The organism is Nocardia sp. CC227C (assembly GCF_030767025.1).
Lineage (GTDB): Bacteria > Actinomycetota > Actinomycetes > Mycobacteriales > Mycobacteriaceae > Nocardia.
Genome location: NZ_JASITE010000009.1, coordinates 166,457 through 224,127 on the forward strand (window position 1 = coordinate 166,457; position 57,671 = coordinate 224,127).

Below are 57,671 nucleotides of genomic sequence, written 5' to 3' on the forward strand. Positions count from 1 at the left end.
GAGATCGAGTTCATCGGCGGCGGCGAGGGGGTGATCGGCGGCGAGGGCGATATCGACCGACTCGCTGAGCAGCACATGCCCGACAACGCCGTCGGGCAGCCGCAGCGGACGCGTCGGCCAGTCGTCGGCGAGCACGGCGTCGAGATCCCCGGTGAACAGCCGCGGCAACAACTCGATCACCTCGCCGTCGCACACGCTCGGTCGCACCCGTGGATGCTCGCGCAGGAGCGAACCCAGTGCGGTGGTCAGCAGTCCGCGCACGGTGCTGCTCACCGCGCCGATACGCAGCGGCCCGACGGCTTCGCCCCGCAGATCCCGCAGATCGGCCTCCGCGGCCTCGGCGCACCGCACGACCGCCCGCGCGTGGGCGGCCAGCACCAGGCCGGCGCGGGTGAGCCGGATGCCCCGGCCGGCGGGCTCCAGCAGTTGGTGACCGGTCTCCCGTTCCAGCTTGTCGATCTGCTGCGAGAGCCCGGAGGCGGTGATGTGCAGTTCCCGCGCCGCACCCGCGATGGAGCCGTGCGACGCGACGGCCGCGAGCGCGCGCAGCCGATCCAATCCGAACACCTAAGCAACGCTACTGATTTCCGCCAAGAAATGCGGACTGTTCCTAATCTCTCGCATGCCGCACGGTGACAACTATGACCGTCACGCCCACCTCACCGCCCGCACGGCCCCTCGGTCTGCGCGGTATCCCGCCGGAGTTGCTGCTGCTGACCGGCGTGACCTGCACCGCCGCCTCGGCCGCGTTCATCGCCCTCGCCGCGACCAGCGCGGGGACCGCCGCGTTCTTCCGATGCGCCCTCGCCCTGCCCGTGCTCATCCCGCTCGCGCTCGCCGAACGCCGCCGTGCTGCCGCCGCCGCTGCCGCCGCCTCTGCCGCCTCCGCCTCCGCTGCCGCCGCCTCCGCCTCCGCCGCTGCCTCTGCCTCCGCCGCTGCCTCGTGGCGAATCCATCCCGCACCCCTGGCCGCGGGAGCGCTACTGGGCATCGACTACGTGTTCTGGTCGGCGAGCATCCACGAGGTGGGCGCGGCGGTGTCCACGGTTCTGATCAATATCCAGATCATCGTGTTCCCGATCCTGGCCGCCGCCGTGGACCGCACACCGGTCCCGCGGCGATTCCGGCTGACCGCACCGATCATGCTCGTCGGCATCGTGCTGGCCAGCGGTGCGACCGCAGGCCCCACCGGTGCCGGCGACCCGCTCGCGGGTCTGGCCTACGGCACCTGCGCCGGACTGGCCTACTCCGGCTACCTCTATCTCATGCGCCGCGGCAGCATCGCCGGTTCGGCCGTCACCCCCGTGTGCACATCCACCACCGCCGCCGCCTGCACCGCGGGCGCATTCGGACTGCTCTGGGGCGGAATAGATTTCACCCCCGACCGCAGCGCCATGGGCTGGCTGCTCGCACTGGCGCTCCTCGGCCAGGTCCTCACCTGGCTGCTCATCACCACCGCGCTCCCCCGCCTGTCCCCCGGCACCGGCTCCGCTCTCCTCGCCCTGCACCCCGTCCTGGCCATCGCCCTCGGCGTAGGCATCGGCGAACACCTCACCGCCCTCCAGTTCGGGGGCTGCGCCGTGGTCGTCGTCACCGCGTACCTCGCGACCCGCGGGCAGCGCGCCGTCCCGGCAGCGAGTGACCGGCGGACCGCATGACGCACAGCCCGACGGCCCGTCCAGAGCACTATCCGTTCCGATCCGAGTGCTCGACGATGAAATCGGCGAGTGCGGTGCTCACCTTCTCCGGTTCACCGTCGTTCTGTTCGGCGGCGGCCGAGACCACGTCGGCGTGGCGATAGTGCGGAGCCTGGACGGCTTCGGCGGGCAGCAGTGGCACAGCGGGATTCAGCAGCGCGAACAGGGGGCTCACGAGCCGCAGTGGTTCCGCCACGATTCCCTCGCCGCCCAGCACGGTGAGAGTGGGCAGCTGTCGTGACGCTTCGGGCCACAGCAGGTTCGCGAACTTCCCGGACCTGGCGTACGCCTGCGTGAACGCCGTGTTGTCCAGTTGCAGCATGGTCGGGAAGTAGGGTTCGAACATCGTCGCCGGGGTGTCGAACATGGACAGTGCGAGTTCGCGCAGGTCGGTGACATTGGATTCCCTCGTCTCGTACGGGGACCCGTCCGCGCGCGGCTGCGGCTCCTCCCGGTAGCCACGCCAGCCGCACAGGACGGCCGGATCGAGCGGGCCCACCTTGGCCCCGCCCGGACCCGCGGTCCGATCGATCACCGGACCGACCAGCGGGATGTCGGCGATCCACTGCGGTAGCGGGAAGGAACGGTCACCGACCGGGCAACCGTCGAAACTGCCGACGCCCGCCTGGAAGCCCGCTATGAACTGGGAGTTCTTGTCCATGAGCGCCCCGAACAGGGCGGCATTGGTGAACCGGAAGTCGCGCACCGCCGGATCCAGCGGCGAACGGCCAAGCAGCACTTGCAGATTGGCGTCCAGCTGGAGGTTGTGCGGTAGACGGCGCAGCAGGTCGGACTCGCGATCCGGCGCGAAGTACGCCGCGAGCGCGGCAATGGTCACCAGGGTGAACACCATGGGCGTGGCACCGATGAGGGTATCGGTGTCGGGCGCGACTCCCGCCGCGACCAGCGTGCTCGCCGCGGTGTTCGCCACCGCCCCCGCGGCACCCGCCAGCGGTCCCAGTACGGGATTGCGTGCCAGCCCGGCGGGATCGGTGGACACCAGCGTATCGAGGGCGAATACGCCGCCGCTGCACAGCGCGGCGCCCGAGTCGGCGGTGGTGGCCGGATCGCCGTCGAAGTCCCAGCCGGCCAGCAGGCTGGTGACCAACCCCCCGTAGGAGTGCCCGCCACAGAACACCGTCGGGCCGGTCGCGGGATCGGGCACCGCTTCGGTGACGATACGCCGCCAATCGCCGATGGTCTGCACCTGATCTATCGACCGCAGGAATCCGAGTCGGCTCCAGTCGAGGAATCCCTCGAACACCTTGCCGTCCACGGGCTTTCCGTGGAAGTAGTAGTCGAGCGCGACACCGGCGTCACCGGACCGTTCGGCGGCGAGCAGGCCGGTGTTGTCGACCAGGCAGTTGGACCGGCGGCTGATCGCCCAGTACTCGATGTGGCGCCCCTGCGCGGCAGCCTTCGCCACCACCTGCCGGGCATTGATGGCGAGGCTGGCGGCCCCGGCGTAGAAGCCCGGCTGCGCGGTGACGATGGCATCTGCCTCGGACGAGCGCTGTGGCCCGTCCGCATGCCGGAATCGCAGGTACCCGATGCGGTCACAGGCCTCCGGCCGCGGGCCCGCCGCCGACGGCAGCGGCGAATCCAAGGTGACGTAGGAGGTGATGACATCGGACGGTCCGGCCGCCGAATCAACGATCGATTCGCTCCGTTCGGGCGTCGGCGTGGCATGCGCAGGAACGGCGACCGATGATCCCGCGATCGCCGTCACCGCCACGGCCGCGACAATCCAGCTGCGGCCGCGCGCAGAGCGGAACAACACATTCGCCCCCTAGGTCGAACGGCATGCCCGCCGTGCGGGCACACCCACTGGCGCGACGGTCTCCCGACCGTCGCACTCGAACTCGGTCGTCTCGCACATACGGCGTCGCTCGTCGGCATCGAGTGTTCGGCCACGGCCCGGATCGGCGATATCACCACCACCGCGAGCCGAGCTCGCCCTGGCACCCGGCCGTTATGCGCTGCGTCACAGCCTCGGCCGTAGTGTGTCATACATCAATGTGCGCAGGCACAGTCACGCACTGCCGCATCTGTGCCTGCCGCAATCTGGCGGCGTCGAAGAACGCCCGGCGAGAGCTGACGGTATCCGCCAGCAGGTCGCCGACGGCCGATGTCGCGCTGCACAACGGCGCGGCGCAAGCTCGGTACGAAAGTACAAACGCGCAGTTCATAGCGTGCCGGTCGGATCCATTGCCAGGACGGTGAGCGCCATCACCGCCGGCGGGTCATTGTGCGGCGCACCACGCCGTCGCTAGTGTTTTCGAAACCAGTCGGTTCCACAAATCCCGGTGCCGACCCGAACTCTTCGAATCCACCGACCGAGAGACCCATGTCCATGATGTTTCGCCGCACCTGGGCGAGTTCCCTGGGGACCGCCGCCCTGGTCGCCACCCTCTCCCTGTCCGCCCCGCCCGTCGCCGCCCAGTCCGACCTCGAGGCCGACTGCGCGGAACCGGCCGCCGGACAGCTGTTCGAGCGCCGTGATCCCGCCATGACGGGAATGGATCCGGCCGCGGTGGACGACGCGCTCGAGTTCGGCGCACGCGCGGGCGGGTATGCGCTGCAGATCTATCGCCACGGCTGCCTCGTCGGTGACCGGACCCCGACCGGAAACCTGCCACTGCCGCTGGCGAGCGCCACCAAGGGCATCGCCTCCATGGTGTTCGGACGTGCGATCTCGATGGGCTACTTCACCGTCGACGACACCCTCGGGACGTTCTTTCCGCAGGCCGATCCCGAGCACGCCGCGCTCACCGTCCGTCAGGTCCTGAACCAGAACACCGGCCTGCGCTTCAGTTGGCCCACCGACGTCGCCGGTCTCTACACCGACGCCGCCGCGCAAACGCTGGCGCAGCCGTTCGATCACGAGCCGGGCACCACCTTCCAGTACGCCCAGAACGTCATCGTGCTGCTGGTGCAGATCGTCGAGACCACCACCGGACTCGACTTCCAGGACTTCGCGCAACGAGAGCTCTTCGGCCCCGTGGGTATCGACCGCCCGAACTGGGTCTGGCTGCGTGATCGGAGCGGCAACACCGCCGTCAACGGCGGCCTCGCCATGCGACCCGCGGATCTGGGACGGCTGGGCCGCTTACTGCTCCAGGAGGGCCGCTGGCAGGACCGTCGAATCATCGACGCCGACTACCTACGCCAAGCTCGCACCCCGAGCGACACCAACGGCGGCTACGGATTCCTGTTCTGGCTCAATGCCGGAGACAGCTACCGAGGCACCGAGGTACCGGTCGCCAATACCTACGACCACCCGGTATTCCCGGGCTCCCCCCGCGACCTGTACACGCTCGAGGGCGCACTCGGCCAGTTCGTCACCATCGTCCCCAGTCGCGACCTCGTGATAGTCCGGCTCGGCATACCGACCCGCCTCGACTTCACCAACCCGATCGCACTGCTCACCGGTAGCGGCAACCCCGACAACGCGGAACTCTTCCGGCGGGTGACCGCCGCCGTGAACGACGTACCCGGCGAACCCCACGACGACCCGTACCGGTACCCCCACCAGCCGCTGCGGCTGAGCGGTCTCGACGATCTCGGCAAGCTGGTCGATCCGCTCAACGCGGCCGCCGTCCTGCTCGGGGTCGGCCCGTACGCCTCCACAGCCTGCAATGTGCTGTGGTGCAACGGGAAACCCGTCCCGGTGGACGTCTTTCGGCTACTCCTCGACGTCGGCGGACAGGTCGCGGCCGCGGTACTCGCCCTCGGCAACACACCCCGGTAGCCCGCGACCGGCGGACTCAGTCCAGCAACTGCTCGATCCGGGTGGTGCAGAAGCCGGTGATGTCCATATCGGCAGGCAACTGGACGCGATGGGCCATGCGCAGCAGGGGAACCGAGAGCAGGACAGCCGCCAGCATCTCGTTGTACCGCAGATTCCGGACCGCCATGCCGGTGCGATCCTCGTAATGGCGGACCGTCTCCTCCCGGGACGGCGTGCCGGGCAGCGGTGTGAGACCCTCGAATTCACTGCTGGCCCAGTCCAGGAACAGCAACCAGGCGAGATCGGCCTCGTGATCACCGAGGTAGGCGATCTCCCAGTCCAGCACCCCGCTCACCCGGAAGTCGCTGTCGTAGAGAATATTCGACATCCGGGCGTCACCCCAGCACAGCACGGTGTGTTCGGGTTCGTACGCCGCGTCGCGCAGCCAGGTGATGGCGTGCCGATAGATCCGCGGCGTCTCGCCGCAGGCCCAGGACAATGCCTCGTCCAGGTAGTTGACCACCTGCTCGACCGGCCCGGCGCCGTAGCGGGGCAGGGCGAGGAAGTCCAGACGCAGTGCCTTCCAGTCCAATCGGTGCACCGCGGCGATGGTGTCGACGCAACCCCACCACATGCGGGCCCGCTGTTCGGGAGTGGCTTCGAAGTAGTTGCCCGCCACATGGTAGGAGGGAAAGTCCCCGGGCGCTTCCCCCGCGAGGCGGCTCATCACGAAGTACGGGCTTCCGATATCCGCGCCCGCTCGTTCCGACCACAGTACCGTCGGCACCGGGATATCGGTCGCGGCCAGCCGTCGCATGACCAGGATCTGGCGCAGCAGATCATAGTCCGGGAACAGCGAGGTCTCCGGCGGCCGTCGCATGACCAGCGGCAGTACGCCGTCCGCATGCTCGATGTCGAACAGGTAGGTCTCGGTCGCGAACCCGCGGGCGGTGCGGGCGACATCGCGGATGCGGGCACCCTCCGGCATCGGGATGTGCCGTCGTGCGGCACGCTCCAGCGCCGGTGCCAGCTCGTGCGCGGGCAGTCTGGTGGTCATGGTCAGAATCCCTCGAATCCGTACCGCGCATTGCGACCGAGGAACACCATCTCGACCAGTCCGTGGCCTACCCTGCCCTCGGTTTCGACGCGGCAGAACGTCTCGCTGAGCATGCTGGCCTGTTTCAGATCCGCGGTGTCGGTGAGGTCCGCGACGAAGTGGTCGCTCCACCGCGGGCCCTTCCACATGCCGGAGGCATAACCGCGGTAGTGGTCGTATCCGGCGATGCCCGGCCAGAAATCGGAGAGGGGGGTGATGGCGAACCGGCGTCGGCGGCCGTCGGCGCTGTGCACGGTGAAGTCACCGCCGCTCACGATCCGGAAGTCGTCGCGGAAGGTCAGCGCGTGCTCGGTGTTCAGGATCGGTACCGGTTTCGCGTCCGAGCCCGAGCGTGGCAGCACCGTGCCCTCGAAGTGCCAGCGCTGCCCGTCCGCGGTCTCGCGCTGCGCGAAATGCACCAGTTCGTCCTCGAACTGGAAGATGCCCATGTAGTAGAGGACGCCGTCGGGAACCTCGTTGGGCTGCAACCCTTCTCCCTCGGGCAGACTGCCGCCGCCACCGCCGTGCCGGATACCCCAGGAATGATCACGCCCGAACCACCAGGTGTCCGGATCGATGTCGATGCGCTCGCCGTCGATCTCCATCCACCCGCTGATGCGCCCGTTCTGATAGTAACGCCGGGCATCCTCCCGTACCCGGCCACGGGAACGGAAGAACGCGGGTTCCTGTTCGTAGGCAGGGAATTCGCCTTCGAAGTCGAGCCGCAGCCGGATGCCGTGTTCATTGTCGTCGAGGGTGACGCGCACGGCGCGCAACGGATCGATGACCTCGTACCGGTAGGGCCCGACCTGCCAGGCTCCCACACCGTCGTAGCGCCCGCCGATCTCGCGGGACATGCGCACCACGTGGGCCTGTTCGCCGCCGATGGTGATCATGGCGTAGGCGTCGGTGACATTGCGGTTGGGGTAGCGGGCCATTCCGGTCATCACGCTCACCGACCCGGTGGTGTCGAAGCCGTAGAGCACGACCCGTTCGGTCCAGCGCAGATCGCTCTGCCCGACATGGTCGAAGGTGGTGGGTAGCTGATGGCAGAGCAGTTCGTCCTGGGGGGTCAACATGATCGGCTGCCTCTCGAAGGTAATGCGGTCGGTGCGATGGAGGAGGGACTCGGGGGGCCGCCCCGAATGGGTTCGATGACTCAGCGCAGCAGCTTCGCGCGCAGTTTCGCCACGGTGCCGTCGGTCATGCCGAGGCCGTCGGTGAGATAGCTCCGCACCGAACCGTAGGACTGATCCATCTGCGCCAGTGCGGCATTCAGATAGCTCGCCTCGACTCCGAGGAGGGGATCGTAGATCCTGGCCACCTGTTCCCCGTACTGTGCCACGATCTGATCACGACGTTCCTTGATCGAGGCCGCCGAGTACTCGTTGGACAGCAGGAAATCCGACATGATCGTGTCGCGATCCACTCCCGCCAGCCCCAGCAGGGTGGCGGCCACCCAGCCGGTGCGGTCCTTGCCCGCGTTGCAGTGAAAGACCTGGGGCCCTTCGGCATCGGCGAGCTCGGTCAGCAGTTGCCCGATCGCCGCCCGTTCGGCCGCGCCGGTCACGAAGGTCCGGTACATGGTTCGCGCGAACTCACGGGCTTCCTCGGGCGTGCGCACTTGGCGCGCCGCCTCCTCGATATCACCGGTCAGGATGGGGATGTTGCGGTAGGCCGCGCCCTCGGGCACCCGATCGGGATTCTCCTCGATCTCCTCGGGCGTGCGCAGATCGTAGACGACGGTCAGGCGCAGCGATTGCAGCGCCACGAGATCCGCGTCACTCGGGGTGAAGGCGTTGGCACGATAGAAGACACCCCGCGACACCCGATGTCCCTCGGCCGCGGCGTAGCCGGAACCGGTGCCGCCGACATCACGGAAGTTGTCCACCGATGCCAGGCGCGGAGCCCCCGGACCGACCGCATCGCCGGAACTGCCGGAGCCACCGGAAGATCCGGTGTCGAAGGGGAGCACCGGAGCCGGATCGGCCTGTGCGACGCCATATCCGGAGAACAGCGTCACGCCGGCGACCGCGGTGGCCGCCGCCGCCCGGAGGAACTTGTGGTGGATTGTCATTCGAGTCCTTTCGATCCTGTCGACCACCGGTCACGACGTTCGTGAAACCGGGTGACGGCACGGCGGACCGGCCATGTCAGGAAACCGGATTTTGTCGTTACAGTGTGTAACGACCCGGTCGTGACACAATGTAACGACGACCACAGTTCAACGCAAGGGGAATCGGGTGACGAAACGACGCGAGGGTGGACACCGACTGGGGTCCAAGCGTGATTCCGCCGTCGATACCGCCGTACTGGACGCGACGCGGCGGCTGCTGGTCGAACGGGGCTACGGCGCGACGTCGATCGACGCCATCGCCAAACTCGCCGAGGTGGGCCGACCGACGATCTATCGCCGCTGGCCGTCCAAGGCGCATATCGTCAACGACACGATCTACCCGACCGTCGGCCCGGAGATGGAACCGGCCGCGACCTTCGCCGAGGACATCGCGCGACTGGTCGCGGGCGCGGTCACGGTGTTCGCCGATCCCGCGACCCGCGAGGCCGCCCCGGGCCTCATGAACGAGGTGCGCACGGACGCGAGCCTGCACGACGCCCTGATCACCGGACAGCTGGCCTCGATCCGCGAGGAACTCGCCCGCCGGGTCGAGGCCGCGCGCGAACGCGGCGAGGCCCGCCCCGACGTGGATGCGGACATCCTCATCGACGTCATCGCCGGCGCCGCGATCTTCGCCTTGTCGGTGCGTGACGTCGAGGACACCGCGGCCCTGACCTCCGGCCTCACCTCATTGCTGCTACGGGGCGTCCTCGCCGACCCGGCCGCTGATGGGACGCGGTGAACCCGGCCGGTGCGCTTTCGCCGCCGCGGCCGCGGCAATGGTCACACGGACATCACCGATCGGCCGGAAGTGTGCATATGCACAATATGCGCGCGTCCAATGCTGCTCCATTACGGCGTATCGCCTGAAGCCGATCGAGAGACGCCGGTAATACTGTGCAAGGCGACAATTCAACTGGGTACCATCCACAACCATGGATACCCCGAGGTACCCGCCGGATGGCTTCGTGGCCCGCGCCTGCGCCGCGCTGCTGGACCGTATCGACGAGGTGGTGGCCGTCGTCGCCGCGGAGATCGAGCGCGCCGAACCCGTCTACGGCACCCAACGCCTGGTCGGCGGCGATGATCTGCGCCGAAACAACCGAGAGAACCTCGGGGCCATCCTCCGTTACCTGGCCGGATATCCGGGCGGTCTCGGCACCGCCATGCCGCGCGAGACCGGATATCGCCGGGCCCAGGACGGTGTCCCCTTGCCCGCCGTACTGCGGGCGTACCGCATCGGTACCGGGGTCGTGTGGAACCAGCTGCTGACCATGACCGACCACGACCCGACAGCCGAACGCGAACTGCTGGACGCGGCGTCGGAGGTATGGAAGCTGGTGGACGAGTATTCGCAGGCAATGACGACCGGTTACCAGGAAGCGGTGGCCGAGCGACTGCGCAGCGATGCCCGCGCCCACGACGCGGCGCTGGACGCCCTGCTGACCGGGCACGCGGATGGAGCGCGGATGTGGGAGTGCGCCCGCACTCTCGGACTGCCCGCCTCCGGCCAGTTCGTCGTGGTGGTGGCCGCCACCGACGCGGTGAACGTGACCCCCGGGGTCGGTAAATCCCTCGCCATGCTCGGAGTCGCGTCGGCATGGCGGGTCCGCGTGGACAGCCACGCCGGAATCATCGCGCTCACCCCCCGGTTCACCGACCAGCGACTGTGCTCGGCACTCACCGAGCGCGCGGTGGGTCGAGTCGGCATCAGCTCCCCCTACACCGGTCTGACCGAAACACCGGCCGCGCTGCGTCAAGCCGAACTAGCCTGTGCGGCAACGGAACCTGGATCACACGAGGTGATCCGCTACCGTGACGCACTGATCCCGATGCTGCTGGCGGGATCTCCGGAAGTGGCCTCGGCACTGGCGGATTCGGTACTCGCGCCGATCCTCGCGCTGCCCGCGCACGACCGCGACACCCTCCTCGATACCGCTCGCATGTGGTTCGCCCACGACGGCGAGGTGTCGACCGTCGCGTCGGCGCTCTACTGCCACCGGAATACGGTGCGGTTTCGGGTGAATCGGATCGCGGATCTCACCGGTCGTCGGCTGTCCTCGCCGCGGGCGGCCACCGAGATACAGCTGGCGTTGGAAGCCTGCCGCATACTCGACAGGCCATCGCGCACTCCTCGAATCGCACCGGACCCCGGACGCCGAGAGCCGGACGCCGGGGCGTCAGTCGTAGACGGCGGCCACGTCGTCGGCGTACTTGCGCAGCACGACCGCGCGCTTCAGTGACATCTTCGGGGTCAGTTCACCGCCCTCCTGAGTCCACTCCGCGGCGAGGACACGCACTTTCTTGATGGCCTCGGCCTTGGAGACCAGGCTATTGGTTTCCGCGACCGCGGCGTCGATCTCGCCGAGCAGAGCCGGATGCCGTACCAGTTCCCCGATCTCGAGGGCGGGATCGATACCGTGACGCTGTCGCCATCCGGACAGCGCGTCACGATCGAGCGTGATCAGCACCCCGATGAACGGCTTGCCCTCGCCGACGATCATGCACTGTCCGACGAGGGGGTGGGCACGCAGTGCGTCCTCGAGCGGCGCGGGTGAGACGTTCTTGCCCGCGGCGGTGACGACGATCTCCTTCTTGCGGCCGGTGATGGTGACGAAGCCGTCGTCGTCGACCGCGCCCAGATCGCCGGTGCGGAACCAATCGCCCTCGAAGGATTCGGCCGTGGCCATCGGGTTGTTCCAGTAGCCGCCGAATACGACAGGACCCTTCAACAGCAGCTCGCCGTCTTCGGCGATGCGCACCGCGTGGCCCGCCAGCGGGCGGCCCACGGAACCGACACGCAGGTGGTTCTCGGTGTTCAGGGTAATGGCGGCACTGGTTTCGGTGAGGCCGTAGCCCTCGTAGACGGGCAGCCCGATACCCCGGAAGAAGTGACCGAGGCGCGCGCCGAGCGGCCCACCGCCGGAGATCGCACCCACGCACCGGCCACCCAATGCCGCCCGCAGTTTCGCGTAGACGAGCCGGTCGAAGAGGGCGTGCCGCAATCGCAGCGTCAGGCCCGGACCTCCCGTCCGCATCGCGCGGCTCCATTCGATGGCGGTATCGGCGGCGAGAGCGAAGATCCGCCCCTTTCCGCTGTCGTAGGCACGCTGTTCGGCGGAGTTGTAGATCTTCTCGAACACCCGGGGCACCGCGAGGATGAAAGTCGGCCGATACGAGGCGAATCGGTCGGTCAGCGTGCCCCAGTCCGCGGTGTGGGCGACCGTCACCTTGGCCGCGAGCGCACCGACGGAGATGGCGCGGGCGAATACGTGGGCAAGCGGCAGGAACATCAGTGTGCGCTGTCCCTCGTGCAGCAGGCTCGCCAGCGCGATCCGCCCGGATGTGGCCTCCGCCAACAGGTTCGCGTGCGTCAGCACGACCCCCTTGGGACGCCCGGTGGTGCCCGAGGTGTAGATGAGCGTGGCGGGCGAGGACGCGTGCACGTGACGGCGGCGCTCGGACAGCGCGTCGTCGCCCACCGTCGCACCGCGGGCGATGAGCGTATCCACGGCGGCGGCGTCGATTCGCAGGGTCTCCCGCAGCTCGGGCGCAGCGACGTCGGCGACGGTACGCGCATGGCGTTCGTGCTCCACGATCAACAGTGCGGCTCCGGAATCCTCGAGAATCCACCGCGCCTGTTCGGTCGACGAGGAGTCGTAGATGGCGACCGTGCACGCGCCCGCCATCCAGATGGCGTAGTCCAGCAGTGCCCATTCGTAGCGGGTGGCGGACATGAGCGCGACCCGATCCCCCACGCCGATACCGCTCGCGATGAGCCCCTTGGCGACCGCCCGCACCTGCTGGGCGAATTCAGCGGCGGTGACGTCCGCCCACCCGTCCCCCTCGGGCACCTGGAAGGCGACGAAGTCGGGTGCGGTGCGGGCGAGTTCGCCGACGATGTCGCTCAGCGCCGCGTCCTCGGCGATGGTGTACGACGCCGGAACCTCGTACTCGCGCCGCGCGACCGCTGTAGTTCCCATCCACATCTCCTCCGACATGGCCGGACGGACGGCGTCCGGCGAACGGGCACCTGCCCTGCTCGGCACGCGAGTGGCCGCGACCGGATCACCATCGTCGCGAGGAGCGGGCCGCGTCACAATGTGCCGGTGAACTCGGAGTACGGCACGCGGTTGTGCACCGCGCCAACCGGCTCGGACCTGTTCGGCTGCCGTCACGGCCGCCCGCACAGGGCGTCCCACGCGGCGACGGTCAGCCGCACCAGCCCGGCGGCCGACAATCCGGTCCGCTCACCCAGCCGTTCGGCCGCCTCGGCCATGTCCGCGCCGCCACTCACCTCGGCGCACACCGCTCTGCCCGCGTCCAGCAGCTGCCCCTCGGAACGCGCGGCGAATTCACCGCCACGCGCCAGCGCCGCCAAGAACTCCCGGTCGTCCGCCGACAGCACGGATTCGACGCCCGGCCGGGTGAGGGCGGTGGTGTTCATTCCGGAGTCGGCACCCGGCACACCAGCATTCGATCCCGACAACGCCGGATCGGCCTCCCGCACAGCGGATTCGGTATCCGACATTGTCGTGATACGCGATTCAGCGGGCTCGCGGGCCGGAAGCTGACCGCGCTCGACCCATCCGCCCACGCCGAGAATCAGTGCCACACCCGCGAATCCGATGCCGACCGCGGTCAGGGCGGTCAATGTCGTCCTGCCGAGAGGCTGCCGACCGCGTGACGAGTCGGCGACAGGTGTGGCCACCGGCGCGGCGCGAACGGCATCGCGCGGCGACCGGGCCGGGGGCGCGCCATCGCGATCCCCGCGGGCCACGCGATCCTGGGCGGCAGCGGCGCTGATGCGGTGGACCAGCCATTCCAGCGGGCCACGCCGGAAAGCCCGCAGCCACAGCACCGATACCACCATCACGATCGCAATGAATCCGGCGAACGCGGCCACCGAGAATCGAGTCTGCGGGCCGACGAGCGACAGGAACGCCAGATGTCCCGCGTACCAGGTCAGCGTCATCGACCCCAATGCCGTCAGCGGTCGCAGCAGCCACCGGGCGGCGGGGCGGTCGAGCAGCGCCGACAGAACGCCCAGCAGCAGCGCCGCAACCCCGATCATGAACACGATACCGACCGCACTGACCGCGTACAGGCCGGGCATGCGCAGCAGTTGGAGCGGGTTCGAGGCGGTGTGCTCGGTGAGCGCCCAGTCGGGGAAGAGCATCGGCGCCAGCCACGACACCAGCAGTGCGGCCAGCGCCAGGGACGTACCACCGACGACGAGACCCCCGCGCACCGTCCTGGCGCGCAGGTCCAGCCGCCCGAGCGCCAGACCCGCCAGTACCAGCGGTATCCCGTAGACGGTCTGGAACCCGCCGCCGGTGAACACGAGTGAGAACAGGTAGTCACCCCACCGGTCGGGGTTGATCAGGAGTTCCAGACCGTTCGGAGTCTCGGTCATCAGCCACTCCGCATGCCGGTCCAGGACCCATACGGCATACAGCGTCACTGCCGGAACAGCCAGTGCGGCAAGCAATCCCAGGGTCCGCGCCCGCAGCGTGGTGAATGCCAGCAGGAACACCAGCAGCACCGCGTAGTACTCGAGCACCGACGGTGCGAACGAGCCGATACCCAGGCCGATGACGAACAGCGCGGCGGCGCGCGCCGCGATCCGCCGCCGCGCGAGCGTCCCGGCACGTCCGGAGTACAGCCGCGACCCACCGGTCATCAAGGCCACCGAGACTCCGGCCAGCAGTACGAACAGGCTCATGGCCCGCGAGGACGTCTGCGTCTGCAACCACTCGATCGGCACGGGCACCTCGCCGAGCCCACCGGCCCGCAACCACCCGGTGAGGTGGAAGTGCATGACGAACACGCCGAGCAGCGCGATCCCCCGCACGGCGTCGACGCCCGGCAGCCGACGCGCGGCGGGCGCGGGCACCGGTTCCGGTGGTGGCGCAATGGACGGAATGGTCGGCGATCCAGCGATTGATTGCATGCCGACCACGGTGCCGGGCGCATGTCCGCCTACCGTCCGCGTTGTGTCGCAGCCGCGTCGCAAACGCTCAGGATTGCGCAGGACAGCCCACCGGTCCGATTTCCGCGCCGTGCGTGGGAATGATGACCACGGTCGCGGGTGGGCGACCTGCCTGCCGGTGCACCCCCAGCGCCGTACACGCGATCTGCGATACCGCCAGGTCGGTCAACTCAGCACGCGGTACCGGCATCCGGATGGTGATGCGGTCGTCGAATTCGGTGACCGACGACATCGGGCCGCTGTCCGACCACGGCACCTCCGAATACAGCCCGTCCCCCGGATTCGGAATGCGCGAGAGCAGGTCCAGAGCACCGGGGATACCGCCGAGGCTGCCGGTCGGACGCGCCTGCGGCACCAGATCTCCGCCCGCCCCGACGAAGTACAGCGTCACCCCCGGTGCGATTCCGGTCGGGGCGTCACCGGCCTCGAGCACGGCGCTGCCGGTGATTCCGCATCCCGTGCACAATGCTGCCGCGGCGGCGGCGTACAACCATCGAATGTCACGTCTGTGGCGGTAGCTCATCGTGCATCGGCTCCGATCGTCGAGGTAGGCGGACGGTGAAGCGGGCCCCACCCTCCGGCGCGTTGTCGGCGACGATGTCGCCGCCGTGCAGACGGGCGTGCTCCCGGGCGATGGCGAGTCCGAGACCGCTTCCGGGCGTGCGGGATCGGGAGGCGTCGACCTTGTAGAAGCGGTCGAAGACCCGACCGGGGTCATCGGGTGGCAGTCCCGGGCCGTGATCGACGACCACGATCGTCACGGTGTCCGCGTCGGCCCGGACGGTCATCCGCACGGGCGGCGCGCCGTGGGTGAGGGCGTTACCGACCAGATTGGCGACGATCACGTCCAAGCGTCGCGGATCGAGTACGGCATCGACGGACTCCGGCGCGTCGACTTCGACCCGGTCGACCCAGTTCCGGGCGCGCAAGGTGTCCAGCATGGCCGACCGGACCCGAAGCGCTTGCGGCCGCAGTGTTTCCGTATCGGCATCGAAGCGGGACACCTCGATGAGATCGGCCACCAGGGCGGTGAGCCGAGCAGTCGCGTCGACCGCCAGGCGGGCGGAGGTTCGCTGATCCTCGCTCAACTGTTCGGCGTCGGCCGCCATCACCTCGACCACGGCGGTGAGAGCGGACAGCGGGGTGCGCAGCTCGTGTGAGACATCGGCGACGAATCGCCGTGCCTCCGACTCGGACTCGCGCAGTCGCCGCATCGAATCCTGCAATCGCGCGGCCATATCGTCGACCGTGCGGGTCAGGTCGGCCAGCTCGTCGGACCCGCGCGCGCCGACCCGCGCGGACAGGTCTCCGGCAGCCAGTCGCCGCGCCGCGCTGCGTAATTCGCGCACGGGCCGCAGCACAGTCTGGGCAGCCAGCAGGGCGAGCGCGGCGGCCAGCGGCAGTGCCAGCGCGCTGGTGAGCGCCGCCGCCCGCGCGGCCGAGTCGATCTCCTCCTGGGTTTCGGCCAGATCCCGTACCGCGTACACCTCGATGCCGGACCGGGTGCGTCCGCCGTCGACGCCCGTGATCATGATCGGCGTACCGATCACCAGCTTCGGTCCGGCGACACGCTGCACCACGAGACCGTCCCGGTCACGTACCGCCGCGCGTACGGCGGCGGTCACCACATTCACGTCCGGGCCGGTCCGAGCGACGTGGCCGCCCCCGACCACCAGTGCGGATTCTCCCACGACATCGCGTATGCGATCGACGGTCTGCTGGTCGGGCGGGTAGGTCAGCCCGGGCGCGATATCGGTGACGCGCCGGTGCATCCCCTCGGCCATCCGGTCCTGCGCCTCGGACACCAGGGCGGCGCGGGCGGCCGCGTAGCTGGCCCAGGCCGCCGATACCGCGCCCAGGGTGGCCACCAGCACGAAGGCGACCAGGAAACGGGTGCGCAGCCCGGCCAATCGCGTCACAGCGGACCGAATCGGTAGCCGAAGCCGCGGACGGTCTGCACATACCGAGGCGAGGCGGGATCGTCCTCGATCTTGGCGCGCAGCCGCTGCACGCCATTGTCGACCAGCCGGGAATCGCCGAGATAGTCGTGCTCCCATACCATTTCGAGCAGCTGCTGACGGCTGAACACCTGCCCCGGCGCAGCCGAGAGCTCCAACAGCAGGCGCAATTCCGTCGGCGTCAGCGCTATGGCGCGGCCGTTCTTCCGGACCGTCATGGCCGCACGGTCCAGTTCGAGATTCCCGAACAGTTCGTGCCGCGCCTGCTGCGGTGTGCCGCGACGCAGCACCGCGCGGATACGCGCATCCAGCACTCGCGGCAACACCGGCTTCACGACGTAATCGTCCGCACCCGCCTCCAGTCCGCCGACCACGTCGATATCGTCGTCCCGCGCCGTGAGCATGATGATCGCCACCGCCGAGCGGGCACGCAACCGCCGGCACACCTCGAAGCCGTCGATCCCCGGCAGCATGAGGTCGAGGACCACCACGTCAATGCTGGAATCGGCGAGGCTGGAATCGGCGAGGCGCACACCCTCCTCACCGGTGGCCGCGAGCCGCACCCTGTGCCCGTGCCGCCGCAGCGCCAGCCCGAGGCCCTCTCGGATCGCCGGATCATCCTCGATCAACAGTACGTCCGCCACGCCGCCTCATCATTCCATCCGGGAAGGGCGGTACCGAGCATCGTTCGCCGGGAATTCGCCACTTCCCGGCGACTCGCGGTGCTCGGTACGCCGTCGACTTCAGGGCCTACGAGTCTGGGGACCGCATTCCTCGCGGAAGTAGCCCTGACCGGGCTGTGGACCGGTGGGTACCCACTCGCGCAGGCAGTCGCCGTAGCGCTCCACATATCCACGATTCTGCGGATAGTCACCTCCGAAACTCGGGCTCGCGCTACCGGTTCCGAAGGGGCTCCCCGCCGCCACCGCGGTTCCCACGGTGGTGAGGGCCGCTGCGGCGATCAGAGCAGCGGCGATAGATCTTCGCATTGTCATTCGACCTTCCGGTGGTGTTCTTCGATACGACCAGCACTCTCGCGGTCGGATGTCCGAGCACCGTGGCGGCTGTGTCGCGAATCTGTCGCAACCGCTCGTCCCTCGGGTCAGAAGGCGATGATGTTGAAATGCGCGCCGGAAGGATCGGAGAGCCGGGCGCCGAGGCCGGTGCCGACCGGCACGTCGTAGACCGGTCGCACGATCCCGGCACCCAAGTCGACGGCGTGATCGACCGCCCGTTGCGCGTCGGGCACCAGGAACGCCACCTCCCACCGCGACCGTGATACGTCCGGCCCGAGCTCGAAGATCCCCCCGCGCGGCTGCTCCTGGTCGTGCATCGTGACGAACCTCGAACCGGGTGTGTCGGATTGGCTCTCGGTGTGCAATCCGAAGGTCTTCGTCATGAATTCGACGGTGACGGGCCAGTCGACTGTTTCGATCTCGGTCCATACGGGCGTTCCCGTGCCCACGGCCCGCTCGGCATCGAGCTGGGACCCGATGACCCCGATCGAGGAGTTCACGGGGTCGGTCACCACCGCCAGTGATCCGACGCCGGGAACCTCCCCGACAGGACGCTGCACCCGCCCGCCGTTGGACTGGACCCCGGCCAGGGTTCCGTCGAGGTCGTCCGTCGACAGATAGGTCAGCCACCCGTCCGGCTGCGGCGTGGCGGACGATCGCTCGACCAGCCCCGCGACGGGTCGACCATCCTTGCGGAACAGGATGTACTTGCCGAACTCGCTCGTCGCGGCGGGCTCAGCGGTCCAGTCGAACATCTGAATGTAGAACCCGATGGCTTTCGCCGGGTTCGGGGTGGTGACATCGAACCAGGACGGCAATCCGAACATCGCGAACTCCTTCGCAGGTCGCTTCGGTTTGATTCAGGCGTCTTTCGCATGGGACGTCATGGCTCCCACACCACTGCGATCGGCTACATGTTCCTCGAGATATCGCGCCACTGATTCCAGCTCCGCCACCGGATACCGCGCATTGCGCGCTCGGTTGGCGTCCCGCAGCGGTGCGTACAGCCTTTCGAACGCTGCCAGCCGACCCCGGTCGGGAACGAGCACGATCCGACGCCGGTCCTTCGCGTCGGGCTCGCGCCGGATGAAACCGGCCGCTTCCAACCGATCGAGCACCCGGGTAACGCTGGTGGACGGCAGTCCGGTGGCTCCGGCAACCTCACCGTGTGAGGCAGGCCCCCCGGGCATGGCCACGAGGTTGAGCACCTCCATATCGATCATGCGCAAGCCGAGTCGCCGTGCGACGACGTCGTTGACGAATACCGCCCGCGCGATGAGCTGCCGTATCGCCCGCTCGATGCGCCCATCGACATCCGACCGATCGCGCATGACCACACCATCCATTCCCGGTTCGGGTATATCCGTACATCAATATTCCCGATACGGGACTATATCAGCAATCATCCAGCGATCCACTGTGCCGTACACCACCGTCACCCCTGTCCGGTCCCCGAGACTGCTGGCCGATCACCGACCGGACGACGGCGGATCGGTGTGCTGCTGGCGGGCGAAGACCTCGACGCCGCACCGAGCTCCGGTGCCATCACCGTCGACGGCAGCCGATCCCGGCTTTCGCGATGGTCATACCGACGGCATCGCGTATTGGACTGTCGTGAGTTCCGCACCGCCGTGGCCACTCCGAACAGCGCGCCACGCGGCAATAGCGGATATGCGCTACCGCCGGTGTTCGGTGTCGCCGGGCAGAACGAATCGATGGATGGCAGCTGCGAACTGTCGCAACCGCTCACCAGCTTCCAGGTAAGTCACAACCGTTGCGGCCCAGGAATCGAGGCATGCGCGACGCACTCGACGGCGCGCTCCCCGGGTGACTGGCCCGTCCACTCGCTCGAAACGTTTGCGACCGTAGCGGTTCGAGCGTTGCGTGGGACCGTGCGACGGTAGAGATCACGCGCTGTGAGATGGCGCATGGTGTCAGGGCCGTGGCGCAGACGACCGGTGCGATATGGAGTGCGTCTCCGGCAGGGTGGTGCTGACGAATTCGCGAGCCGATATGGAGGGCCCATGCCCATTCAGAGCATCTCCTCATTCTCGCTATTCGCCGATCGCGCTGACCGGCAGCCGTCCGCGACAGCCGTGATCGACGGCGATCACGCGATCTCGTACCGGGATCTACGCGACTCGAGCGAATTGCTCGCCGAGCGCTTACGCGACTCGGGCATCGGTCCGGGCCATGTGGTGCCGATCATCGCGCACCGTTCCATCGCATTGGTGGTGGGAATACTCGGCGTCATGCGGACGGGCGCCGCTTATACACTGATCGACGAAGGCGATCCGCCGAAACGCCGTGCCCGGATTCTCACGCAATGCGCTACTCCGATTTACCTGACGACGCGGCCGGACGCGAACTCCATCGGTGGTGTGTCGATACATATTTCCGACGAACACATCCGCTCGGCCGATGACGGCTGTGATGGACCCCTTTCCGCAGCGGAAGACGCCGCGTATGTGGTTTTCACCTCCGGCACCACCGGTACCCCCAAAGGCGTCGTCATCGGCAGTCGTGCTCTGACACGGCTGGTGCATTGGCACAACGAACGATTCGGGATGAACGACACCTCGCGAACGACGCTCATGTGCGGCGTCGGCTTCGATGTCCTGCAATGGGAGATCTGGTCATCGTTGTGTGCGGGCGCTACCCTGCACATCGTCGAACCCGCCGTCCGCGCCGATCCCGCCGCACTACTGGCGTTCTACACCGATCACCGGATCACACACGCCTACGTACCGACGGTGCTGGTGCCCGATATCGTCGGACAGCCGGTGCCGGACAGGTTGACGTTGCGGTATCTGTTCTGCGCGGGCGAGAAGCTGTATCCGGTTGCCACCGACGAACTCCCGTACACGCTGGTCGACTACTACGGCCCCACCGAGGCTACGATTTTCGCGACCTGCCGCGTGGTGGTGCCGGGGAGCGACAAACGCACACCGTCGATCGGGTCCCCCATCTCCGACACCGAGGTGTTCATCCTCGACGAGCACCTGACCGATGTGCCCCCGGGTGAGGTGGGAGAGCTGTGCCTGTCCGGCACCTGCCTCGCACTGGAATATCTGGGTGATCCGGACCTGACGAACGCACGGTTCATATGGTCGCCACGCCATGAACGGCGGCTCTATCGCACCGGTGACCTCGGACGTCGACTGCCCGACGGCACCATAGAATTCCTCGGCCGTCAGGACGACCAGGTGAAGATCCGGGGATACCGGATCGAGCTGGGGGAAATCGATACCGCCCTCCTCGGCAACCGCCTGGTCAAGCAGGCAGTCACCCTCGTCGACAGCGATACCGGCGGGCGAGGAACGAAACGGCTGGCAGCTTTCGTCGTCCCGCGCGACAGCGCGACCGCCCCCGATGACCTGGTCCGGGCGCTGCGCTCGCATGTCCGCGACGAACTTCCCGACTACATGCAGCCCGGCATCTACCACTGCCTGGCGGAGCTGCCGCTGACCACCAACGGAAAGATCGATCGCGCGAAGCTGCGCGCGATCCTGTCCGAAACACGCGGTACGGCAATCGAAATCACCGGCCTGCACGACGAGCTCGAACGTGACATCGCCGAGGTATGGCGACACGCGCTCGGGCACAGCCGATTCACCGCGACGGACAACTTCTTCGACGTGGGCGGACACTCACTGCTCACGACGGCCCTGATCGACGAGATCTCGCACCGGCTGGGTACGCGCGCCTACATCTGGGATTTCTACGGGAACCCGACGATCCGCGGCCTGGCCGCCGCGCTGCGCCAGCGCGGCGGGCAACCCCTGGCATGGGAGGGCGAACCGGTCCGAGAACTGGCCGAGGACATCTACCTGCCCGACGGGCTCGACCTCTCCGGCGGATACGACGAACGCCAGCTGCTCGCACCGGATCACATTCTCCTCACCGGCGTGACCGGCGTGGTCGGGGTGCATCTGCTCGAACGACTGCTGAGCGGTACTGATGCCGTCGTGCACTGCCCGGTACGCGCGGGCTCGACCGCGCTCGCCCGCGAACGGCTTCGTCGCGTCATCGTGCGCTATGAACTCGAGATCGACGCCTGGGACCGGATCCGGGTCTACGCCGGTGATCTCGCCGAGCCGCGGTTCGGCCTCGCCGAGGAGCAGTACGCCGAACTGACACGCCTGGTCGACGTGATCTACCACTCGGCGAGCGCGGCCAATTTCATTCAGTCCTACGCGTATATGCGCCGAGACAATGTCGAGGGCCTGCGGAAGATCATCGGATTCGCCGCCGACCACCGCGTCAAACCCCTGCTGTTGGTGTCGTCGATATCGGTCTACAGCTGGGGGCATCTGTTCACCGGGAAGACGACGATGTACGAGGCCGACGACATCGATCAGAACCTCGAAGCCATCACCACCGACCTCGGCTATATGCGCAGCAAATGGGTGATGGAGAAGATCGCCCGACTGGCCGCCTCACAAGGTCTGCCGGTCATGACCTTCCGCCTGGGCTATGCCACCTGCAACAGCCGAACCGGCCATGCGGCCACCTATCAATGGTGGCCACGACTGGTGAAAACCTGCGTCGCACTCGGCGCCGTACCCGATCTCCGGAATCTGCGCGAGGGGCTCACCACGGTCGACTACATCGCCGACAGTATCGCCGCCATCGGACGCCAGCCCGACGCCGTGGGCAAGAACTTCAACGTCGTCCCGGCCCAGGATCACATCGTGACCCTGCGCGGGTTCTTCGAATTGCTCGAACAATACTTCGGGTACGAATTCGATGTCATACCGTTCACCGACTGGGTACACCTCTGGAAAGACGATCCACAGGCACCGCTGTACCCGCTACTGAGCATGTTCAACGACCGGGTACTCGACGGGAAATCAACCATCGAGCTCTACCAGAACACGTACCTGTGGGGGAAAGAGAATGTCCTGGACCACCTTTCGGGAACAGGAATCGAAGAACCGGTGTTCACGAAAGAAATCCTCGAACGCTACCTCCGGCACGTCCTCGCAGAACCGTACATCCCGGCCCGCCTCGCCCGAGCCGAGTGACGCTCCGGAGGGCGTTCGGCAGTGGCATCGCGGTGACGGCGGCGTCGATACGGCCGTCGCCGCCGTCGGCCAGCGGTAGTTCGGTGAACGCCTTTCGAATCGGTCAGGGGATTACGCGGATCAGCCAGGCCGCTGAGATCACCGTGGACACCCCACCGATGCGGGTGGAGATCTGCGCGAACGGCATGAGGTTCATTCGGTCGGAGGCGGACAGGATGGCCACGTCCCCGGTGCCGCCGAGCCCGCTGTGACATACGGTGACCAGCGCGGCGTCGATCGGATACATGGCGATGGCGCGCCCGACCAGGAATCCGGTCGCCGCCATGGCCAGGACCACCGCCGCGCAGGCGAATACGTACCCCGGTGACAGCACACCGATAACGCTGGCCAGCGGCAGATACAGCATGCCGAGGCCGACCATGGTCGGGTAGATGAAATGTCGCGAGATGATGGCGTAGACCGCCCGCGCATCGGCCTCCCCGGAGGCCGGGAAGATGTCGAACAGCTTACACAGCACCGACAGGATGATCACCAGGATCGGGGCGGGCAGGTGGACGACCCGCTCGAGCAGGGTGGCCAGCACGAACAGTCCGGTGATGGTCAGTACACCGAGCGCGTAATTCGGTTCGCGCGCAACGCTTTCGGTGGGGACGGTCGACAGCGTCGGGTCCGGCGTCTTGACCAGCTGACCGCCGCCGTCCAGGTGCGGGCGGCGATCGCCCAGCTTGCGCAGCGCGCCCGCGGTGATGATGGCGACGATATTGCCGATGATCGCGGCCGGAACAAGCTCGGCCACATAGTCTCCCGGGTCACCGCCGAGCGCGGCGGCATACGCCGCGGACAGCGGGATGACACCCTCACCGATACCGCCGCCGATGATCGGCACCACGATATAGAACAGCGCACGGTGGAAGTCGTAGCCGAAGGCCATCGCCGTGCCGATCCCGGCGGCGACCGCTACCGCGGTGCCGCCGATCAACGGCGGAAATATCCGAACCAGGCCGCCGATCATCAGCTTCCGGCTCATCCCCAGGATGCTGCCGACCACCAGGGTGCTGATCACGAAGTACAGCCAGTTCGCCTGCTTCATCAGAACGGTGACGGCGTCGAGGGTGTTCTCCTCGAAAGCCCCCAGATACACCAGGATCGACGGACCCATCAGGCAGACCAGCGCCCCGCCACCGACTTTCGAGACAACCGGCAGCAGATTTCCGAGCGGACCCAGCAGCATGCCGAGGCCGACGATCACCGCCAGCCCGCCGATCATGTTCTCCGGCACCGCGTCGAAGAAGCCCGCCACCAGCACGGCGGCGGTCAGCGCAACCGGGACGACCAGCGGTGTCCCGTCCAGCCGCGGCATACCGCTGCGCAGCGTCTGCCCGGCCTTGTCCTTCAAGCTCATGTCAACTCGCACTGTTCCGCAGTCGGGCGGCGATGGCCTTGCCCAGCGATTCGGTGGTGCCGACACCGCCCAGGTCCGGTGTCAGCGCGGTATGCTCGTCCGCCAGCACGGATTCCACCGCGGACAAGACGGCGGCAGCGGCGGTCCGCTCGCCGAAATGGTCGAGCATCATGGCGCCGCTCCAGATCTGGCCGATCGGGTTGGCGATCCCCTGACCAGCGATATCGGGTGCGGATCCGTGCACCGGTTCGAAGAGACTGGGAAATCGGTTCTGCGGGTTGATATTCCCGCTCGGCGCGATACCGATGGTGCCGGTGCAGGCCGGTCCCAGATCGGACAGAATGTCGCCGAACAGATTGCTCGCCACCACCACGTCGAACCATTCCGGGTGCAGGACGAAGTTCGCGGTGAGAACATCGATGTGGAACTTGTCGACTTCGACATCGGGAAAGTCGGCCGCCAGCGCGGCTACCCGCTCATCCCAGTAGGGCATCGAGATGGAGATTCCGTTGCTCTTGGTCGCCGAGGTCAGATGCCTTCTCGGCCTGCGCTCGGCGAGTTCGAAGGCGTACTTCAGGATTCGGTCCACGCCCGTCCGGGTCATCACCGTCTCCTGGACGACGACCTCGCGGTCGGTGCCCTCGAACATGCGACCGCCGATGCTGGAGTACTCCCCCTCGGTGTTCTCGCGCACCACGTAGAAGTCGATGTCGCCCGGTACCCGCCCGGCCAGCGGGCTGGTGACACCGGGCAGCAGACGGACCGGGCGCAGACTCACGTACTGGTCGAAATGCCGACGGAATTGCAGGAGGCTGCCCCACAGTGAAATATGGTCCGGCACCACCTCGGGCCATCCGACGGCGCCGAAGAAGATGGCGTCGAATCGGCGCAGTTCCTCGAACCAGCCGTCGGGCAGCATCTTTCCGGTATCCAGGTAGTAATCCGCGCAGGCGTAGTCGAATTGCTCGAACTCGAGCGCGAAATCGAATTCGTCCGCTACGACTCGTAGCGCTCGCAGCCCTTCCGGAACGACCTCCTTGCCGATTCCATCGCCGGGAACGACCGCGATTCTATAGGCTGCGTTCATCGTCATGAATCTCCCTTGCTCCGACCGACTTTCACCTGTGTGTCGGATCACAAAGGTAGGCTGCTACCGGCAGTCGAGGAAGACCGGAACGGGCAAGAGACTTTTTCCGATCCGGAAACGAACAAGGAGGTTCGGGATGCGAGGCGGACTCAGTGACGACATCCTGTTCTTCGATATTCTGGCCCGCTGCCGTAGCCTCACGGAGGCGGCACGGGAACTGGGCGTCTCGGTATCGGCCGTGAGCAAACGTCTGACGCAGATCGAGACCCGCCTCGGGGTGCCCCTGATCCAGCGCACCACCAGGCGGCTCATCCTCACCCCCGAGGGCCGCCGCTATGCCGCTGGAGCGGCGGTGATCGCCGCGCAACTGGAGGAGCTCGAGGACTCGATCTCCGAACAGCACGACGAATTACGCGGCCGGGTGCACCTGCGCTCCACCATCGGCCTGGGCCGCACGCACATCGCCGCACTGGTCGCCGAATTCGTCGCCAAGCACCCCAGGATTCATATCGACCTCGAACTGTCCGCGATGCCGCTCAATATCGCAGCCACCGGTTTCGATATCGATATCCACGTCGGCGCGCTGCATGATTCCCGCCTCACCGCTACACGGCTGTGCCGCAATCGCCGAGTCGTCTGCGCCGCACCCGATTACATCCAACGGCACGGCCTACCCACCAGCCTCGCCGACCTGGAACGCCACAACTGCATCGTATTGAAGGAGAACGACAGCGACTATTCCCTGTGGCGATTCGCCCCTGACGGGAAAGAGGCCGCCGTCCGCGTGGCAGGCAATCTCGTCAGCAACGACGGCGATGTCATCACTCGCTGGTGCCTGGAAGGGCGCGGCCTGATCATGCGCTCACTGTGGCACGTCGGCCCGTTGCTGCGCGACGGCGCGCTGATCAATGTCCTCGCCGACATCCCCACCCCCGATGCCGACATCAGTGCCGTATACGCGGCGTCGCCCGCCCTACCTCGCCGAACCCGCGCGGTCATCGACTACCTGAAACAGGGATTACAAGCGCGAATCCCCAACTCCTGTTAGGTACACACAGTTGCTGGCCTATAGCGTCCCGATCGTGACGCCATCGACCTGGTTCTCGATACCAACCCGTTCAACGACCCTCCGGCACCAGGGCGGCAGTTCGTCCTGTTGCGGTTCGCCATGACATATGTAGGTCCGGGATCCGGAACACCGTGGATCGACCTGGGCATAAAGTTCGTTGGGTCGCAGGGCAACACCTACGGCGGGTTCGAAGACTACTGCGGAGTCATCCCGGATGGCCTCTCCGACAAGGGTGAACTATTCCCCGGGGCCAGCACCGAAGGCAACGTCTGCATGGCAGTGCCAGCCGACCAGATCCAGGGCGGCTCGGCGATGGTGGAGCACCAGCTGTCCTTACGACCCAGTCGCGTGTTCTTCGCGGTGTCCTGACGGCACCGAGCCAGCGGGCTCGCCAGTCCTCGCAGTCTCCGGCACCGGCAGCCCGCTGACCGCGCTCGACCTTGCCGAGCTGGGTCCAGTGAACCCCGCAGCGCACGGCCGCGGCTTCACGCCGCCAAGCGTGCCTACAGCAGGCGGCAGGTCCGGGCCGCCGGGTGCGAGCAGCCGCCCACCGGACCAGAAAGCCGCCGTCAAACAGGGGCCGACTACGACGAAAGCGGCCCTACCCTCGCCAGTGTTTTTTCGGTCACTGGTTCGAGTAAGGCCGCTTTGGTCGGGCTGACAGGATTTGAACCTGCGACCACTTGACCCCCAGTCAAGTGCGCTACCAAGCTGCGCCACAGCCCGTCGCACCCGCTTGCGGGTGCCCGACGAGATTACCTCACCACCCCCCTCGGGGACCAAATCGCGAGCACAGCCCGGGTTCGGGAGGTCGGTGGGCCGGGGGCGGGGCGGGCGGTCGGGAAGAAGCCGGGCTTCCTCCCGACAACCGATCGGTGGGTCAGGAGCGCGGGCCGCTGTGGCTGTGCTGGCCGCCGCGCTGCTTGGCCTCGGTGGGCTGGGCCCGCGCGCCCTTGCGGCCGGCCTCGTGCGGATCGGCGGCGTTCTTGCTGCCGAAGCTGCCGGTGCTGGCCTGGCCGCCCTTGCGGGCCTGTTCCTCCGTATCTTTTCGGTTCCCGAACTGGCCGGGATTCTTCGGATCCGCCATCACGATTCCTTTCCGTGCGTCGATCGTGGTTTCGAGACGGACCGCATCGCGGCCCTGTCGACGCACTACCCGGCCAGCGGTGGCGTAACCCGAGGTCGGCGGATCTTCGTCGGCACGCCCGAGGGACCTGCGACGATGGGCGAAAATCACTCCGCCGCAACGCCCAGCGCGCCCGCGAGGGTTCGCCACGCCGGTTCCAGCTGAGCCGCGAAATCGGGCCAGGCGTGCAGCCCGGCCGGTGCGTAGTGCACGGTCGCGGGGATTCCCAGCTGCGCCAGGCGCTGTGCGAAGCGTTCGGTGCAGCTGCGCGCGCCGGCCTCCAGGGCCACACCGCCACCGGCCTTGCTCAGGGCGTCGGCGATATTCGGGGACTGGGCGAGGGCGATGAGGTTCGCGGGGCCGGGCACGCCGCTGGCGACCGACAGGTGGATGGTGGTACCTCGCAGCGCCTCCGCGCCGAGCAGACTGTCGTGCGCCAGCCAGTCCGGGGAGGTCGGCGGCCCCCAGAGATTGTCGACATTGCCGCCACGTGAGCCCACGGTGATGCGGGTGATGGCGCGGCCCAGCTCGTCGGCGGTGGAATAGCAGCCGCTCAGTCCGGCCACGGCCCGGTAGCGGCCGGGATGACGTCCGGCGATCATCATCGCGCCCTGCGCGCCCATGGAGACGCCCGCGATGCCGCGGTGCCCGTTGCCGTGCAGGTAGTCCTCCACGACGGGCGGCAGCTCCTCGGTCAGGAAGGTCTCCCACCGGTTGAGCCCGAGCTTGGCGTCGTAGTGGTGCCAGTCGGTGTACATGCTGCCCACACCGCCACTGGTGAGCACCACGTCGACCGGCTTGTCGGCGAAGAACTCCCGCGCCCCGCCCTGGGTGATCCAGTGTGAGGTTGCCCCGGCCTCCACCCCGTCGAGCAGGTACAGGGTGGGCCGGGGTGCGGTCCCCGCACCGTGCAGGACGTCCACGGGCACCACGCGGCGCATGGATTCGGAGACGATGTGCAGTCGCTCCCAGCGATCTCCGCGCACCTCGATGTCCACCAGCTCGGTCCGCAGCACGGTGGGGTCGGCGACCTCCACCGGGTCCGGCCACACCATCGGCGCCGCGAGCACCGGGGCGGCGGCCAGCGCCGCCGCCACCAGTGCCGTGCCGATACTCGCGCGCACGGCTCAGCCCACCGCCGCCGCGGCCCGGGCCAGCGCCCGATCCCGCTGTTCTTCGAAGCGGCGCGTCTTCACCTCGAGGTCCTCGAGGTAGGCGTGCAGTTCCTCGCGGGCGCGCTCCCCTTCCCCGGACAGGTCGGTGCGGTCGAAGACCCGCCATGTGCGCAGCACCGGCCGCAGTACCGAGTCGAGATGTTGGCGCATGTCGTAGATTCCGTTCTTGGCGAGCAGCACCGCGTTGCGCCGGAAGCCGGGCTGGGTCAATCCGGGCATCTGGAATCGGGTCACCACATCGGTGATGGCGCGCAGCATCTGGTCGGGGGTCAGGTCCAACGCGGCGGAGCCGATGCGGCGGTAGAAGATCATGTGCAGGTTCTCGTCGGTGGCGATACGGGAGAGCATGCGCTCGGCGACCGGTTCGGCGCAGGCGATTCCGGTATTGCGATGACTGATACGGGTCGCCAATTCCTGCAATGTCACGTAAGCGACACCGCTGAGGAACTGTGAAATCTGTTCGGGGCTGGATACTCCGGTGGTCATATGCGCCATGCGCGCACTCTCCAATGCGACCGGATCGACAGCCCGGGTGACGACCAGATAGTCGCGCATGACGATGGCGTGCCGATTCTCCTCCGCGGTCCACCGCCCCACCCAGGTGCCCCACGCGCCGTCCATTCCGAGGGTGTCCGTGATCTCCCGGTGATAGGACGGCAGATTGTCCTCGGTGAGCAGATTGGTCACCATGGCGGCCCGCGCCACCTCGGACAGCGAGGATTGTTCCAGCTCCCAGTCGATTCCGCCCATGGCCGCGAAATTGCGGCCCTGGTCCCAGGGCACGTAGTCGTGTGGATTCCAGTCCTTGGCCTGCCGCAGATGCTCGTTCAGATGCCGCTCGGCCACGGGCTCCAATTCCAGCAGGATTTCACGATCGGTCAGGGCAGTGAACAACGCGTACTCCTCATGCGGTGGGGACTTGTCGGTTCGTCAGCAGTTTCCGGTGGCCGTTTCCCCCCGAAAGCGGGCGTCGATCCAGCTCAGCACGTGCGGCAGTCCGAGCACGGCGGCGGTCAGATGGTCGGGGACCGGCACGGTCAGCGATTGCACCGTCACGCCCGCCGCGCACCACCGTCGCACCGTGTTGTCGATCGCATCCACCGGCACCAGCCCGTCGATGGGTGAATGCCATTCGAAGATCGGCATATTCGGTGTGCCGTCGTAGAGTTCGAGGCTGTTCTCCTCCACCACGGCCCGCGCCTCGCGGTCGTCGATCATGGAGGTGCTGGCGGCGAAATCGAGTGCGCCGCGCCCAGCGCCCGCGGCGAGCAGGTCGTTGGTGCAGCTGTTGGCGATCTGCTGGCGCACCAGCATGCCGCGATCGTTGAGTTGGGAACTGATCGGGAAGCGTTGCGGATATTCGCGCTCCAGCCCGAGTCCGGCCGCCAGGGCGAGACCGAAGACCGGGTGCGCGCCGAGGCCGAGGCTTTCCAGCATCTTCACCAGATTCATGGGCACCCCGCCTGCGGCGGCCCCGTCGATACGCAGTTCGGGCGCATAGGTTTTCGCCATCGCCGCCGCCCACGCCGTGGCCATGCCGCCGCCGGAGTATCCGGCCATCACCACGGGACTGCCGGAGAGCCGGAACTGCTCCACCCCCCGCACCGCGCGAATGCCGTCCAGCGTGATCAGTCCGCCCAGTTTCGCCGCACCGTAGGCGAAGTGCGGTCCGAGATGGTCGGGCATGGCGATACTCCAGCCCCTCCGCAGCGCGAAGTTGTAGGCCGCGGCCTCACGCACCATGAGATTCGGATCGTCGGTGTAGAGCACCCGCGACACCGAGCACTGCGCTCCGAGACCGTTGATGATGTGCTGATACGACAGCAGCGGACCGTCGGTTTCGCGATCGTGCGGAGTCAGCAGCGTGGTAACCGCGGCAATGGGATCACCGGCGGAATTCGTGGAACGGAACTTCACCAGGGTGATATCGGTGTCCGGGAAGATCGGCAACGGCGGCATAGGTCGTATGTCCAACACATCGCCGGGTGCGTATTCCGCGATATCCGCGGGCTGCGCGTAGAACGGATCGGGGTCGGGCGCGGGATAAATCGGCCGGGCCTGCGCCCCCGGCGCGAGCACCGCCACGAGCAATCCGGCCACGAGCATCACGGCCGTGCGCGGCCAGTTCCGAACCCTTCCTTTCCGTGCGTGCCGATGCATATCCCGACTACCCTTCGTACACCCGCGAGCCATGTCGGGAGAGGCTATTCACTCCGGCGACCGAAAGCAGTAGTCGATCGGAATCTCCTGATATCTCACAAGTTTCGGACCGCACCGATGGTGATCGCGCTGTGATCTGTCCGGCCCGCGCGGTCTCGCGAAAGTCCGTGCGAACGCCGTTGTGAGGTGTCACAGTGGCGGTGTGTCGGGCACCGACAATCCCACAGATCAGCCCGAAACCTACCGTCGGCACCGGGGGCGTGGTTAGTGTTATCCAGCCGCACAGGTAGTTTGACGCGGAAGGAGTCAGCCATGCCCGTCGACAGCACCGAAAGGCCGGGTCTCACCTTTTCCGGGAGACCGATGTCCTCGCCACTCAAGGACGTCTGGGCGCTGTCCCGGCAGATGGTGGGCCACTTCGTGGAGAACGTCGCACCCTGCGGAACCCTGCCCGGGGACGCCATCTACGGCGATGTCACCACCATTACCCGTACCTGCCTGGAAATCGCAGTCAGCATGCTGGACGGTCGAGATATTCCCACCAAAACCGAGCGGCTACACGAGGCCGCCGCGCAGTGGGCGCGCGAGGGTGTCCCCATCGACACCATCCACCACGCCATCCACGAGGGATTCAAGATCGGATTCGACCTCGTGGTCTCCGCCGCCACCTCCCGCTATCGCGGCGACGACGAATTGCGGCTGTCCCCGGGCGATTACACCAGCCTCATCGACGGGGCCAAGCTGGTGGTGGAAATGCTGGATCGCATGACCTCCACCGTCTCACTCGCGTATGTGCGCGAATTGCGTGCCGTCGTCAGCGAACACCATACGGCCGTGCACACCCTGACCTCGGCGCTGCTGGGCGGCCATCCGACCTCCACCATGGCGCGGGAGTGCGGTATCGAGATCGCCGAGTCGTATTCGGTGTTGGCACTGACGATCCCACCGCATCCGGAGGAGTCCGACCCCACCATCGACGGCAAGGTGGTGGCCCGCCGCAAACTGCGCCGGGTGCAGGCCGAGCTGGCGACGCGCTGCGCGGATGCCGCACTGTCCCTGCTCAGCGTCGACGGCGGCACCATCCTCATCCCGGTGACGGCCAAACGTCCCGAGGAACTGGACGATCTGGTCACCGACCTCTCGCGCGCCGCGCGCGTGCCGATCACGGCCACCACGGTCAGCGCGACGCCGTCGGAGATTCCCACCGCCGCCGAACAGGCGCACGACCTACTCGATATGGTGCACCGCCTGCACTGCGTACGCGGGCTCTACCGCTTCGACGATCTGGCCCTGGAGTACCAGCTCACCCGCCCCGGCCCCGGCCGCGAGTACCTCGGCTCACTACTCGATCGCCTGGACGAACACCCGGAACTGCTGGAAACCCTGCAACGGCACATTGCCAACAACCTCAACCGGCAGCGCACGGCGCGCGTACTGCACGTGCACACCAATACGGTGGACTACCGGCTCAAACGCATCGCCCAACTGACCGGATTCGACCCGACCCAGGCGTCGGGACTGTGGTACCTGCGCTCGGCCCTGGTCGCCCGGAGTTACCGCACCACGGCCTGACTCCGGACTCCGAGGCACGCGCCACCCACCAGCGCCGATATATCCGACCATTGACTGATACTGCGCGTCACACTTACTGTGGGTGTGTGGTGCCCCCGGCACCCGTCGGAAAGGAGGACAACGGTGTCCACAGTCACCGATACGCAGTCGGATCCGGTGGCGGATCAGGCCGCCGAGTACGCGCGCACGCTCTTGTTGCTGTCGGAGGGGTCGGTGGATCGGCACTTCGATCCGTTCCACGATATCGATTGGGACAACCCCGATTTCGACCCCGAGGCGGGACCGCAGCGGTGGACGCTGCCCGTGATCGGCGATCTGCTCGGCGCGCACCCGTGGTATCGGGCGCTGCCGCTGGAGCGGCGCATCGCCATCGGCAAGTACCGCCAGGCCAATATCGCCAAGGTCGGATTGCAGTTCGAATCGCTGCTGATCAGCGGCATGGTGCAGCACACCTTCTCACTTCCCAACGGCTCCCCGGAATTCCGGTACTGCTCCCACGAGATGATCGAGGAGCACAACCACACCCTCATGTTCCAGGAGATGGTGAACCGCATCGGCATCGACGTGCCCGGTATGGGGCCGCTGGTGCGGCAGGTGCGCCATATCGTGGTGCCGATTGCGGTGTTCTTCCCGAATCTGTTCTTCATGGCGGTGCTGGCCGGTGAGGAGCCGATCGACCACATCCAGAAGCAGGTGCTGCGGTCGGGGCAGGAGGTGCACCCCATCATGCGCGGCGTCATGGCCATTCACGTGGCCGAGGAGGCACGCCATATCTCCTTCGCCCACGAGTTCCTGGAACACCATGTGCCGGAGTCCAATCCGGTGAACAAGTTCGTCCTCTCGCTGGCCATGCCGATCGTGATGCGGATCGCCGGGCGGGCGATCGTCGCGCCGCCGCGCGCCTTCTTCGACGAGTTCGACATTCCCGACAGCGTGCGCAAGGAGCTGTTCTTCGGATCGAGGGAGGCCAAGCAGACCTTCGCCGACTACTTCGTGGACGTGCGGGCGCTGGCCGAACGCATCGGATTGATGAACCCGGTGGCCAAGCGGGTGTGGAAGCTCCTCGATATCGACGGCCCCACCAGCCGCTACCGGTCCGAACCGCTGCGCACGGGCGTGAGCAAGGTCGCCTGACTCACCGGCAGGTCGCCGCGAACGCGGACAGCTCCACCCTCGGATGGTCGGCGGCAAGGCAGCTCACCGCCGCACCGTCCAGGGTGCCGCTGCCGAATTCCACGGCGGCACTGCCGATCACACCCGAATTGCGGGAGTCGATGAGCCTGCCCCGCACCTCGGAGAGCGAGGTGCGGTCGACGCTCCCGCGCACCACGGCGGTATCGCCGACATTGACGATAGCCAGACCGTTGGCCGCCGCACCGGTGACGGTGGTATCCCGGATGTCGAAGGTGAGCCGCGCGGTCGCGGGCTCCGGGCCGGTGGGTGTGTAGCCGATGATGCCGATGCCGTCGGCGCTGCAATCGCCGAACCGCGAGTTGGCGACCTCCAGGTGGGTACTGCCGGTGCGGCCGAAATTCGTGGTCACCAGGCAGCTTCCGAGGTTGGCCGGGATCACCGGATTCAGTGCCGCCGCCGGGAAGGTGGAGTGGAAGGCGCTGACATTGTCGAGAGTGAGCGACTGCCGCGCCCCCTCGGTGCTGAGGTTGTAGCTCTCGATGAGGTCGCCGCGCACATGCTCGAAGGTGCTGTCGCTGACCGTCACCCGGCTGTCCGGGGTGCCATTGGTGGTGACGTATTCCAGGCCGTTGGCCGAGAAGTTGCCGTGGCCGTCCCGGAACTCGTTGCGATGCACCGTGACATCCATGACGGCTCGGCCCATCGGGTTGATGAACAGTCCTTCGCTGTCGGCCAGGTGATTGAGCGGCGACGACAGCGGGGCAATGCCGATCTGCTTGTTGCCCACCAGTTCGGCGCTCAGGCGCGCGGTGTCACCGGCCTGCAGCCCCAGGGCGAGGACCGAGAGTTTGGCAAGTCCGAGATTGATGTCCCGGATGACATTGTCGCGCAGCCGGGCGTCGACCACGCTGGTGCCGTGCGCACGGATGTCGATGCCGTCGCCACAGGCGGTGTCGTGCACGACATTTCCCTCGATCCGGATCCTGCCGGTCGCCGCGGAGAAGTCGGCCATGATGGCCGCCCAGCCGTTGTTGAGGATGATGAACTCCGGCAGCGGGTCCGCGGCCACGCCCACCGCGATACCGGGCGGCAGGGTGAACGGCCCGATCATGAAGCCGTCGACGCATCCCCGATTGGTGGCGGTGACCCGATTGCCGCTGATCACGGTGTCCACGGCATCGTGACCGTAGATGCCGCCGCGCGCCGCGCCGTCGATGACCAGATTGCGGACCTCGGCCCCCGGGGCCAGCCGCACCGCGTCGCCCTCGATATTGCCGGTGGTATTGGTGATGCGTGGCAGCTCGGCCCCTTCGGGCGCACCGACGACCTCCGCTCCCCCGCCGACCAGCCGCTGCCCGGGCTGGAGCGCGATACCGCCGTCCAGGGCCGCGGCCGCGGGCTGGATCACGATGGTGTCGCCCGCGCGCGAGGCCGCTGCGACGCGGGCCAGACTGTCGAAGGGCGCGCCCGACTCCCCCGAGCCGCCGGGCGCGGCTCCCGCGCGGACATACCAGGTCATCGAATCCGGCTGTGCCTGAACAATCCCCGTCGTCTGTACGACACAGGCGAGGAGGGCGATCAGGGGCGCCACCACACGGGCGGTGCTGCGGCGGGCGCGATTGCTGCTGCTCATGACAACTCCGGATTCGGCACAGGAATTCTCCACACCCTGCCATTCCGGTCCGAAAAACGTCCATCCGACAATATGCCAGGAATGCACCGCAGCCTTTGTGCACTCGACAGTAATCCGATCGTTCTACCTCGCCGCCGGAGTGCGCTCTGTTACACCGGAGGAAACCGATGCGAGAGTGGTCGAACGTATGACGATCTCCCGAATACCTATCGTCCTCACCGGATTTCTGCTCGCGCTGTGCACAGCCGCGCCGCACACCGCCGCCGATACCGGTTCGGCGGGTCCGGCCGTGTTCACGGTGTCCACCACGGCGGACGCACCGGCGGCGAACCCCTTCGACGGGCAGTGCCGCACCGCGACAGGGGAATGTACGCTGCGGGCCGCCGTCCAGGCCGCCAATGTGCGGCCGGGCAGCACCATTCACATTCCCGAGGGCCGCTATGTGCTGACCGTGCCGCCGAATCCGTGGAATGTCAACGGGCCCTTCATCGATCCGACCACCGGCGATCTGAATATCACCGCCGACACCACCCTGGTGGGCGCGGGCCGCGAGCGCACGGTCATCGATTCCGCGCACATCGACCGGGTCATGCTCACCACCGCCACCGTGACGATCAGCGATCTGACCGTCACCGGCGGCAGCGCCGCACAGCACGAGATACCGTTCTTCGAAACCGGCGGCGGCGGAATCGCCAACTCCGGCCGGCTGCGCCTGGACCGGGTGCTGGTCACCGGCAATGCCGCCGACTACGGCGGTGGTGTCTTCAATATCCCGGTCGCCGATCTGCGGATGACCGACAGCATCGTCACCGGCAATGCCGCGGGCGAGGCGGGCGGCGTCCGCTGCGACAACACCTGTGTCTTCACCCGCTCGGCCATCACCGACAATCACGTCGTCAATCCGCACCGCAGCTGGTACCGCATCGGCGGATTCGCCGGGCGCGGTGGCGGTCTCGATATTCGCGGGGTCGGCGAGGTGGTGCTCATCGACACCGTCGTCACCGGCAATACCGCTTCCGACGGCGGCGGGGGCATCAATATCGCCCCGGCCTACCTCGATACGCTGCCCTACCAATTCACCGACGCGGTCAATCCGGGTATGGGCACACTCATCCTGCGCGGCTCCACCATCGCCCACAACACCGCGGGAATGGGCGAGCAGAATTGCAAGAAGGTCTTCGCCGTCATCATCTCCACGGGCGGCAATCGCAGCAACGACCATTCCTGTGATCTCACCGCGGCGGGTGACGAGGTCCACCCCTGAGGCTTCGGCCCCGAGAAAGGAAGTCCACCATGGGTTCGTTCAATGTCGGCGACTGGATGACCGCGCTGGGCCAGGGCTTCGCCTGGATCATGTCCATGATCGTCTCGGGAGCCACGGCGGGCTCGTCGTGACGGGCGGGACCGCTCCCCTGTAGCGCGCCGAAACCGTTGGGGCGTAATGGCCGCGAGTCCGCTCGAGGGCGGTGCGCAGTTCCGGTGGCAGCTGTTCGCGAATATCAGGGCACCGATGGACGTGGTTGCCGCAGTCGTCACACCAGACCCGGGCCGTTCTCGGGTCCGCCAGGGCCGCGGCGATCTCACGCGCCGTCATCCGAGCGCTCGGATTGGTGGCGACCCATTTGTCGCCGAAGCCGTCTCCGTCGCAGTGGAACGCGCGGACGACGGTCACCGCGAATTCCTGCGGTGTATCGGTCTTCATCATCGGAACCAACCACTCCCTTCGCCACGTAACGAGCCGTATGCCGATCAGGGAAAGCCGAGCCGAGTTACTACCACCCTGAAGTATGCATCAGATCGGAGCGGTTTCCACGTTCTTCCACTGCTTCGTGTCTGTCGTAGACCATGTCAGCTCTTCGAGCGGCTGCGTCCGGTTCCTCGTCGTCCGGTTCGGGGGTGCCCTCGAGCGTGTGCCGGATTCGCATCACCCGTGCGATCCGGTCATCCCGCAGACGGCAGGCGCGAACGAAGCGTTCCACCTGATCGGGGCGAGACAACCGCAGGGCTATAGGCCTATGAAAGTTTTAGTTACCCATATGGCAACCGGGCCGATCTGACCTACCGCGACGCCGATCTGACCTGCAAGGGACCGCGAGGCGGGTCATCGGAATTTCCATAGGCGTATGAGCCGAGCCGCTGGCTAGGCTGGTCGGCGACCCAACCTTTCGACCTCGTAAGGCGGCTCCTTTCATGGCAATGCGCGCAATTCCAGCGATGTGGGCAGGAAATCTGCGGGAAACTCTCGATTTCTATATCACTCTCGGCTATGTCGTGACCTACGAGATGCACAAGCCCTATACCTACGCTGAAGTGGAGCGAGACGGATGCGAATTGAGCTTCGGGCCCACACCGAAGCTCGAGGGTGGGATCAGCGCCGAGGACGCCTACATGGGCTGTCTGGTGATGGTCGACGACGTCGCCGCATTGCATGCCCAGTTCAAAGACGCTCTCGAGGCCCACTACGGGAAGGCGCCCGCGAAGGGGCTGCCGCGCATCACCCGGTTCAAGCCCGGCCAGACACGGTTCACCGTGGTCGACCCGGTCGGCAACGGCGTGCTCTACATCCAGAACGACGAGCCCGACCCCGAATACGGTGGGTCCAAGAAGCTCGAGGGCCTGTCGAAGGCCCTCGACAACGCCCGGATCCTCACAGACTTCAAGAACGACGACAACGCGGCCAAGAAGGTCATCGAGACCGGGCTCCGTCGCTTCCGGACCACCGCCAGCCCCGACGAACTCACACGAGCAGCCGACATGCTCGCCGAGATCGAACGGGCAGCGAAGGAACAGTAGGCCGCCGTCATCGCGGTGAGCGACGGAACATCCTGTCGAGAGCTGATCGTCCACCGAACACGGGTATGCCTGATCGTTTCCGAACAGCGCCAATCGAATTCGGCTCCCGAGAAGACGCTGCGTGCTTATGCTCGCTGCCATGAACGATGCCGGGGCCGGTGAGATGCCGCAATGCCCTTCCTGGTGCGATGAGCACCTCGAAGGTGCCGATGCAGCACTCGACCCACCCGAACGCTGGCAGATCCACACGGGGATGAAATCAACTCGTCCCCTGAGTATCTGCGGGCTCTGGCCGCTGACCATCTCGCCGCGGACTTCACACCACGGTCCCCGCCATGGCTCATATCCACCCCGTGGGCGGTGATGCGCTCGGTGAGATCTGTCCGCACGGTGGCCGACAGCGCGCTGGCGGGCCTGCTGATGCGGTGGACGTCGGCGTCGGCCTTGGGCCGCTCGTCGGCGAACAGCAGCTCGAGCAGATGCTGGTGACTCTCGATGCGGCTGGTGTCGATATCGGCGAGCACCGCGTCCAGGTGCGCCCGCTCTGGTGCGCAGTTGCTCGCGCAGGTCGGCGACGCGGACGATCCCGGCGTGGGTGTCGTCGGCGAGGCCGTTGATATCGGTTCGGTGAGCGCGTGCCGCGGGGCGTGCGCCGACAACCGCGCCGGTTGTCGACGATCCTCAGGTCCGCGCCCGCTCCCGCGCCAGCGCCCGATCGCGCTGTTCCTCGAAGCGGGGGATCTTGACGGTCTCCAGGTCCTCCAGGAAGGCCGCCAGCCGCTCCCGCGCCTGCTCACCGCGTGCGCCGAAGTCGTCGCGGTCGAAGATGTTCCACTGCCGCACCACCGGCATGAGCACCTCCTCCAGATGCTGGCGCAGGTCGTAGACGCCGTGCTTGGCCATGAGGACGCCGTTGCGGCGGAAGTTGGGCATGCCCGCACCCGGCATGCGGAAGTTCTCGACAATGGTGTCGATGGCCTGCATGGCCTGGTCCGGCACCAGATCCAGGGCCGCGCCGCACATGGTGCGGTAGAAGATCATGTGCAGGTTCTCGTCGGCCGCGATGCGCTGCAGCATGCGGTCGGCCACCGGGTCGTCGCACACCCGCGCGGTATTGCGGTGGCTCACCCGGGTCGCCAGTTCCTGAAAGCTGACGTAGGCCACCGAGTGCAGGAATCCGAGTCCGTCGTCCAGGGCGGCGGCCGGTGCGCCGAATCCGTTGGTCATATGCGTCATGCGGTCCTGCTCCAGCGCCACCGGATCGACGCCGCGGGTCACCACCAGGTAGTCCCGCAGGACGACGCTGTGCCGCTGCTCCTCCGCGGTCCAGCGCCCCACCCAGGTCCCCCAGGCGCCGTCCTGGGAGAAGTTCTCCGCGATCTCACGGTGGTAGGACGGCAGATTGTCCTCGGTCAGCAGATTGGTGACCAACGCGGCCTTGGCCACGTCGCTGAGCCGGGATTGTCCGGGCTCCCAGTCGACGCCGTCCAGCATGGCGAAGTTGCGGCCCTCGTCCCAGGGCACGTAATCATGCGGATTCCAGTCTTTGGCCAGTTTCAGGTGCCGATTCACACACTCCCCGGCCACGGGTTCCAACTCGGTCAAGATCTCTCGCTGCGTCAATGCGCGCACACCGCACTCCTCGAACCGGTTCGGGGCCGCGTCGGTTCGCGGCCTGAATCGCCCACACCACCAGCACGGCCGGCGCATCGGTAGGGACGAACGTCCCGTCCGAGATCGGAAAAGGTAACCGCCGCATCGCCGCTATGCTCGAAGCATCGACGTACCGCGAAAACAGCCGCGCCAGCGCCGGTCCCGGGAGACCGTGGCGGTGGTGCTGGAGGCCGCCGCGCAGGTGTTCTCCCGGGAGGGACTGGCGGCGACCACCAATCGCATCGCCGACCGGGCCGGGGTCTCGATCGGGACGGTGTACCAGTACTTTCCGAACAAGCACGCCATCCTGCGCGCCCTGGCGCAGACACATGTCGCGGAGAGCGCGAGCCGACTGGACGCGGTGTTCCGGCGGCTGCGCGCCGAGCGGCCGCCCTTCCCCGAGACCCTGCACGCCATTCTCGACACGGTGGCCGACCTGCACCGCGATCGCCCGGCGCTGCACGGCCTGCTGCACCGGCTCGCCCCGCGGCTGCCGGAGGAGGTGACGGCACTGCGCGCGTTCGAGGACCATCTGGTCGGCGAGGTCGCCTACCACCTCGAACGGTGCGGGCGCGGCGGCGCGGACCCCGAACTGGCGGCGCGTACGCTGGTGCACGCGGTCGACGCGCATCTGCACCGAACCCTCACCCGGCACACGATCGACACCGATCAGCTGGTCGGCTTCGCCGTGCGATTGGTACCCGACCCGGTGGACGCCGCGAGCACGGCGCGCAGCGCGGACACGAGTTCGGTCAAGCCGGGTTCCTCGATCGAATAGTGGCCGCAGCCGGTGAGCAGCACCGCCTCGGTGGGCGCGGCGATCCGGCGCAGACCTTGACCGCCATAACTTTGCAGTGCAGAGTGAATAGATGAACTCTGCATCGCAAAGTAACCCGGATGCCGAGCACGCCCGGCAACTGGTGGACGATATGGAACACCTCACCCGACGCGGCTGGCGGCTGGCCGCACCCATGTGGTTTCCCATGCTGTGCGTCGCCGTCTCCACCCTCGCCTCGGTGCCGGTCGCGATCCTGCTCGACGGCTCGAACGCCATGGGCTGGTACTGGGTGGCCGTCTCGCTCGCCAGCGCGCTCGCCTGCGGCTGGTACTTCTCCACCCGCCGCGTACAGCTGCCGGACCTGCGGGGCGGCATCGTCCTGCTGGCCGGACTGGGGTTGCTGGTGTCCACCCAGCTGCTGGTCTGGTTCTATCGCGGCGAGTGGGCGTTGGTGGCCCCCTGGTTGGCCGTCGGCATCGGACTCGCGGTCTTCGCCGCGGCGCTGCGGTCGCTCACCACGGCCGCGGTCGCCCTGGCCGGGATCGCCGGGTCGGTCATCGTGGGCCTCACCGGGCCCGAGCACGGCTACGTGCTGCTCGCGCTGGTGGTGGGTGTCACCGCCGCGCTGGCGGCCATGGTGGAGCTGGTCCGCGCCGATTCCGGTACCGCCGCATGAGCGACCCGCACCCGTCGCTCGATCTCGACGATGTCGTGCACCAGCGCACCCGGCTCGGCATCCTGGCCCTGCTGCGCTCCGGGGTCGCCATGGAATTCGGTGTGCTGCGGGACAATCTGCGCCTCACCGACGGCAATCTGAACCGGCACCTGAAGGTGCTCGAACAGGCCGGGCTGATCGCGGGCAACCGGGTCACCGGTCGTGGCCGCCCCAAGACCTGGCTCACCATCACCGCCGCGGGCCGGGCCGCCCTGGACGCCGAGCTCGCCACGCTGCGCGCCCTCATCGAGGCCACCGAGCCGCCGGCGACCGAGCCCGAACAGGACGCGTCGTAAGCGCGTCCCGGCTGTTCTTCGCCACACGGCCACAGGCATGATCGGGGTATGAAGGTATTCCAGATCGGTGCGGCCGGGGGCGTCGGACGGCGGCTGGCGCGGCTGCTGACCGACCGCGGCGACGAGGTCAGCGGGATGTATCGCAATCCCGATCAGGTCGAGACCGTGCGGGAATCCGGTGCGACGCCGGTGCCGGGGGACCTCATCCACGATTCCGTCGACGAGCTGGCGGAGAAGATGGCCGGGCACGACGCCGTGGTGTTCTCGGCCGGGGCGCACGGCACCGGAATGGACCAGACCACCGCCATCGACGGCAAGGGCCTGGAGAAGGCCGCCGATGCCGCCGCACGGGCCGGAGTGTCGCGATTCGTGCTGGTGTCGGTGTTCCCGGAGGCGGGCCGCGATCGGGAGACCACCGCCGGTTTCGAGCACTACATGCGGACCAAGAAGATCGCCGACGCCTATCTGACCCGCACCGAACTGAACTGGCTCATCGTCCGGCCGGGCACCCTGATCGACTATCCCGGCACCGGCCGCGTCACCGCCGGGCTCGCCATCGAGTACGGCAGCGTGCGCCGTGACGACGTGGCCGCCTTCCTGGCGGCCGTCCTGCACGAACCACGCCTCGAACGGACGCTCATCGAGCTCACCGGGGGACAGACCCCGGTGGACGAGGCCGTCGCCCGGCTGGTGGCCGCGACGTCCTAGCGCCTCGGCCCACCCGGCCGCCGGGCGTCATTCCCGGTGCCCCGGCGGCTGGCCGAAGGCCGCCACCGCGGCATCGTCACCGTCCGGGTCCGCCGGTGCGAGCAGCAGGCGTTTGAGCACCTTGCCCGTATCCCCGCGCGGCAGACCGTCGAGAAACGCGACATCGCGCGGGACCGAGACCCGCCCGAGGCGGTGGCGCAGGTAGCGGCGCACCATCTCCGAATCCAGTCCGGCCCCGGCATTGCGCACCACGAACGCCGCCAGCCGCTGTCCGAAGTCCGGATCGGGCACGCCCACCACCGCGACCTCGTTGACCTGGGGCAGTTGTGCGAGCGCCTCCTCCACCGGACGCGGGAAGACGTTCTCCCCGCCGGAGATGATCATCTCGTCCTCGCGGCCCGCGATGAACAGCCGCCCGCTGACATCGAGATAGCCGAGATCGCCCGTGTCCAGCAACCCGTCGTTCTCCTCCGGCGGCACGGCATTGACGTAGCCGTCGAACAGCATCTGGTTGCCGACGAAGATACGGCCGGTGACGCCCATCGGCACCGGCCGCCGATCATCGCCCAGCACGGCGATCTTCGTGCCCAGCGGCGGCCGCCCCGCCGTCATCGGCGAGATGCGCAGATCCTCCGGCGTGGCGATGGTCGCCCACGACACCTCCGTCGAGCCGTAGATGTTGTAGAGGATGTCGCCGAAGGTGTCCAGGAAGCGCAGCACCGTCGAACCCGTCAGCGGCGCGCCGCAACTGGCCACGACGCGCAGGCTGGAGGTGTCGTAGCGGGCCCGCACCGCGACCGGGAGGTCCAGCATCCGCTGCGCCATGGTCGGCACCACCAGCAGGGTGGTGACCCGGTGCTCGGCGATGAGGCGCAGGGTGTCCTCCGCGTCGAACCGTGCGGGCAGCACCACGGTGGCCCGCAGCGCCGCGCCCAGTTGCAGTCCCGACAGCCCCCAAGTGTGGAACAGCGGGGCCGGTATGAGCATGGTGTCGTTCATGCGCAGCGGAATGCGCGAGAGCAGGGCCGCGAGCGCGCCGAATCCCCGCGCGTTCGGCCGCCGCGCCCCCTTGGGCGCGCCGGTCGTGCCGGAGGTGAGCACCACCAATCGGCCGGGCTGCGGCGGCTTGCGAAACCCCTTCGCCCCCAGGTCGATCAGATCGTCGATGGTGAGCCGCCCGGCCGTTGGCCGATCGCCGTCCGTCGTCACCCGGGGGATGCCCTCGTGCAGGTAGCCGACGAGCGATTCCAGCTCACCGTCGACGAACAGGGCCGATAGCCGGTCGCGCTGCACGATCTCCTCGATCCGCCGCGCCGACAGTCCGGCATTGAGCAGCACCGCGTCCACGCCGAGTTTCCCGGCGGCGACCATGGTTTCGACCATTCCCGCGTGATTGCGCGCGAGCAGCCCGAGCGCGTCGCCGAAGCGCAGCCCGAGCGCGCCCATGGCGTGGGCCAAGGCGTCACTGCGCCGGTCGATCTCGGCGTAGGTGCGGCTTCCCCGCGCGTCCACCACGGCGACGCGGTGCGGCGCGCGGGCGGCTCCGGCGGCATACGCGCCCGCGAGATTGAACCCCCAGCGCGCCAGACCGCGCAGTTGCCGGACCACCACATCGGGACGGCTCGGGCCGACCACCCCGGTCCCGAGCATCTGCCGGGCCACCCCGACCGCACGCCGTACCCGCGAGTCCTCACCGTTGACCGCGACCGAGGTCGCCTTGCCCCGCACGATATCGGCGGCGCGCTCCAACCCGGTTCGAATCCAGCGCGCCACCGCGGATTTCGGCAGTTCGGCCAGCCGGGGATGCAGCCGCCCGACGCCGAAGCAGGTCACCGTCACCCGGGTGTGCGCGTCGTCGCCGACCATCCGCACCGTCACGAAACTGCCGCGACCGGGACACTGCAACTCCAGGCCCTGCCCCGCCCGGCCCGCGCGCACCCGCACCTCGAGGATGTCGATGCCGGTGGCCGGGGTGCCGACGCGGAAGAGCACCAGTGGACTTCCCTCCACCACGCCCACCTGTTCGCACGCGCCGATCCCGGGGTAGACGCGCGGATAGGTCTCGGGTTCGAGCAGCAGCGCCCACAGCGCATGCCTCGGAATCGCTATCTCAGCGGCCGCATCGAAGACATCGGTCACCACCGCAGCGCCACTCCTTACCGGGCCCGCGCACACCAATCCGGTCGGGATCGCTCCGTTCTACCGACCCGCGCGGGCTACCGAGAGCGGAACGCACCGGTTCCCGGTCTATTCACCAGCGGCAACCGGATCGCTTGTGACCGAGCACAATCGGGACCGGACGGGGATCAGCATCACCGGAACGGCCGCCGCGCCCACCGCCGCGCGCACGGTACGGGCGTGATCGGGCGCCGGCCGCCGCGACCAGCCGAGGACGACCAGATCGGCTTCCCGGGCCGCCACCTCGACCACGTGTTCGCCGGGTTCGCCGCTGCACAGGGTGATCTCGGGGCACGGATGCGGTACGAAGGGGAAGCGGAACCGCGCCCGGAATTCGGCCTCCCACGCTTCGCGGGCGTGCGCGGGCTGATCCCAGCATGCCGGTACGGTGCGTGCGTCGAACACGTGCAGTAGGACGAGTTCGATTCCGGCGGTGTGGAACAGCCGGGCGGTCTCCGACACCGCCCGCGCCGCCTCCTCGGTGCCGTCGAGCGGCAGCAGCACGCGTTCGACGGCGCCGGGTGTCCCCCCGGGCCGCGCCGTCACCACCGCGGGCACCAGGACCAGCGGATCGCCCGCGTGCGCGAGCAGCCACCAGACGCCGTCGTGGAAGCCGACGACGCCCATCAGCACGTCGGGATCGTCCAGGGCGGCGAGGAATTCGGCATCCGTGGCGTCCTTCGGCGTGCACCGCGTTCCCAGCCGCAGGGGCCGGGCCAGACCCGCCGCGATCATCTCCGTGGCGGGTGCGGGCCGGACCAGGAGGTCGGTCATGGGTTCTCCTCATCGGTGGGCCACCAGGCCGCGCCGACGACGGGGTGTGCGGCGCCGTCGCCGACCGCCACGGTCACCGGGCCGTCACTGTGCACGCCGACGCCGGTGTGGGTGATGTCGAGCCGAATGCGGCGGCCCAGGCAGTGGAAGGCCAGCCGCAGTCGCGGCCAGCGATCCGGCAGCACCGGCCGCACCCGCAGGACGCCGTCGCGCACCCGGATTCCGGCGAAGCCGGTGAGCATGGCCTGCCAGACGCCGGCCACCGTGGCCATGTGCAGCCCGGCCGCGGTGCTGCCGGTGCGATCGTCGAGATCGAGCCGCAGGGCCGCGCGCAGCATCTCCAGCGCGGCGTCGGCGCGCCCGGCGCGCGCCAGCAGCGCGGCCATGGTGGCGGGTGACAGGGAGGAGCCGTGCGCGGTGCGCGGACCGTAGAAATCGAGGTTGACCGGCAGTGAACCGGGTGTGGTCTCCTCGGGCACCAGATGGTGCAGCATCAGCACATCGGGCTGTTTGATCAGTTGCGAGCCGGTCACCCGGCGCTGGCCGAGCAATACGTCCACCGCCGTCGGCGGCCGAGCGCCGATATCGGCCATGGTGAGCGGTTCCAGCTCGAAGTATCCGGCGAACTGCTCGTAGCGGCCGTCCGGGTGCCCCTGGTCCACAATGCGCTCGGCCAGCTCCCGCCAGCGCGCGAATTCCGCCGCCTCCTCGGCGTTGCGGGGATGCAGGCGGGCGGCGCGGAGCAGATTCCAGCGGGCCATGACATTGGTGAAGGCATTGTCGTCCACCGTCTCGTGGTACTCGTCCGGGCCGATCACGCGGTCGATGTGGCCGCGACCGTCCGCGTCCATCCGTACCCGCGCGGCCCAGTAGGCGGCGGTCTCGGTGAGCAGCTCGCGCGCGGTGGTGTGCGCGAACTCGGGACGCCCGCACCATTCGGCGAAATGGTCCACCGCCCATGCCACATCGGCGGTGATGTGCTCCTCCAGGTCGCCGGTGAGAATGGGAACCTCGGTGCCGCCGAGGAATCCGCTGCGCGGGGTGACGTCGAAGCCGTCGGCGGCGGATTCCCAGGGGAAGCGCGCCCCCGCGCGGCCGTCGGCGCGGGCGCGGGCACGCGCGCCCGGCAGCCGCCGCAGCCGGTAGGCGATCATGGCCTCCGCGGCGGCGGGATCGATACTCGCCATGGCGGGCAGCACGAACGCGTCCGCGTCCCAGAACACGTGGCCGCGATAGCCGGAGCCGGAGATGCCGCGCGCGCCGACCGCGGATTCGCCGTGTGCGCCCGCGTTGTTCCAGAGCTGGAAGAGCGCGAACCGCACCCCCAGCTCGACCTCCGGATCGTCGGGCACGTCGATGCCGACGGCGGACCAGCGCCGCGCCCATACGCGGCGGTGGGCCGCGAGCAGGTCGTCCACCCCCGCCTCCCAGGCGTGGCGCAGCTCGCGCAGTGCCCGGCTCGCTCCGCCGTCGGCGGCGGTGGCGCAGGCGGTGATGCGATCCAGGCGTGCGGTGCCGCCGTGCGCTGCCAGCCGCTGGGAGGCCGCCGCGGCGATCTCGCCGCCGGTCTCATCGGATTCGACTCGCAAACAACGCGTTTCGGCACCCGGATGCGGGGAGACCGCAGCCAGTTCGGTGTGCCGTACCCCGAATTCGGGCGGCGGTGGATGCAGCGGTGGGCCGGGATCCAGCCGTCCGGCGTCCGCCTCGGCGCGCAGCACGAGCAGGCCGGGCCGGTCGGCACAGGCGAAACGGAGGCTGCGAAAGTCTTGCCCCCCTTCGGTTTCGATATGGTGCACGACTCCGGAATACAGATCGAGATATCGCCGACCGCCCGCTATCGGAGGCTCGATGCCGACGACGGTCCAGCGCGGCCCCTCCAGCAGATGTTGTTCCGGACCGGTTCCCGCGTACACCCCCTGGGCGAGCACGCCGGGTGCCGCGTCGACGTCGGCGTCTTCCGGGGCCCCGCGCGCGGCGATCCCCCGTTCCGCGACGGTGAAGACCGCCGCATCGGCGACCTCCGGGCGGCTCGCCCGCTGCGGTACCGTCCATCGCCGCGGATCGTGCGCGCGCTCGACGGCATCGTCGTCGGGTGTCGCGTCCGGAGCTATATCGAACAACCCCATTGTCGTTCATCTCCCTCGTCTTTCCTGCCCTGAGCGGGCCATACCTCTACGATCCGCCACGCGCGAGCCCGGTGCCACCCCCGGTTACGACAGTGCGCGGTAGCTGCCGCGGGTGGCCAGGGGACGATACGTGGGTCGATGCGTCCGCCGATCGATGAACGGCGTGGCATCGCAGAACCGCTGCGGCAGTGACGGGTTGGCGGAGCACTTCGCCGCGGCGGGCTTGCTGGGCGGTCGCTCCGCAATCCGGCGCGACGGCATGGTATACGGATCCCGAAGCGTGCTGAACTGAATTGCCAAGCAGCACAGCGCAATCAATGCCCCGACCAGCCATGCCATGGCACCGGAGTATCCGATCTGCTTGAACCACATCGCAATTCCGGCGGACAATACAGCGCCGACCGGGGCGGCAGCGCTCCACACCAGTCGGGCGGGGACGGCCCGCGCGGCGAGCACACAGCCCAGTCCCAGCCACCACGGGGGGCAGAGCGCGACCGCGCCCATGCCGTGCAGCGGTGCGGTGAACAGCTGGAGTGTGCCGGGATCCGAATGTCGCAACCAGCCGTCCACCACCGCGTTCGCGATCGAATAGGGTACGGCGACCGACAGCGCGGCGATCGCGATCCGACTGGTCCAGACCTTCGAATCCATGGATGCTCCTCTGGCAGGGGGACGCGCCGGGACGAACGCCGACGTCCGCCCCGACCGGCTGGGCGGTCGCGGTACCGACCGTCTCCTCAGCTCTATCGCCCCCGCCGCCGCGAATGTTGCCTCTCGGTTGCCAGGCGCCGATGTGTCGTCCGCCACCGGCCGTGGCGCACCCGCGCCAACCGTCCTCTCCCCCATGGCCCGCGCCCCGCCCCGGGGTTAGTGTCGGAGCATGGTGCGTACCGCTCCGGCCGCGGCGAGTCCCGACGAACCGGATCACGCCACGTCCGCCACCCGCCCCCATCTGGGCGTCGTCCCCGGCACCCCCGATCCGGGCGACCTGGACGCCGACCGTTTCACCCATCTGGTGTTCACCGCGGCGGACGCACGGCGTCTGCCCGCCTCCGCGCGCCACCGCGTCGCGGCCTACATCCATCTCCAGCTGGCCACCCTGGAGGAGTTCGGCGAAGTCGCCGACTCCGCCGGGCCATGACCCGAAACCACCACCGCGACCGGCGATTTCGCCCCGGATGGCACGGTCGCGGCAATTCGGTTGGTGCACGGCACCCGCGTTGTTAGGGTGTGCGACGTGAATTCCCCGGAGGCGTCCAGACGATAGCCGACCGGCCCACGGGTCGGTCGGCGTGGCGAACGCAGGTCCCCCCGGTCCGTGAGCGACCGGCGACCAGGGCTGCGTCGCGACGCCGGATGTGTTGTTCCACAACCATCTCGGGCGCCGTCCGCACGACCGCGCCCCACATACGGGGAGTCTTCTCTCATGCCCTTCGTGGTGTACGTTCTCGCGGCCGCGGTCTTCGCGCAGGGAACGTCGGAATTCATGCTGTCGGGGCTGTTGTCCCGGATCGCGCCGGACATCGGGGTATCGCTCGGCACCGCCGGGCTGCTCACCTCGTTGTTCGCCGCGGGAATGGTGCTCGGCGCGCCCGCCATGGCGATGGTGGCGAGCCGCCTTCCGGTCGGGATCGCGGTCACCGCATTTCTCGGCCTGTTCGGCGCGGTCCACGTGATCGGCGCGGTGACAACGGATTTCGGGATACTGTTGGCGACTCGGGTGGTCGCCGCGATCGCGAATGCCGGATTCCTGGCGATCGTGCTGGCCGCGCTGCCGCGCTGGGTCGGTCCGGCGCTGGTGGGTCGCGCCACCGCGGTCGTGGTGGCGGGGGTGACGGTGGCCTGCATTGTCGGGGTACCCGCGGGGACGGTGCTCGGACAGCTGTGGGGATGGCGGTGCGCCTTCTGGGCCGTCGCCGCCGTCAGCGCACTGCTGCTGGTGCCGGTGTGGGCGCTCGTCCCGCGCGGCGGCGACCGGTCGGCCGCACCGGGTCCGGCGCTGCGACGCGAATGGGCGGTGCTCGCCGACCACCGGGTGATCCGCGCCGTGGCGATCGCGATCCTGGTCAATGCCGCGACCTTCGCCGCCTTCACCTATCTCGGCACCATCGCCGCCGATCTCGGTGCGGGCCCGCGCTGGGTGCCGGTGGTGCTGGCGCTCTTCGGTATCGGCTCCTTCGCCGGGGTGACGCTCGCGGGGCGGTACGGCGACCGGTACCGCGACCGGATCGTCACCGGCGGCACCGGCGCGCTCATCGCCGTCTGGGCGCTCACCGCCCTGACCGCGCATACGCTCGCCGGGCTGGCGGTCATGGCGACGGTGGCGGGCGCGCTCGCCTTCGGCGTCGGATCGACGCTCATCGCCACGATCGTGGGGACGGCCGCACCGGCCGCGCCCCGGATCGCGGGCGCGGTGGCGACCACCGCCTTCAATATCGGCGCGGTGCTCGGTCCGGTGGCCGCCGGAATGCTGGTGGATGCCACGGGGCGGCCGGCGGCGGCGCTGTGGTGCGGCGCGCTGCTCGTCACCGTCGCCACGGCCGCGCTCGCCCTGGGCCGTCGCGTCGCCGTCCCGGAGGTGCCCACCGCGGCCCGCTGAGGCGGTCTGCGTCAGCTCCTCGGCGCGGCAAGGTCTCTCAGGTAGGCGCGCACGGCGGCCTCGATGCGCGCGGCATCGGTGGGGGTGACCAGTTCGTGCAGGGCGATGCCGTCGATGTACGCGTGCAGGCGCGCGGCCTCGGTCTCGGGGTCGCGCGTGGCGTGCAGGTGTCCGGTCGCGGCGAGGTCGGCACACAGCTGGCCGCAGAGGTCGGCGATGGCGCGCTGGGACCGCTCGGCGAGTTCGGCGAGGCGCGGATGGGCCGGTGATTCGGCGATGAGCGCGACATTGACGCGCATCTCGGTGCGGCGCCGGTCGTCGGCGGGCAGCAGTTCGAGCAGCATCGCCGTGACCATGTCCAGGGGGTCGGCGATTCCCGCGTGGTCGCGCACCCGCCGCTCCACGGTGGTGTGGACCAGTTGCATGGAGTAGGCGAGCAGATCGGCCTTGGTGGGGAAGCTGTGCCGCAGTGATCCGAGCACGATGCCCGCCTCCGCGGCAACGGTGCGCAGGGAGACGGCGCTGACGCCGCTGTCGACGATGAGTCGCCAGACGGCGGCGGCGACCTCGGCTCTGCGCTGGTCCTGGTCGATGGTCTTCGGCACGGCTTCGATATTAGCTCAACTGTGCTAGATTGAAGGTCTGTTCTAGCACAGTTGAGCTAATACGAGGGGTCGTGCGATGTTCGAACTACTGGGGGAGCACCCCATCGCCGGGGTCATCCTGGCCTGCGAAGTGGGCCTGTGGGTGCTGCTCGGACTGGGCCTGGCGCTGCGCTACCTCGCGCGCCTGCGGCGGCTGAGCACCGCCGTGCTGCTCGGCATTCCACTGCTGGACGTGGTACTGGTGATCGCGACCGCCGTCGACCTGCACCGCGGCGCGGTCGCCGACGCCACCCACGGGCTGGCCGGCGTCTACCTCGGCTTCTCGGTCGCCTTCGGCCCGACCCTGGTGCGCTGGGCCGACGCCCGCTTCGCCCACCGCTTCGCGGGCGGCCCGCCGCCGGTGCGGGCGCCCAAATCCGGCCCGGGCCGCCGTCGCCACCTCTGGCAGGAGTGGCTGCGGGTGGTGAACGCCGCGACCATCAGCTCCGCGACCCTGGGGCTCCTCGTCCTGTTCATCGCCTCGCCGGAGCAGGATCAGACCCTCATGTGGTGGATCGGCCGCGTATGGGTGGTCGCCGGCCTGTGGTTCGTCTTCGGCCCCCTCTGGGAATCCGGGCGCGGCGGCGAGAAGACGACCGACAAGGACCGGATCGACATCGGAGCCTGAACGCGCGGGCGCTAGCTGTGAATAGCGGTCCGCTATCGAGTCGCGGAGATCAACCGGCATCCGACGGGTGGCTACGGATCGGCAACCCACGACCGTCCCGGCCTGCGAAGAAAGCGGGCGACTGAGCACGGCCGGGCAACCTGTGGTCTGATATGTCCCCGAATGCCCCCAGAATCGATGTCTTCCCGGTCACTCACGGCCGGGTCCGTCGGTATCTACACACCACGGGCTCGACGCGAGAGGATTGCAGTACTCGAATGGACAGGGTTCGTCGCACCGTTCGAGAACGCAGCCGCCGCCGCTCGGGCAGTCCGCTGTTCGTGCAACTGCTCACCAGCGCGATCGAGAGCGCCTCGGATTCCATTGCCATCAGCTATGACCCGACCGGGGAGACCGGCGCGCGGCGCGAGATCAGCTATCTGGAGCTGGACGCGTCGTCGTCGCGACTGGCGCGGGAGCTGATCGCCCGGGGCGTGGGACCCGGCGACGTCGTCGCTATCGGATTCACCCGCTCGATCGAATCGGTGCTCGCGGTCTGGGCCGTCGCCAAGACCGGCGCCGCGTACGTGCCGGTGGACCCGGCGCTGCCGCCGGAGCGCGCCGCGTTCATCGTCGCGGACTCGGGCGCGGTGCTCGGCGTCACCGGGACGCGCCCGGCCGGGTCGGACGGCTCGATCGACTGGCTCGAACTCGATGATCCGGCGCAGCGGGAGCGGATCGCACGGCGGCCCGCGCATCCGGTGTCCTACGTGGACCGGGTGCGCACCCTCACCGAGCGGCATCCGGCCTATGTCATCTACACCTCGGGCTCCACCGGTCGCCCGAAGGGCGTCGTGGTGACGCACACCGGTCTCGCGCCGCTGGTGGCGGCCGCGCGCGAACGCTATCGCGTCGACGCGTGCTCCCGGGTGCTGCACGTCTGCTCGCCGAATTTCGATGTCTCCGTGCTGGAATTGCTGCTCGCGTTCAGCACGGGCGCGACCCTGGTGATCGCGCCGCCGACCGCCGTCGGCGGCGATGACCTCGCCCGGCTGCTGCGGAGCGCGCGGGTGACCCACATGCTCATCACTCCGGCGGCGCTGGAGACGGTCGATCCGGCCGGGCTGGACGAGTTGCGGGTCGTGGTGGTGGCGGGTGACGCGTTCGGGCCGAACCTGGTGCGGCGGTGGGCGACCGGGCGATCGTTCTGCAACGGTTACGGCCCCACCGAGGCGACGGTGCTCGCGACCGGTAGCGAGGCGCTGACCGCGGACGAGACCGTCACCATCGGCACCGCCCTGCCGGGTATCGGTGCGGCGGTGCTGGATTCGCGGCTGCGACCGGTGCCCGCCGACGTGGTCGGTGAGCTCTACCTGTCCGGCCCCGCGCTGGCGCAGGGGTATCTCGGACGGCCGGGACTGACGGCCGAGCGGTTCGTGGCCGGACCGTTCGCCGGGACCGGCGCACGGATGTACCGCACCGGAGATCTGGTGCGCCGCCGCGCGGACGGCGCGCTCGAGTACGTGGGCCGCTCGGATTTCCAGGTGAAGATCCGCGGCTTCCGGATCGAACTCGGCGAGATCGACGCCGCGCTCACCGCGCACCCCGATATCGACTTCGCGACCACGCTGGGCACCCGCGCCCCGTCGGGTGCGACGGTGCTGGTGTCGTATGTGCTGGCGCGCGACGGCGTCGCCGTGGACACCGCTGAACTCACCGCCTTCGTGGGCGCCTCGCTGCCGGGCCACATGGTGCCGTCGGCCATTGTCACGCTCGACGCGATCCCATTGAACTCCAACGGGAAGCTGGATCGGCGGGCGCTGCCGGAGCCGGTCTTCGAGACGACGGTGTCCCGAGATCCGGTGGGACCGATGGAAACCCGCATCGCCGAACTGTTCACCCGGGTGCTCGGGGTGCGGGTCGGCGCGGAGGACTCGTTCTTCGCCGTCGGCGGTGACAGCATCCTGTCGATCCAGCTGGTGTCACGGGCACGCGCGGCCGGGATCGTCTTCACGCCGCGCGATGTGTTCGAACACCGCACGGTCGCCGCCCTGGCACGGGTCGCGGTGGACGGCGCCGACGCGGTGCCGACGCTCGCGGAGCTGCCCGGCGGCGGGGTCGGCGAGCTGCCGCTGACCCCCGTGCTCGCGGCGCATCTGGCCGACGGGCACTCGTACCGGCGGTTCACCCAGCAGTTGGTGCTCGCCCTGCCCGAACGGGTCGACCGGGCCGGTCTGGTCGCCGTGCTGACGGCCGTGGTGGACCACCACGACATGCTGCGCGCCCGGGTGCGGCGCGTGGACGGCCGCTGGGAGCTGCGCGCACTCCCGCCCGGCGCGGTGGATGTCGGCGACCTGATCACCCGCGTCGAGGCGCCCGCGGCTCGCACGGCCGAGGAGCTGGGCGAGATCGCCGGTGCCGCACTGGACTCCGCGCTCGACCAACTGGACCCGGCGGCCGGTCGGATGATCGCCTGCGTCTGGCTGACTCGCCCGGACGGCCGGGACGCGCTCGTTCTCGCCGCCAATCACTATGTGATCGACGGTGTTTCGTGGCGCATCCTGATCTCGGATCTGGTCGCCGCCTGGGGGCGCTACGCCGCGGGCGAGCCGATCACCCTGCCCGCCGTCGGCACCTCCTTCCGGCGCTGGGCGCACGGGCTGTCCGAGGTCGCGGCCGACCGTGCCGACGAACTGGACCACTGGCGGCGAACGCTGGCGGTCGCCGATCCCCCGCTGGGCGCGCGACCGCTGGACCCGAGCGTCGACACCGCCGCGACCGTCCGGCAGTTCAGCGTCGAACTGCCGCCCGCCGTCACCCACGCGGTGCTGACCGAACTGCGCACCCTGTACCGGGGCGGCGTCGACGACGGCCTCTTGGCGGCGCTGGCGCTGGCGGTGCGGACCTGGCGAGCCCGGCGTGGAGTCGACAGCGCGGCCACCCGTATCCGGCTGGAGGGACACGGCCGCGAGGAGCAGGTGGTGCCCGGCGCCGATCTGACGCGCACGGTCGGCTGGTTCACGAGTATGTATCCGGTGGCGCTGGATCTGTCCGGCATCGACACCGAATCCGCCTGGCAGGGCGGGGCCGCGACCGCCGCACTGCTGAAGGCGGTGAAGGAACAGCTGATCGCGGTGCCCGACCACGGCATCGGTTTCGGCATGCTGCGGTATCTCGACGCGGACGCCGGAACACGACTCGCCGGTGAGCTGGGCCAGATCGGATTCAACTATCTCGGCCGTGTCGCCGCGGGCGATATCCCCGATGCCCTGGCCGACGGCGGCTGGCTGCCCACCGCCGACTGGGGTGAGCCGCGCGCGCGGCAGGATCCGGCCATGCCCGCACCCGCGGTGGTGGATGTCAACGCGCTGGTGACCGAGGGCGAGACCGGTGCGCGCCTGTCCGCGTCGTTCGCCTACGCCGCGGAGATCCTGGACGAGGCGTCCGTGCGCGAGCTGGCGGCGGACTGGGTGGCGGCGCTGACCGTCCTCGCCGAGCATGTGCACGATCCGGCGGCCGGTGGCCTGACCCCGGCCGACGTCCCGCTGGTGCGGGTCTGCCAGGGCGAGCTCGAGGGCTGGCGGACGGACTATCCGGGACTGGTGGATGTGCTGCCGCTGTCCCCGCTCCAGCTCGGACTGCTGTTCCTCACCCAGCTGTCCGAGGCCGAGGCCGACCCGTACCTGCTCCAGTGGGCCATGGAACTGTCCGGCGCGGTCGATCTGGAGCGGCTGCGGCGGGCCGCGCAGGGCATGCTCGACCGGCACGCCGTGCTGCGCACCGCCTTCGTCACCACGGCCGACGGCACCCCGGTGCAGCTGGTGGCCGAGGGTGTGCCGGTGCCGTGGGATGTGCTCGACGGTCCCGACACCGATCCGGCGGCGCTGTTGTCGGCCGAACAGCGCCGCGGATTCGATCTCGCCGTACCCCCGCTGCTGCGATTCACGGTGTACCGCACCGATTCCGGGCGTACCCACCTGGTGCTGACCGCGCACCACCTGCTGCTGGACGGCTGGTCCATGCCGCTGCTCATGAAGGAACTGCTGATCTCCTATGCGGCGCACGGCGATTCGGCCGTGCTGCCGCCGGTCCGCCCGTATCGCGACTATCTCGCGTGGCTGGCGCGCCGCGACCGGGACGCCGCCGCGCAGGCGTGGCGCACCGCGCTGGAAGGCGTGTCGCCGACCCTGGTGAGCGCCGTCCTCACCGACCCCGCGGACCCGGACGCCGGACACGGGGTGCGCGTCGCCGACCTGGCCGACACCGAGACCGCGGGACTGCTCGAGTTCGCCGCCGCCGCCGAGGTCACCGTGAACACCGTGGTCCAAGCGGCCTGGGGACTGGTGCTGGCGAGCTGCGTGGGACGCGACGACGTGGTCTTCGGCGCGGTGGTGTCCGGACGGCCGCCGCAGCTCGACGGCGTCGACGATATGGTCGGCCTGTTCGCGAACACCATTCCGGTGCGGGTGCGCTTCGACGCCGACGAACCGGTGCGGGTGCTGCTGACCAGGCTCCAGCACGAACAGGTCGCGCTGCTCGACGCACATCACCTGGGCCTGACCGAGATTCAGCGCGCCGCGGGTACCGGCGAGCTGTTCGACTCCCTGCTGGCCTTCGAGTCCTATCCGGTGGACGCCGACGGACTGCGGCAGGCGTACGGCACCATCGACGGCCTGGAGATCGACGGACTCCGGGCGGTGAACTTCACGCACTATCCGGTGGCCGTCGAGGTCGAGGTGGGAGCGCGGGTGCGCATCGCCGTGCAGCACCGCCGCGATACGGTCACGGCCGGGTGCGCGCAGGCGCTGGCGGACCGATTGCGGTCGCTGATCGGGGAATTCGTGGCCGCGCCCGAGCGCACGCCCGCACAACTGGCGGCGCGCCTCGACGCCCGCGGCGATGTGATCGCCCATGCCCGGTACTGGCGTTCGGCGCTCGCGGAACTGCCCGACGAGTTGAATCTGCCGGTGGATCGGCCGCGTACCGCCGCGGGGACCACCACCGTCGAACGGCTCGACATCGAACTCGACACCGAATCGCGGCGGCTGCTGGCGGATTTCGCGCGGTCCCGCGGTCTGACCGGGTTCGCGGTCGTGCACGCGGCCTTCGCGGCGCTGCTCGCCCGGCTCTCGGGTGGTACCGATATCGCCATCGGCGCGCCTGTCGCCGCGAACACGGACGATATCGTGATGCTGCGAACCGCCGTGCTCGGCGACGACGGTTTCGACCAGCTCGTCGCCCACGCCGACGACATTGCGCGACAGGGGTTCACGCACGCCGACCTGCCCTTCGACGGCCCCGTGCAGACCGTGGTGTCCGCCGGGCCCACGCTCCCCCACCGCTCCTACGAGCTGGCGCTGCGACTGCACGCGGACGGGCGCACCGTGGAATTCGGTTACGCGCCGGAGCTGTTCGACCGGCGCACCGTCGAGGTGTTCGCGCGGCGTTTCGAGCGCCTGCTCCGCGCCGCGCTGCGCGAGCCGCGGCGACCGGTCGGCGATCTGCCGCTGCTCGCGGCCGACGAGCTGGCCGTGCTGACCGCGGTGACCCCCGACGCCGTGATGGCCACCGGGCTGCTGCCGGACCTGTTGACGCGCGGGCGCGCACTGGGCGCGGACCGGGTGGCGGTGCGCTACCGGGGTCGCTCCGTCGGTTACGGCGAACTCGACGCCGCCGGTTCCCGACTGGCGCGGCTGCTCATCGACCGGGGCGTCGGTCCGGAGCAGCTGGTCGCCGTGGCGCTGCCGCGCTGTTACGAGATGGTGCTGGCCGTGCTCGCGGTCGCCAAGGCCGGTGGCGCGCACGTCCCGGTGGACCCGGCCCATCCGACCGAGCGCATGCGGCATATGGTGACCGATTCCGGTGCGGCACTGGGCATTGCCACCCGCGAATACGCCGACCGCGTGCCCGGCGATATCCCCTGGCTGTTCCTCGACGATCCGGACACCGAGCGGGACTGCGCGGCGCGGTCCGGCGCGGAGGTCTCGGACGCCGATCGCCGTGCGCCGCTGCGCATGCACAACCCCGCCTACGTCATCTACACGTCGGGTTCCACGGGCCTGCCCAAGGGCGTCACCGTCACCCACACCGGCCTGGGCGGTCTGCTCGACGAGGCGGTGCGGCGCTACGCGCTGCGGCCGCACCACCGCTTCCTGCACATCTGCTCACCGAGTTTCGATCCGTCGGTGCTGGAGTGGCTGTGCGCGCTCTCGGTGGGCGCGACGCTGGTCATCACGCCGCCGGAGATCATCGGCGGCACCGAGCTGGCCGAGCTGCTGCGGGCCGAGGCGGTCACCCACGCCATCATCACCCCCGCCGTCCTCGGCACCGTCGATCCGGCCGGACTGGACGCGCTGGCGGTGCTGTCGGTGGGCGGCGATGTGACGACCCCGGAGCTGCTGGCCCGCTGGCAGCCGGGGCGGCGCTACCTGAACGGCTACGGCCCGACCGAGACCACCATCATCTCCTCCTACGCGGAACTGGAACCGGGACAGCGCATTACGGTCGGCGTGCCGGTGCACGGCATGTCCGCGCTGGTCCTCGACGCCCGCCTGCGGCCCGTCCCGCCGGGCGTCGCGGGTGAGCTGTATCTGGCGGGCGGTGGCCTGGCCCGCGGCTACCGGAACCGGCCCGGGGCGACCGCCGCGCGCTTCCTCGCCGATCCGTGGGGCGAACCGGGCGCGCGCATGTACCGCACCGGTGACGTGGTGCGCTGGTACGCCGCACCGCACGAACGCGGCGGGGACGCGGCGGATGCCGCGATGCGCTGGCAGCTCGAGTACGTCGGCCGCACCGACACCCAGGTCA

Annotated in this window: 43 protein-coding genes and 1 tRNA gene (2 of these 44 running past the window's edge); 18 read left to right on the forward strand and 26 right to left on the reverse strand. The window is 68.6% G+C overall.

Annotated elements, in window-relative coordinates; genetic code table 11:
* A protein-coding gene (locus QMO76_RS20070; RefSeq protein WP_306362852.1) for a LysR substrate-binding domain-containing protein crosses the window boundary here: on the reverse strand, positions 1–567 show its 5' end (the start). 738 nt of this gene lie to the left of the window's left edge; 567 of the gene's 1,305 nt are visible here — the first part of the coding sequence; it begins with the start codon at positions 565–567; its stop codon lies beyond the left edge, outside the window.
* Between the two features lie 74 nt (positions 568–641).
* Between QMO76_RS20070 and QMO76_RS20075 the strand changes: the two genes are divergently transcribed.
* Entirely contained in the window at positions 642–1,658 is a 1,017-nt protein-coding gene (locus QMO76_RS20075) for a DMT family transporter (protein WP_306362853.1), read from the forward strand.
* Positions 1,659–1,686: 28 nt separating this feature from the next.
* Here QMO76_RS20075 and QMO76_RS20080 read toward each other — a convergent pair whose 3' ends face one another.
* Positions 1,687–3,477, reverse strand: coding sequence for a hypothetical protein (locus QMO76_RS20080; protein ID WP_306362854.1), 1,791 nt, complete (start codon positions 3,475–3,477; stop codon positions 1,687–1,689).
* Between the two features lie 567 nt (positions 3,478–4,044).
* Here QMO76_RS20080 and QMO76_RS20085 point away from each other — a divergent pair.
* On the forward strand, positions 4,045–5,448 hold the full coding sequence (locus tag QMO76_RS20085) for a serine hydrolase (RefSeq protein ID WP_306362855.1): 1,404 nt from the start codon (positions 4,045–4,047) through the stop codon (positions 5,446–5,448).
* A 16-nt stretch (positions 5,449–5,464) separates the two neighbouring features.
* On the opposite strand, the gene QMO76_RS20090 is transcribed toward QMO76_RS20085, so the two are convergent.
* The 3 genes from QMO76_RS20090 to QMO76_RS20100 form a co-directional block, all read right to left on the reverse strand.
* On the reverse strand, positions 5,465–6,484 hold the full coding sequence (locus QMO76_RS20090; protein ID WP_306362856.1) for a phosphotransferase family protein: 1,020 nt from the start codon (positions 6,482–6,484) through the stop codon (positions 5,465–5,467).
* Positions 6,485–6,486: 2 nt separating this feature from the next.
* Positions 6,487–7,602, reverse strand: a complete 1,116-nt coding sequence (locus tag QMO76_RS20095; protein WP_306362857.1) for a hypothetical protein — start codon at positions 7,600–7,602, stop codon at positions 6,487–6,489.
* Between the two features lie 80 nt (positions 7,603–7,682).
* The gene (locus QMO76_RS20100) at positions 7,683–8,600 is read right to left on the reverse strand and encodes a tyrosine-protein phosphatase (protein WP_306362858.1); all 918 of its coding nucleotides are present in this window, start codon (positions 8,598–8,600) and stop codon (positions 7,683–7,685) included.
* A gap of 166 nt (positions 8,601–8,766) precedes the next feature.
* On the opposite strand from QMO76_RS20100, the gene QMO76_RS20105 reads away from it, so the two are divergent.
* A complete protein-coding gene (locus tag QMO76_RS20105) occupies positions 8,767–9,381 on the forward strand; it encodes a TetR/AcrR family transcriptional regulator (protein WP_306362859.1) in 615 nt (204 codons plus the stop codon).
* A gap of 193 nt (positions 9,382–9,574) precedes the next feature.
* Positions 9,575–10,882 (forward strand): CdaR family transcriptional regulator, encoded by a 1,308-nt coding sequence (locus QMO76_RS20110; protein WP_306362860.1) that lies wholly within the window; start codon positions 9,575–9,577, stop codon positions 10,880–10,882.
* Here QMO76_RS20110 and QMO76_RS20115 read toward each other — a convergent pair.
* The 7 genes from QMO76_RS20115 to QMO76_RS20145 all read right to left on the reverse strand — a co-directional run bounded on the left by QMO76_RS20115 (position 10,820) and on the right by QMO76_RS20145 (position 18,936).
* Positions 10,820–12,622: a long-chain fatty acid--CoA ligase gene (locus QMO76_RS20115; protein WP_306362861.1), complete on the reverse strand. Its 1,803-nt coding sequence runs from the start codon at positions 12,620–12,622 to the stop codon at positions 10,820–10,822. The two genes, QMO76_RS20110 and QMO76_RS20115, sit on opposite strands and share 63 nt — an antisense overlap.
* A gap of 191 nt (positions 12,623–12,813) precedes the next feature.
* Positions 12,814–14,592 carry a DUF418 domain-containing protein gene (locus QMO76_RS20120; RefSeq protein WP_306362862.1) on the reverse strand — a complete coding sequence of 593 codons (1,779 nt, stop codon included), beginning with the start codon at positions 14,590–14,592 and terminating at the stop codon, positions 12,814–12,816.
* Between the two features lie 67 nt (positions 14,593–14,659).
* The gene (locus QMO76_RS20125) at positions 14,660–15,121 is read right to left on the reverse strand and encodes a hypothetical protein (RefSeq protein WP_306362863.1); all 462 of its coding nucleotides are present in this window, start codon (positions 15,119–15,121) and stop codon (positions 14,660–14,662) included.
* Positions 15,122–15,131: 10 nt separating this feature from the next.
* Positions 15,132–16,550: a HAMP domain-containing sensor histidine kinase gene (locus tag QMO76_RS20130; RefSeq protein WP_306362864.1), complete on the reverse strand. Its 1,419-nt coding sequence runs from the start codon at positions 16,548–16,550 to the stop codon at positions 15,132–15,134.
* Positions 16,547–17,233, reverse strand: a complete 687-nt coding sequence (locus QMO76_RS20135) for a response regulator transcription factor (protein WP_306362865.1) — start codon at positions 17,231–17,233, stop codon at positions 16,547–16,549. The genes QMO76_RS20130 and QMO76_RS20135 overlap by 4 nt, the downstream gene beginning before the upstream one ends.
* Before the next feature lie 458 nt (positions 17,234–17,691).
* Entirely contained in the window at positions 17,692–18,432 is a 741-nt protein-coding gene (locus tag QMO76_RS20140; protein WP_306362866.1) for a VOC family protein, read from the reverse strand.
* A gap of 33 nt (positions 18,433–18,465) precedes the next feature.
* Entirely contained in the window at positions 18,466–18,936 is a 471-nt protein-coding gene (locus QMO76_RS20145) for a MarR family winged helix-turn-helix transcriptional regulator (RefSeq protein WP_306362867.1), read from the reverse strand.
* Positions 18,937–19,629: 693 nt separating this feature from the next.
* Here QMO76_RS20145 and QMO76_RS20150 point away from each other — a divergent pair.
* Positions 19,630–22,632 carry a non-ribosomal peptide synthetase gene (locus tag QMO76_RS20150; protein WP_306362868.1) on the forward strand — a complete coding sequence of 1,001 codons (3,003 nt, stop codon included), beginning with the start codon at positions 19,630–19,632 and terminating at the stop codon, positions 22,630–22,632.
* A gap of 103 nt (positions 22,633–22,735) precedes the next feature.
* Here the strand turns inward: QMO76_RS20150 and QMO76_RS20155 are convergent, their stop codons facing one another.
* Positions 22,736–24,034 (reverse strand): 2-hydroxycarboxylate transporter family protein, encoded by a 1,299-nt coding sequence (locus tag QMO76_RS20155; protein ID WP_306362869.1) that lies wholly within the window; start codon positions 24,032–24,034, stop codon positions 22,736–22,738.
* Position 24,035: 1 nt separating this feature from the next.
* Positions 24,036–25,121, reverse strand: a complete 1,086-nt coding sequence (locus QMO76_RS20160; protein ID WP_306362956.1) for a tartrate dehydrogenase — start codon at positions 25,119–25,121, stop codon at positions 24,036–24,038.
* Positions 25,122–25,257: 136 nt separating this feature from the next.
* Between QMO76_RS20160 and QMO76_RS20165 the strand changes: the two genes are divergently transcribed.
* Positions 25,258–26,169 (forward strand): LysR family transcriptional regulator, encoded by a 912-nt coding sequence (locus QMO76_RS20165; protein ID WP_306362870.1) that lies wholly within the window; start codon positions 25,258–25,260, stop codon positions 26,167–26,169.
* 670 nt (positions 26,170–26,839) lie between these two features.
* Here the strand turns inward: QMO76_RS20165 and QMO76_RS20170 are convergent.
* The 5 genes from QMO76_RS20170 to QMO76_RS20190 form a co-directional block, all read right to left on the reverse strand.
* Positions 26,840–26,916, reverse strand: a tRNA-Pro gene (locus tag QMO76_RS20170).
* Positions 26,917–27,070: 154 nt separating this feature from the next.
* Positions 27,071–27,277: a hypothetical protein gene (locus QMO76_RS20175; RefSeq protein ID WP_306362871.1), complete on the reverse strand. Its 207-nt coding sequence runs from the start codon at positions 27,275–27,277 to the stop codon at positions 27,071–27,073.
* Positions 27,278–27,423: 146 nt separating this feature from the next.
* Complete coding sequence (locus tag QMO76_RS20180) at positions 27,424–28,440, reverse strand: alpha/beta hydrolase family protein (RefSeq protein ID WP_306362872.1); 1,017 nt, start codon at positions 28,438–28,440, stop codon at positions 27,424–27,426.
* 3 nt (positions 28,441–28,443) lie between these two features.
* Positions 28,444–29,385 (reverse strand): acyl-ACP desaturase, encoded by a 942-nt coding sequence (locus QMO76_RS20185; RefSeq protein WP_306362873.1) that lies wholly within the window; start codon positions 29,383–29,385, stop codon positions 28,444–28,446.
* A gap of 36 nt (positions 29,386–29,421) precedes the next feature.
* The gene (locus QMO76_RS20190) at positions 29,422–30,597 is read right to left on the reverse strand and encodes a lipase family protein (protein ID WP_306362957.1); all 1,176 of its coding nucleotides are present in this window, start codon (positions 30,595–30,597) and stop codon (positions 29,422–29,424) included.
* A gap of 417 nt (positions 30,598–31,014) precedes the next feature.
* Between QMO76_RS20190 and QMO76_RS20195 the strand changes: the two genes are divergently transcribed.
* Positions 31,015–32,223, forward strand: a complete 1,209-nt coding sequence (locus tag QMO76_RS20195) for a CdaR family transcriptional regulator (protein WP_306362874.1) — start codon at positions 31,015–31,017, stop codon at positions 32,221–32,223.
* 123 nt (positions 32,224–32,346) lie between these two features.
* A complete protein-coding gene (locus tag QMO76_RS20200) occupies positions 32,347–33,357 on the forward strand; it encodes a diiron oxygenase (protein ID WP_306362875.1) in 1,011 nt (336 codons plus the stop codon).
* Between the two features lies 1 nt (position 33,358).
* Here the strand turns inward: QMO76_RS20200 and QMO76_RS20205 are convergent, their stop codons facing one another.
* Positions 33,359–34,990: a hypothetical protein gene (locus QMO76_RS20205; RefSeq protein WP_306362876.1), complete on the reverse strand. Its 1,632-nt coding sequence runs from the start codon at positions 34,988–34,990 to the stop codon at positions 33,359–33,361.
* A 187-nt stretch (positions 34,991–35,177) separates the two neighbouring features.
* Here QMO76_RS20205 and QMO76_RS20210 point away from each other — a divergent pair, with 187 nt between their 5' ends.
* A complete protein-coding gene (locus QMO76_RS20210) occupies positions 35,178–36,254 on the forward strand; it encodes a CSLREA domain-containing protein (protein ID WP_306362877.1) in 1,077 nt (358 codons plus the stop codon).
* 926 nt (positions 36,255–37,180) lie between these two features.
* Positions 37,181–37,783, forward strand: a complete 603-nt coding sequence (locus tag QMO76_RS20215; RefSeq protein WP_306362878.1) for a glyoxalase — start codon at positions 37,181–37,183, stop codon at positions 37,781–37,783.
* Positions 37,784–38,464: 681 nt separating this feature from the next.
* Here the strand turns inward: QMO76_RS20215 and QMO76_RS20220 are convergent.
* Positions 38,465–39,415, reverse strand: coding sequence for an acyl-ACP desaturase (locus QMO76_RS20220; protein ID WP_306362879.1), 951 nt, complete (start codon positions 39,413–39,415; stop codon positions 38,465–38,467).
* 193 nt (positions 39,416–39,608) lie between these two features.
* On the opposite strand from QMO76_RS20220, the gene QMO76_RS20225 reads away from it, so the two are divergent.
* From QMO76_RS20225 to QMO76_RS20240, 4 genes are all read left to right on the forward strand, one after another.
* Positions 39,609–40,214 (forward strand): TetR/AcrR family transcriptional regulator, encoded by a 606-nt coding sequence (locus tag QMO76_RS20225; protein WP_306362880.1) that lies wholly within the window; start codon positions 39,609–39,611, stop codon positions 40,212–40,214.
* Between the two features lie 91 nt (positions 40,215–40,305).
* Positions 40,306–40,890, forward strand: a complete 585-nt coding sequence (locus tag QMO76_RS20230) for a hypothetical protein (protein WP_306362881.1) — start codon at positions 40,306–40,308, stop codon at positions 40,888–40,890.
* Entirely contained in the window at positions 40,887–41,225 is a 339-nt protein-coding gene (locus QMO76_RS20235) for a transcriptional regulator (protein ID WP_306362882.1), read from the forward strand. Before QMO76_RS20230 ends, QMO76_RS20235 begins: the two co-directional genes overlap by 4 nt.
* A gap of 48 nt (positions 41,226–41,273) precedes the next feature.
* Complete coding sequence (locus tag QMO76_RS20240) at positions 41,274–41,933, forward strand: NAD(P)-binding oxidoreductase (protein WP_306362883.1); 660 nt, start codon at positions 41,274–41,276, stop codon at positions 41,931–41,933.
* Positions 41,934–41,960: 27 nt separating this feature from the next.
* On the opposite strand, the gene QMO76_RS20245 is transcribed toward QMO76_RS20240, so the two are convergent.
* The 4 genes from QMO76_RS20245 to QMO76_RS20260 all read right to left on the reverse strand — a co-directional run bounded on the left by QMO76_RS20245 (position 41,961) and on the right by QMO76_RS20260 (position 47,665).
* Positions 41,961–44,075 (reverse strand): AMP-binding protein, encoded by a 2,115-nt coding sequence (locus QMO76_RS20245; protein WP_306362884.1) that lies wholly within the window; start codon positions 44,073–44,075, stop codon positions 41,961–41,963.
* Positions 44,076–44,180: 105 nt separating this feature from the next.
* Positions 44,181–44,885, reverse strand: a complete 705-nt coding sequence (locus QMO76_RS20250) for a universal stress protein (RefSeq protein ID WP_306362885.1) — start codon at positions 44,883–44,885, stop codon at positions 44,181–44,183.
* Complete coding sequence (locus QMO76_RS20255) at positions 44,882–47,014, reverse strand: glycosyl hydrolase family 65 protein (RefSeq protein ID WP_306362886.1); 2,133 nt, start codon at positions 47,012–47,014, stop codon at positions 44,882–44,884. The genes QMO76_RS20250 and QMO76_RS20255 overlap by 4 nt, the downstream gene beginning before the upstream one ends.
* A gap of 84 nt (positions 47,015–47,098) precedes the next feature.
* Positions 47,099–47,665, reverse strand: a complete 567-nt coding sequence (locus QMO76_RS20260) for a hypothetical protein (protein ID WP_306362887.1) — start codon at positions 47,663–47,665, stop codon at positions 47,099–47,101.
* 229 nt (positions 47,666–47,894) lie between these two features.
* Between QMO76_RS20260 and QMO76_RS20265 the strand changes: the two genes are divergently transcribed.
* Both QMO76_RS20265 and QMO76_RS20270 read left to right on the forward strand, forming a co-directional pair.
* Positions 47,895–48,155, forward strand: a complete 261-nt coding sequence (locus QMO76_RS20265) for a hypothetical protein (RefSeq protein WP_306362888.1) — start codon at positions 47,895–47,897, stop codon at positions 48,153–48,155.
* 285 nt (positions 48,156–48,440) lie between these two features.
* On the forward strand, positions 48,441–49,613 hold the full coding sequence (locus QMO76_RS20270) for a Cmx/CmrA family chloramphenicol efflux MFS transporter (protein WP_306362889.1): 1,173 nt from the start codon (positions 48,441–48,443) through the stop codon (positions 49,611–49,613).
* A gap of 11 nt (positions 49,614–49,624) precedes the next feature.
* On the opposite strand, the gene QMO76_RS20275 is transcribed toward QMO76_RS20270, so the two are convergent.
* A complete protein-coding gene (locus QMO76_RS20275) occupies positions 49,625–50,218 on the reverse strand; it encodes a TetR/AcrR family transcriptional regulator (protein ID WP_306362890.1) in 594 nt (197 codons plus the stop codon).
* Between the two features lie 76 nt (positions 50,219–50,294).
* Between QMO76_RS20275 and QMO76_RS20280 the strand changes: the two genes are divergently transcribed.
* On the forward strand, positions 50,295–50,885 hold the full coding sequence (locus QMO76_RS20280; RefSeq protein ID WP_306362891.1) for a hypothetical protein: 591 nt from the start codon (positions 50,295–50,297) through the stop codon (positions 50,883–50,885).
* 257 nt (positions 50,886–51,142) lie between these two features.
* Positions 51,143–57,671 carry the beginning of a non-ribosomal peptide synthetase gene (locus tag QMO76_RS20285; protein WP_306362892.1) on the forward strand. It continues 9,794 nt past the right edge of the window, so the window shows 6,529 of its 16,323 coding nt (coding positions 1–6,529); the start codon lies at positions 51,143–51,145; its stop codon lies beyond the right edge, outside the window.

What these genes read in the sequence shown, in the direction of transcription:
- QMO76_RS20075 (WP_306362853.1), top strand. Translation starts at nt 642, where the DNA reads ATGACCGTCACGCCCACCTCACCGCCCGCACGGCCCCTCGGTCTGCGC.
- QMO76_RS20085 (WP_306362855.1), top strand. Translation starts at nt 4,045, where the DNA reads ATGTCCATGATGTTTCGCCGCACCTGGGCGAGTTCCCTGGGGACCGCC.
- QMO76_RS20090 (WP_306362856.1), bottom strand. Translation starts at nt 6,484, where the DNA reads ATGACCACCAGACTGCCCGCGCACGAGCTGGCACCGGCGCTGGAGCGT.
- QMO76_RS20095 (WP_306362857.1), bottom strand. Translation starts at nt 7,602, where the DNA reads ATGTTGACCCCCCAGGACGAACTGCTCTGCCATCAGCTACCCACCACC.
- QMO76_RS20100 (WP_306362858.1), bottom strand. Translation starts at nt 8,600, where the DNA reads ATGACAATCCACCACAAGTTCCTCCGGGCGGCGGCGGCCACCGCGGTC.
- QMO76_RS20110 (WP_306362860.1), top strand. Translation starts at nt 9,575, where the DNA reads ATGGATACCCCGAGGTACCCGCCGGATGGCTTCGTGGCCCGCGCCTGC.
- QMO76_RS20115 (WP_306362861.1), bottom strand. Translation starts at nt 12,622, where the DNA reads ATGGGAACTACAGCGGTCGCGCGGCGCGAGTACGAGGTTCCGGCGTCG.
- QMO76_RS20120 (WP_306362862.1), bottom strand. Translation starts at nt 14,592, where the DNA reads ATGCAATCAATCGCTGGATCGCCGACCATTCCGTCCATTGCGCCACCA.
- QMO76_RS20140 (WP_306362866.1), bottom strand. Translation starts at nt 18,432, where the DNA reads ATGTTCGGATTGCCGTCCTGGTTCGATGTCACCACCCCGAACCCGGCG.
- QMO76_RS20145 (WP_306362867.1), bottom strand. Translation starts at nt 18,936, where the DNA reads ATGCGCGATCGGTCGGATGTCGATGGGCGCATCGAGCGGGCGATACGG.
- QMO76_RS20150 (WP_306362868.1), top strand. Translation starts at nt 19,630, where the DNA reads ATGCCCATTCAGAGCATCTCCTCATTCTCGCTATTCGCCGATCGCGCT.
- QMO76_RS20155 (WP_306362869.1), bottom strand. Translation starts at nt 24,034, where the DNA reads ATGAGCTTGAAGGACAAGGCCGGGCAGACGCTGCGCAGCGGTATGCCG.
- QMO76_RS20160 (WP_306362956.1), bottom strand. Translation starts at nt 25,121, where the DNA reads ATGAACGCAGCCTATAGAATCGCGGTCGTTCCCGGCGATGGAATCGGC.
- QMO76_RS20165 (WP_306362870.1), top strand. Translation starts at nt 25,258, where the DNA reads ATGCGAGGCGGACTCAGTGACGACATCCTGTTCTTCGATATTCTGGCC.
- QMO76_RS20175 (WP_306362871.1), bottom strand. Translation starts at nt 27,277, where the DNA reads ATGGCGGATCCGAAGAATCCCGGCCAGTTCGGGAACCGAAAAGATACG.
- QMO76_RS20190 (WP_306362957.1), bottom strand. Translation starts at nt 30,597, where the DNA reads ATGCTCGTGGCCGGATTGCTCGTGGCGGTGCTCGCGCCGGGGGCGCAG.
- QMO76_RS20195 (WP_306362874.1), top strand. Translation starts at nt 31,015, where the DNA reads ATGTCCTCGCCACTCAAGGACGTCTGGGCGCTGTCCCGGCAGATGGTG.
- QMO76_RS20205 (WP_306362876.1), bottom strand. Translation starts at nt 34,990, where the DNA reads ATGAGCAGCAGCAATCGCGCCCGCCGCAGCACCGCCCGTGTGGTGGCG.
- QMO76_RS20210 (WP_306362877.1), top strand. Translation starts at nt 35,178, where the DNA reads ATGACGATCTCCCGAATACCTATCGTCCTCACCGGATTTCTGCTCGCG.
- QMO76_RS20215 (WP_306362878.1), top strand. Translation starts at nt 37,181, where the DNA reads ATGGCAATGCGCGCAATTCCAGCGATGTGGGCAGGAAATCTGCGGGAA.
- QMO76_RS20230 (WP_306362881.1), top strand. Translation starts at nt 40,306, where the DNA reads ATGAACTCTGCATCGCAAAGTAACCCGGATGCCGAGCACGCCCGGCAA.
- QMO76_RS20235 (WP_306362882.1), top strand. Translation starts at nt 40,887, where the DNA reads ATGAGCGACCCGCACCCGTCGCTCGATCTCGACGATGTCGTGCACCAG.
- QMO76_RS20240 (WP_306362883.1), top strand. Translation starts at nt 41,274, where the DNA reads ATGAAGGTATTCCAGATCGGTGCGGCCGGGGGCGTCGGACGGCGGCTG.
- QMO76_RS20250 (WP_306362885.1), bottom strand. Translation starts at nt 44,885, where the DNA reads ATGACCGACCTCCTGGTCCGGCCCGCACCCGCCACGGAGATGATCGCG.
- QMO76_RS20255 (WP_306362886.1), bottom strand. Translation starts at nt 47,014, where the DNA reads ATGGGGTTGTTCGATATAGCTCCGGACGCGACACCCGACGACGATGCC.
- QMO76_RS20260 (WP_306362887.1), bottom strand. Translation starts at nt 47,665, where the DNA reads ATGGATTCGAAGGTCTGGACCAGTCGGATCGCGATCGCCGCGCTGTCG.
- QMO76_RS20265 (WP_306362888.1), top strand. Translation starts at nt 47,895, where the DNA reads ATGGTGCGTACCGCTCCGGCCGCGGCGAGTCCCGACGAACCGGATCAC.
- QMO76_RS20270 (WP_306362889.1), top strand. Translation starts at nt 48,441, where the DNA reads ATGCCCTTCGTGGTGTACGTTCTCGCGGCCGCGGTCTTCGCGCAGGGA.
- QMO76_RS20280 (WP_306362891.1), top strand. Translation starts at nt 50,295, where the DNA reads ATGTTCGAACTACTGGGGGAGCACCCCATCGCCGGGGTCATCCTGGCC.